Annotated in this window: 59 protein-coding genes, 1 tRNA gene and 1 pseudogene (2 of these 61 cut by a window edge); 7 read left to right on the plus strand and 54 right to left on the minus strand. The window is 67.6% G+C overall.

The genetic code is table 11. The annotated features are described in order from the left end of the window. From NVV32_RS12880 to NVV32_RS13085, 42 genes are all read right to left on the minus strand, one after another. Window positions 1-679: the 5' portion of a sortase domain-bontaining protein gene (locus tag NVV32_RS12880; RefSeq protein WP_422390431.1), read on the minus strand. The gene continues 56 nt to the left of window position 1, outside the view; the window shows 679 of its 735 coding nt (coding positions 1-679); it begins with the start codon at window positions 677-679; the stop codon falls past the left edge of the window. A gap of 77 nt (window positions 680-756) precedes the next feature. After that, complete coding sequence (locus NVV32_RS12885) at window positions 757-1,578, minus strand: DUF4397 domain-containing protein (protein ID WP_422390432.1); 822 nt, start codon at window positions 1,576-1,578, stop codon at window positions 757-759. A 119-nt stretch (window positions 1,579-1,697) separates the two neighbouring features. Beyond that, on the minus strand, window positions 1,698-2,669 hold the full coding sequence (locus NVV32_RS12890; protein ID WP_422390433.1) for a tRNA pseudouridine synthase A: 972 nt from the start codon (window positions 2,667-2,669) through the stop codon (window positions 1,698-1,700). A 22-nt stretch (window positions 2,670-2,691) separates the two neighbouring features. Further along, window positions 2,692-3,300: a 50S ribosomal protein L17 gene (rplQ, locus tag NVV32_RS12895; protein ID WP_055768108.1), complete on the minus strand. Its 609-nt coding sequence runs from the start codon at window positions 3,298-3,300 to the stop codon at window positions 2,692-2,694. 67 nt (window positions 3,301-3,367) lie between these two features. After that, entirely contained in the window at window positions 3,368-4,378 is a 1,011-nt protein-coding gene (locus tag NVV32_RS12900) for a DNA-directed RNA polymerase subunit alpha (protein WP_055769255.1), read from the minus strand. A gap of 150 nt (window positions 4,379-4,528) precedes the next feature. Then, entirely contained in the window at window positions 4,529-4,930 is a 402-nt protein-coding gene (gene rpsK, locus NVV32_RS12905) for a 30S ribosomal protein S11 (protein ID WP_019481517.1), read from the minus strand. Between the two features lie 140 nt (window positions 4,931-5,070). Further along, window positions 5,071-5,448 carry a 30S ribosomal protein S13 gene (gene rpsM, locus NVV32_RS12910; RefSeq protein ID WP_043440660.1) on the minus strand — a complete coding sequence of 126 codons (378 nt, stop codon included), beginning with the start codon at window positions 5,446-5,448 and terminating at the stop codon, window positions 5,071-5,073. A gap of 163 nt (window positions 5,449-5,611) precedes the next feature. Beyond that, window positions 5,612-5,725 (minus strand): 50S ribosomal protein L36, encoded by a 114-nt coding sequence (gene rpmJ, locus NVV32_RS12915; protein WP_043440658.1) that lies wholly within the window; start codon window positions 5,723-5,725, stop codon window positions 5,612-5,614. Window positions 5,726-5,746: 21 nt separating this feature from the next. Continuing rightward, complete coding sequence (gene infA, locus NVV32_RS12920; protein WP_019481515.1) at window positions 5,747-5,968, minus strand: translation initiation factor IF-1; 222 nt, start codon at window positions 5,966-5,968, stop codon at window positions 5,747-5,749. Between the two features lie 288 nt (window positions 5,969-6,256). Next, window positions 6,257-7,084: a type I methionyl aminopeptidase gene (map, locus tag NVV32_RS12925; protein ID WP_422390434.1), complete on the minus strand. Its 828-nt coding sequence runs from the start codon at window positions 7,082-7,084 to the stop codon at window positions 6,257-6,259. A gap of 6 nt (window positions 7,085-7,090) precedes the next feature. Next, the gene (locus NVV32_RS12930) at window positions 7,091-7,654 is read right to left on the minus strand and encodes an adenylate kinase (RefSeq protein WP_422392050.1); all 564 of its coding nucleotides are present in this window, start codon (window positions 7,652-7,654) and stop codon (window positions 7,091-7,093) included. Between the two features lie 5 nt (window positions 7,655-7,659). Continuing rightward, window positions 7,660-8,970, minus strand: a complete 1,311-nt coding sequence (gene secY / locus NVV32_RS12935) for a preprotein translocase subunit SecY (protein WP_055768099.1) — start codon at window positions 8,968-8,970, stop codon at window positions 7,660-7,662. A gap of 224 nt (window positions 8,971-9,194) precedes the next feature. After that, window positions 9,195-9,683, minus strand: coding sequence for a 50S ribosomal protein L15 (rplO, locus tag NVV32_RS12940; RefSeq protein WP_055768097.1), 489 nt, complete (start codon window positions 9,681-9,683; stop codon window positions 9,195-9,197). Then, window positions 9,683-9,901: a 50S ribosomal protein L30 gene (gene rpmD / locus NVV32_RS12945; protein ID WP_055768095.1), complete on the minus strand. Its 219-nt coding sequence runs from the start codon at window positions 9,899-9,901 to the stop codon at window positions 9,683-9,685. The genes rplO and rpmD overlap by 1 nt, the downstream gene beginning before the upstream one ends. Beyond that, window positions 9,901-10,608: a 30S ribosomal protein S5 gene (gene rpsE, locus NVV32_RS12950; RefSeq protein ID WP_152812406.1), complete on the minus strand. Its 708-nt coding sequence runs from the start codon at window positions 10,606-10,608 to the stop codon at window positions 9,901-9,903. Before rpsE ends, rpmD begins: the two co-directional genes overlap by 1 nt. Window positions 10,609-10,637: 29 nt before the next feature. Further along, window positions 10,638-11,021, minus strand: coding sequence for a 50S ribosomal protein L18 (gene rplR, locus NVV32_RS12955; RefSeq protein ID WP_055768092.1), 384 nt, complete (start codon window positions 11,019-11,021; stop codon window positions 10,638-10,640). A 2-nt stretch (window positions 11,022-11,023) separates the two neighbouring features. Next, window positions 11,024-11,560: a 50S ribosomal protein L6 gene (gene rplF / locus NVV32_RS12960; protein ID WP_055768089.1), complete on the minus strand. Its 537-nt coding sequence runs from the start codon at window positions 11,558-11,560 to the stop codon at window positions 11,024-11,026. A gap of 18 nt (window positions 11,561-11,578) precedes the next feature. Continuing rightward, the gene (gene rpsH, locus NVV32_RS12965; protein ID WP_043440638.1) at window positions 11,579-11,977 is read right to left on the minus strand and encodes a 30S ribosomal protein S8; all 399 of its coding nucleotides are present in this window, start codon (window positions 11,975-11,977) and stop codon (window positions 11,579-11,581) included. Between the two features lie 87 nt (window positions 11,978-12,064). Then, window positions 12,065-12,640, minus strand: coding sequence for a 50S ribosomal protein L5 (rplE, locus tag NVV32_RS12970; protein WP_055768087.1), 576 nt, complete (start codon window positions 12,638-12,640; stop codon window positions 12,065-12,067). After that, on the minus strand, window positions 12,640-13,014 hold the full coding sequence (rplX, locus tag NVV32_RS12975; protein WP_055768085.1) for a 50S ribosomal protein L24: 375 nt from the start codon (window positions 13,012-13,014) through the stop codon (window positions 12,640-12,642). Before rplX ends, rplE begins: the two co-directional genes overlap by 1 nt. A gap of 3 nt (window positions 13,015-13,017) precedes the next feature. Beyond that, window positions 13,018-13,386 (minus strand): 50S ribosomal protein L14, encoded by a 369-nt coding sequence (rplN, locus tag NVV32_RS12980; protein ID WP_049829173.1) that lies wholly within the window; start codon window positions 13,384-13,386, stop codon window positions 13,018-13,020. 324 nt (window positions 13,387-13,710) lie between these two features. After that, window positions 13,711-14,022, minus strand: coding sequence for a 30S ribosomal protein S17 (gene rpsQ, locus NVV32_RS12985; protein ID WP_055768082.1), 312 nt, complete (start codon window positions 14,020-14,022; stop codon window positions 13,711-13,713). Continuing rightward, complete coding sequence (gene rpmC / locus NVV32_RS12990; protein ID WP_152812412.1) at window positions 14,019-14,363, minus strand: 50S ribosomal protein L29; 345 nt, start codon at window positions 14,361-14,363, stop codon at window positions 14,019-14,021. Before rpmC ends, rpsQ begins: the two co-directional genes overlap by 4 nt. Window positions 14,364-14,365: 2 nt before the next feature. Next, entirely contained in the window at window positions 14,366-14,782 is a 417-nt protein-coding gene (gene rplP, locus NVV32_RS12995) for a 50S ribosomal protein L16 (protein ID WP_049829176.1), read from the minus strand. Beyond that, the gene (rpsC, locus tag NVV32_RS13000; RefSeq protein WP_055768076.1) at window positions 14,783-15,631 is read right to left on the minus strand and encodes a 30S ribosomal protein S3; all 849 of its coding nucleotides are present in this window, start codon (window positions 15,629-15,631) and stop codon (window positions 14,783-14,785) included. Further along, window positions 15,632-15,997, minus strand: coding sequence for a 50S ribosomal protein L22 (gene rplV, locus NVV32_RS13005; RefSeq protein WP_055768073.1), 366 nt, complete (start codon window positions 15,995-15,997; stop codon window positions 15,632-15,634). It abuts the gene before it with no gap. Between the two features lie 37 nt (window positions 15,998-16,034). Then, window positions 16,035-16,316 carry a 30S ribosomal protein S19 gene (gene rpsS, locus NVV32_RS13010; RefSeq protein WP_026549122.1) on the minus strand — a complete coding sequence of 94 codons (282 nt, stop codon included), beginning with the start codon at window positions 16,314-16,316 and terminating at the stop codon, window positions 16,035-16,037. 12 nt (window positions 16,317-16,328) lie between these two features. After that, window positions 16,329-17,168: a 50S ribosomal protein L2 gene (gene rplB, locus NVV32_RS13015; protein WP_055768070.1), complete on the minus strand. Its 840-nt coding sequence runs from the start codon at window positions 17,166-17,168 to the stop codon at window positions 16,329-16,331. Window positions 17,169-17,200: 32 nt separating this feature from the next. Further along, window positions 17,201-17,506 carry a 50S ribosomal protein L23 gene (gene rplW / locus NVV32_RS13020; protein WP_049829181.1) on the minus strand — a complete coding sequence of 102 codons (306 nt, stop codon included), beginning with the start codon at window positions 17,504-17,506 and terminating at the stop codon, window positions 17,201-17,203. Further along, window positions 17,503-18,126, minus strand: coding sequence for a 50S ribosomal protein L4 (gene rplD, locus NVV32_RS13025; protein ID WP_055768067.1), 624 nt, complete (start codon window positions 18,124-18,126; stop codon window positions 17,503-17,505). Before rplD ends, rplW begins: the two co-directional genes overlap by 4 nt. Window positions 18,127-18,130: 4 nt before the next feature. Then, the gene (rplC, locus tag NVV32_RS13030; RefSeq protein ID WP_422390435.1) at window positions 18,131-18,787 is read right to left on the minus strand and encodes a 50S ribosomal protein L3; all 657 of its coding nucleotides are present in this window, start codon (window positions 18,785-18,787) and stop codon (window positions 18,131-18,133) included. A 16-nt stretch (window positions 18,788-18,803) separates the two neighbouring features. Beyond that, window positions 18,804-19,112, minus strand: a complete 309-nt coding sequence (gene rpsJ, locus NVV32_RS13035; RefSeq protein ID WP_026531952.1) for a 30S ribosomal protein S10 — start codon at window positions 19,110-19,112, stop codon at window positions 18,804-18,806. A 468-nt stretch (window positions 19,113-19,580) separates the two neighbouring features. Beyond that, a complete protein-coding gene (locus tag NVV32_RS13040; RefSeq protein WP_422390436.1) occupies window positions 19,581-23,465 on the minus strand; it encodes a hypothetical protein in 3,885 nt (1,294 codons plus the stop codon). Between the two features lie 154 nt (window positions 23,466-23,619). Next, window positions 23,620-24,810 carry an elongation factor Tu gene (gene tuf, locus NVV32_RS13045; RefSeq protein WP_055768056.1) on the minus strand — a complete coding sequence of 397 codons (1,191 nt, stop codon included), beginning with the start codon at window positions 24,808-24,810 and terminating at the stop codon, window positions 23,620-23,622. Window positions 24,811-25,009: 199 nt separating this feature from the next. Then, the gene (gene fusA / locus NVV32_RS13050) at window positions 25,010-27,124 is read right to left on the minus strand and encodes an elongation factor G (RefSeq protein WP_055768051.1); all 2,115 of its coding nucleotides are present in this window, start codon (window positions 27,122-27,124) and stop codon (window positions 25,010-25,012) included. A gap of 86 nt (window positions 27,125-27,210) precedes the next feature. Then, on the minus strand, window positions 27,211-27,681 hold the full coding sequence (rpsG, locus tag NVV32_RS13055) for a 30S ribosomal protein S7 (RefSeq protein ID WP_043440595.1): 471 nt from the start codon (window positions 27,679-27,681) through the stop codon (window positions 27,211-27,213). Window position 27,682: 1 nt separating this feature from the next. Continuing rightward, window positions 27,683-28,057, minus strand: coding sequence for a 30S ribosomal protein S12 (gene rpsL / locus NVV32_RS13060; RefSeq protein ID WP_043440593.1), 375 nt, complete (start codon window positions 28,055-28,057; stop codon window positions 27,683-27,685). A 439-nt stretch (window positions 28,058-28,496) separates the two neighbouring features. Beyond that, window positions 28,497-32,390, minus strand: coding sequence for a DNA-directed RNA polymerase subunit beta' (locus NVV32_RS13065; RefSeq protein WP_055768048.1), 3,894 nt, complete (start codon window positions 32,388-32,390; stop codon window positions 28,497-28,499). A 174-nt stretch (window positions 32,391-32,564) separates the two neighbouring features. Continuing rightward, window positions 32,565-36,074 (minus strand): DNA-directed RNA polymerase subunit beta, encoded by a 3,510-nt coding sequence (rpoB, locus tag NVV32_RS13070; protein ID WP_055768045.1) that lies wholly within the window; start codon window positions 36,072-36,074, stop codon window positions 32,565-32,567. 292 nt (window positions 36,075-36,366) lie between these two features. Further along, a complete protein-coding gene (gene crtI / locus NVV32_RS13075) occupies window positions 36,367-37,986 on the minus strand; it encodes a phytoene desaturase family protein (protein WP_422390437.1) in 1,620 nt (539 codons plus the stop codon). Further along, window positions 37,983-38,882, minus strand: a complete 900-nt coding sequence (locus tag NVV32_RS13080; RefSeq protein WP_422390438.1) for a phytoene/squalene synthase family protein — start codon at window positions 38,880-38,882, stop codon at window positions 37,983-37,985. The genes crtI and NVV32_RS13080 overlap by 4 nt, the downstream gene beginning before the upstream one ends. Beyond that, the gene (locus tag NVV32_RS13085; RefSeq protein WP_055768038.1) at window positions 38,883-39,950 is read right to left on the minus strand and encodes a polyprenyl synthetase family protein; all 1,068 of its coding nucleotides are present in this window, start codon (window positions 39,948-39,950) and stop codon (window positions 38,883-38,885) included. A 148-nt stretch (window positions 39,951-40,098) separates the two neighbouring features. Here NVV32_RS13085 and idi point away from each other — a divergent pair, with 148 nt between their 5' ends. Continuing rightward, on the plus strand, window positions 40,099-40,716 hold the full coding sequence (gene idi / locus NVV32_RS13090; RefSeq protein WP_422390439.1) for an isopentenyl-diphosphate Delta-isomerase: 618 nt from the start codon (window positions 40,099-40,101) through the stop codon (window positions 40,714-40,716). A 62-nt stretch (window positions 40,717-40,778) separates the two neighbouring features. After that, entirely contained in the window at window positions 40,779-41,978 is a 1,200-nt protein-coding gene (locus NVV32_RS13095) for an acetyl-CoA C-acetyltransferase (RefSeq protein WP_422390440.1), read from the plus strand. Between the two features lie 127 nt (window positions 41,979-42,105). Here NVV32_RS13095 and rplL read toward each other — a convergent pair whose 3' ends face one another. The 8 genes and pseudogenes from rplL to NVV32_RS13135 all read right to left on the minus strand — a co-directional run bounded on the left by rplL (window position 42,106) and on the right by NVV32_RS13135 (window position 46,965). Beyond that, window positions 42,106-42,483, minus strand: a complete 378-nt coding sequence (gene rplL, locus NVV32_RS13100) for a 50S ribosomal protein L7/L12 (RefSeq protein ID WP_055768032.1) — start codon at window positions 42,481-42,483, stop codon at window positions 42,106-42,108. Between the two features lie 57 nt (window positions 42,484-42,540). Continuing rightward, the gene (gene rplJ / locus NVV32_RS13105) at window positions 42,541-43,140 is read right to left on the minus strand and encodes a 50S ribosomal protein L10 (RefSeq protein WP_422390441.1); all 600 of its coding nucleotides are present in this window, start codon (window positions 43,138-43,140) and stop codon (window positions 42,541-42,543) included. A gap of 264 nt (window positions 43,141-43,404) precedes the next feature. After that, window positions 43,405-44,064 (minus strand): annotated as a pseudogene (locus NVV32_RS13110) (GNAT family N-acetyltransferase); the annotation flags it as partial. Next, a complete protein-coding gene (gene rplA, locus NVV32_RS13115) occupies window positions 44,064-44,768 on the minus strand; it encodes a 50S ribosomal protein L1 (protein WP_055768025.1) in 705 nt (234 codons plus the stop codon). The gene rplA and the pseudogene NVV32_RS13110, both read right to left, overlap by 1 nt. 147 nt (window positions 44,769-44,915) lie before the next feature. Beyond that, window positions 44,916-45,347 (minus strand): 50S ribosomal protein L11, encoded by a 432-nt coding sequence (gene rplK / locus NVV32_RS13120; protein ID WP_043440576.1) that lies wholly within the window; start codon window positions 45,345-45,347, stop codon window positions 44,916-44,918. A gap of 122 nt (window positions 45,348-45,469) precedes the next feature. Next, window positions 45,470-46,378: a transcription termination/antitermination protein NusG gene (gene nusG / locus NVV32_RS13125; RefSeq protein WP_422390442.1), complete on the minus strand. Its 909-nt coding sequence runs from the start codon at window positions 46,376-46,378 to the stop codon at window positions 45,470-45,472. Between the two features lie 103 nt (window positions 46,379-46,481). Next, entirely contained in the window at window positions 46,482-46,739 is a 258-nt protein-coding gene (secE, locus tag NVV32_RS13130; RefSeq protein WP_235498664.1) for a preprotein translocase subunit SecE, read from the minus strand. Between the two features lie 153 nt (window positions 46,740-46,892). Further along, window positions 46,893-46,965: transfer RNA gene (locus tag NVV32_RS13135), tRNA-Trp, on the minus strand. 301 nt (window positions 46,966-47,266) lie between these two features. Here NVV32_RS13135 and NVV32_RS13140 point away from each other — a divergent pair. Further along, a complete protein-coding gene (locus NVV32_RS13140; RefSeq protein WP_422390443.1) occupies window positions 47,267-48,502 on the plus strand; it encodes a pyridoxal phosphate-dependent aminotransferase in 1,236 nt (411 codons plus the stop codon). Window positions 48,503-48,632: 130 nt separating this feature from the next. Here the strand turns inward: NVV32_RS13140 and NVV32_RS13145 are convergent, their stop codons facing one another. Continuing rightward, complete coding sequence (locus tag NVV32_RS13145; RefSeq protein WP_321166882.1) at window positions 48,633-49,313, minus strand: response regulator transcription factor; 681 nt, start codon at window positions 49,311-49,313, stop codon at window positions 48,633-48,635. Between the two features lie 84 nt (window positions 49,314-49,397). Then, the gene (locus NVV32_RS13150) at window positions 49,398-50,768 is read right to left on the minus strand and encodes a PspC domain-containing protein (RefSeq protein ID WP_422390444.1); all 1,371 of its coding nucleotides are present in this window, start codon (window positions 50,766-50,768) and stop codon (window positions 49,398-49,400) included. A 124-nt stretch (window positions 50,769-50,892) separates the two neighbouring features. Here NVV32_RS13150 and NVV32_RS13155 point away from each other — a divergent pair, with 124 nt between their 5' ends. From NVV32_RS13155 to NVV32_RS13170, 4 genes are all read left to right on the plus strand, one after another. Next, a complete protein-coding gene (locus tag NVV32_RS13155) occupies window positions 50,893-52,806 on the plus strand; it encodes a PspC domain-containing protein (RefSeq protein ID WP_422390445.1) in 1,914 nt (637 codons plus the stop codon). Then, entirely contained in the window at window positions 52,803-53,114 is a 312-nt protein-coding gene (locus tag NVV32_RS13160; RefSeq protein ID WP_422390446.1) for a hypothetical protein, read from the plus strand. The genes NVV32_RS13155 and NVV32_RS13160 overlap by 4 nt, the downstream gene beginning before the upstream one ends. A 115-nt stretch (window positions 53,115-53,229) precedes the next feature. Next, window positions 53,230-53,469, plus strand: coding sequence for a PspC domain-containing protein (locus tag NVV32_RS13165; RefSeq protein WP_422390447.1), 240 nt, complete (start codon window positions 53,230-53,232; stop codon window positions 53,467-53,469). Between the two features lie 82 nt (window positions 53,470-53,551). Beyond that, window positions 53,552-54,349 carry a carotenoid biosynthesis protein gene (locus NVV32_RS13170; RefSeq protein WP_422390448.1) on the plus strand — a complete coding sequence of 266 codons (798 nt, stop codon included), beginning with the start codon at window positions 53,552-53,554 and terminating at the stop codon, window positions 54,347-54,349. Window positions 54,350-54,464: 115 nt separating this feature from the next. On the opposite strand, the gene NVV32_RS13175 is transcribed toward NVV32_RS13170, so the two are convergent. Both NVV32_RS13175 and NVV32_RS13180 read right to left on the minus strand, forming a co-directional pair. Beyond that, on the minus strand, window positions 54,465-55,898 hold the full coding sequence (locus NVV32_RS13175) for a phytoene desaturase family protein (protein ID WP_422390449.1): 1,434 nt from the start codon (window positions 55,896-55,898) through the stop codon (window positions 54,465-54,467). Next, window positions 55,895-56,228 carry the final stretch of a UbiA family prenyltransferase gene (locus tag NVV32_RS13180; RefSeq protein WP_422390450.1) on the minus strand. The gene runs 533 nt beyond the window's last position, so the window shows 334 of its 867 coding nt (coding positions 534-867); its start codon lies beyond the right edge, outside the window; the stop codon is at window positions 55,895-55,897. The genes NVV32_RS13175 and NVV32_RS13180 overlap by 4 nt, the downstream gene beginning before the upstream one ends.

Consider the following 56,228-nt stretch of genomic DNA (forward strand, 5'->3'; position numbering starts at 1 on the left):
GCCAGTCCCCGCCGCAGGTCACGATGACGAGCTGGTGGTCGCCGTCGCGCCGGAAGATCTCGTCGGTGTCGAGGGCCGCCTTCGGCTCGTTGCGTACATCCGTGACCCGGTAGCGCACGGGCTCGGCGTCCTCACGCCCCACGGTGATCTCGGTACCGATCGCGACGTCCTTGAGCCGCGCGAAGGGCATCTGCTCCGTGCCGATGTCGATGTGCGCGGCGAGAACGGCGTTGCCCGACGAGGCGCCCGGTGCGGGGCCGTACCGGTACCAGCCGGCCTCGTAGAAGCTCGAGGGGATCTCCATCTCGTCGTCGTCCGCAATCCCCACGTCGATCACGTCCACCTGGATGTCCGTACCCTCGATGTCCAGGGAGACCGGTGGAGGAGCGGCCTCCGTCTGCGCTGCGGTGGCGGGCCGGAGGGTGATGCCGGCCGCCGACGTCCCGCTCGGGACCGCAGCGGCGGGCGCGGAGGCGTCCTTCTCCGCTTCCGGGCCCTGCGTCCCGCCGGGAGCCGGTACTGCGTCGGCTGCTGGCGATGTGCCGGTGTCCTGCCTTGCGCCGACCGCCGACGACGGCGTGGGCTGGGGTGCCGCAGCGGGCTGTGCGCATCCGGCGGAGACCAGGCCGAACCCGGCGCTGAGCAGCAGGACGGCGATGCGATGGGGCAGTCGAGTCACGGACTTCACTTTCGGTCGAGGAAGGGGCGACCAGGCGGGGCGGGAGGATGGAGGGGCCTCCAGCCCCGCCGGCCGGCTCATGCGGCCGTGCGCGAACCCCGCACGCGAGCTGCCACGACGGCGCCGGAGAGTAGCACGAGGCCTACCGCGCCCGCTCCCAGGAGCATCCCCGAGCTGTCCTGCGCCGGTCCTGCCTGGGCGCCCGGAACGGCGGCGGGATCGGAGTGGAGCCCCTCGATGACCTGCGTGGTGAGGGCGAGGTTGCCGTCCTCGAGACTGCCCCACGCGTACACGATCGTCGCGGTGCCCTCGGCGAGCGTGAGGTCGGCCGGGCCGATCACGGGCGCGGTGGTTCCCGTGGCGGCGACTGCTGCAGAGATCGTGCCGGGATCCGTCGTGAGCGTCGCTTCATCGGGGTTGCTCAGGTTCTCGACCACGGGCGCGCCGCCGGCCAGCACGTCGACGGCGGGAGCGGCGGCGGTGTGCCGCACGGTGAGGCGCGACTTCCCGGCCTCGACCGCGGAGACGTCATTCGTGTAGAAGTTCGCGGTGGGCGCGCCCTCGGCGTCGAGGTTGGCCGTGGCGGTGTAGTTCCCGCCGGCTGCGAGGGTCACGGTGACCGGGCCGATGACGGGGGCACTGGCGTCGGCGGCATCCGCTGCCGTCACGGCCAGTTCGTAGTCGCCCGCGGGGAGCTCGAGGGGCCCGGCGAGGGTTCCGGGTGTGAAGTCGTCGAGGGTCAGGTCGCCGTTGACGTAGACGTCCACCGTGAGATCGGGGACGGCGTGGAGGACGGACAGCTGGGCCGTGTCCGCCGTCTCCGCCGCGATCGCGGGGCTGGCGACACCGGCGACACCCAGTGCTGCGACCGCACCGACGGCATAGAAGCTCTTGCGCATGTTCTTCTCCTCGTTCGGGCTCCGTGGAGCCTCCGATTGATCCTTACACCCGTACTACCGGCCGGAGGGCCGCCCTGGATGCAGGATGACGAAAAGAAGTGGGACGGCCCCCGGCGGTCTCAGTCCTGGTCCGGGTCGACGACCTGCGATGAGCCGTCGGAGAGGTGTCCGGAGGTACGGCGCGCACGCGTCAGTGCGGCCCGGCCGGCGAGCTCGCCCTCCCCCGGATAGGCGATCTCCTCCAGCACGAGGGGGTGCGGGGCAGCGAGGATGGACCGTGCGTCCTTGAGGCGGGCGGCGAGCCGTTGTGCCAGCCAGACCGGCGGCATCTCCCCCGAACCCACCCGCAGCGTCGAGCCGATCAGCGCGCGCACCATGTTGTGGCAGAAGGCGTCGGCCTGGACGGTCGCCGTGATGGCGCCGTCGTGCCCCCGCACGAACTCGTAGCGCTGCAGTTCCCTGATGGTCGTGGACCCCTCCCGCGGCTTGCAGAAGGCCGCGAAGTCCTGCATGCCGAGCAGGTGGGCGGCGCCCTCGTTGAGCAGTTCCACGTCGAGCGGTGCCGGATGCCACAGGGTGGTGTGCCGGTGGAGCGGGTCCTGGCCCGTCATCGCGTCGGCGATCCCGTAGCTGTACCGGCGCCAGAGTGCCGAGAAGCGAGCGTCGAATCCCTCAGGAGCACGCGAAGCGGAACGCACGACGACGACGGGGACGGAGTTCCGCACGGAGCGTCCCCTGCCGCTGATGCCGTCGGTGAGGACGCGGTTGATCGTCCCGGTCAGGCGGCGGCGGAAGGCGTCCGCCGGGTCGACCTCACGTCCCCTCCCCATGCCGGTCCATTCCCCGGCAGTGAGGTCGGCGTGGGCCACCTGCCCCCGTGCGTGGACGCCCGCGTCCGTACGCCCGCCGACCGTCAGCCGGACGGGACGCCTCAGCAGTGTGAAGAGGGCGTCCTCGAGGACGCCCTGGACGGTGACGAGCCCGGGCTGCAGTGCCCAGCCGGAGAACGGCGATCCGTCGTACGCGATATCGAGGCGGACACGCAGGAGCCCGCCGTCCCTCTCGGGTACGGCGGGCTCCTGGCTGGTCATGGCGTTCGTCGGGTGGGAAGAATTACTTCTTCTCGTCCTCGACGGTGCCCTCGACGACGACGACCTCGTCGGCGGTGCCGGCTTCGGCGTCGACCGTGGTGTCCTCCGCAGCTACCTCTTCGGCAGATGCGGCGGACTCAGCGGACTCGGCGGAATCCACCGAGTCGACGGAATCAGCGGACTCGGGCGAGTCGACGGATTCGGCGACCGGCGCGGCAGCGGCGGGAGCCTTGGCCTGCTCGGCCTCGGCGACCACGGACTGCTTGGCCGACATGGGCTCCAGCACCAGTTCGATGACGGCCATGGGGGCGTTGTCGCCCTTGCGGTTGCCGATCTTCGTGATGCGGGTGTAGCCGCCCTCGCGGTTGGCGACGGCCGGCGCGATGTCCGTGAACAGCTCGTGGACGATGCTCTTGCTGCTGATGACGCCGAGGACGCGGCGACGCGACGCGAGGTCACCCTTCTTCGCGAACGTGATCAGACGCTCGGCGTAGGGGCGGAGGCGCTTGGCCTTCGTCACCGTGGTGGTGATGCGCTTGTGCTCGAACAGTGAGGCGGCCAGGTTGGCGAGCATCAGGCGTTCGTGCGCCGGACCGCCTCCGAGGCGTGGGCCCTTGGTGGGTGTGGGCATGGTTCTTTCTCCTCATTAGGGTGTCCGCCCGCCGCTCCGGGGAGCAGCGGGCGGGCAGATAGCGTTGTTAGAGCTCTTCGTCGCCGTAGGCGGCGTCGTCCTCTTCGATGGCGGCAGCGCGGGCGGCAAGGTCGAACCCGGGAGGGGAATCCTTCAGGGACAGACCGAGCTCGACGAGCTTCGCCTTGACCTCGTCGATGGACTTCGCACCGAAGTTGCGGATGTCCATGAGGTCGGCCTCGGAGCGTGCAACGAGTTCACCCACGGAGTGGATGCCCTCACGCTTGAGGCAGTTGTACGAGCGGACCGTCAGTTCGAGGTCCTCGATGGGCAGCGCCATGTCGGCGGCCAGGGCGGCGTCCGTCGGCGACGGGCCGATCTCGATGCCTTCGGCGGCGGTGTTCAGCTCGCGGGCGAGCCCGAACAGTTCCACCAGGGTGGTGCCGGCGGACGCGACGGCGTCGCGGGGGGCGATGGCATCCTTCGTCTCGACGTCGACGATCAGCTTGTCGAAGTCGGTGCGCTGCTCCACACGGGTGGCCTCCACGCGGAAGGTCACCTTCAGGACCGGCGAGTAGATCGAGTCGACCGGGATCCGGCCGATCTCGGAGTCGCCGGACTTGTTCTGCGAGGCGGACACGTAGCCACGGCCACGCTCGATGGTCAGTTCGAGCTCGAACTTGCCCTTCGAGTTGAGCGTCGCGATGTGCAGGTCCGGGTTGTGGAACTCGACGCCGGCGGGAGGCGCGATGTCCGCCGCGGTGACGACGCCGGGACCCTGCTTGCGCAGGTAGGCGACGACCGGCTCGTCATGCTCCGAGGAGACGGCAAGGTTCTTGATGTTCAGGATGATCTCGGTGACGTCTTCCTTGACACCGGGAACCGTGGTGAATTCGTGCAGCACGCCGTCGATCCGGATGCTCGTCACGGCTGCGCCGGGGATCGAGGACAGGAGCGTGCGGCGGAGCGAGTTGCCGAGGGTGTAACCGAAGCCGGGCTCGAGGGGCTCGATGACGAACCGCGAGCGGTTGTCGGCGACGACTTCTTCAGTCAGGGTGGGGCGCTGTGCAATGAGCACGTACATTTCCTTTCAGGAAGCATCCGCTATATGACGCTTCTCAGTGGGGCGGGACTGCTGGTCAGCCGGCTCTGGAGCCACCGGGAACGGCACCGAACCGCCCTGCCGGAACTCTCGTTCCTGCAAGGCGGTGCGGTGACGGCAGGCCGATCAGACGCGGCGACGCTTCGGCGGGCGGCATCCGTTGTGGGCGCTGGGGGTGACGTCCTGGATGGATCCGACCTCGAGGCCCGTGGCCTGCAGCGAGCGGATCGCGGTCTCGCGACCGGATCCGGGACCCTTCACGAAGACGTCGACCTTCTTGACGCCGTGCTCCTGCGCACGCTTGGCAGCGGCCTCTGCAGCCATCTGTGCAGCGAACGGGGTGGACTTGCGCGAGCCCTTGAAACCGACCTCACCGGCGGAGGCCCAGGAGATGACTGCTCCGCTGGGGTCCGTGATGGAGACGATGGTGTTGTTAAACGTGCTCTTGATGTGCGCCTGGCCGAGCGCGATGTTCTTCTTGTCCTTGCGACGCGGCTTACGCACCGCTCCACGAGTCTTGGGGGGCATTACTTCTCCTACGAAGGTATTGGGTAAAGCATTGAGTCGGATCGAATCCTGCTGGAGGTCCCGCAAACAGGGGCCTCCGCCGGCGAGGGTCCCCTGGCCTGACGAGCGCTAGCGAGTCATGTTAGGGAGCCGGTGGGGATCTAGCGTCCGACCTTCTTCTTGCCTGCGACCGTGCGCTTCGGGCCCTTGCGGGTGCGAGCGTTGGTCTTCGTACGCTGTCCGCGTACGGGAAGGCCGCGGCGGTGCCGAATGCCTTCGTAGCTGCCGATCTCGACCTTGCGGCGGATATCGGCGGCGACCTCACGGCGGAGGTCACCCTCGACCTTGAAGTTGCCCTCGATGTAGTCGCGGAGCTGGACGAGCTCGACGTCGGAGAGGTCCTTGACGCGCGTGTTCGGGGAGATCCCCGTGTCGACGATCGTCTTCTCCGCACGGGTCTTGCCCACGCCGTAGATGTAGGTAAGCGCGATGACTACCCGCTTTTCGCGGGGGATGTCTACGCCAGCGAGACGTGCCATGGTGGCGGTGCTCCTTCAGTGGTGCCGGAGGTGTGGAGCAGAACGTGCCCGGAACCTGCGTTCCGGTCCCCGGCCTCCGAGCCGGGGGTGTACGTCCCCTGCGGGACGCTGTTCTGCCGTTGAATGTACTTCTACGCGCGGGAAGAACCTCTGGAAGAGGTTCTCAGCCCTGGCGCTGCTTGTGGCGCGGGTTCTCGCAGATGACGAGAACGTTGCCCTTGCGGCGAACCACCTGGCACTTCTCGCAGATCCGCTTCACGCTCGGGTTGACCTTCATGGTTTTCCTTCGAGTTGATTCTTATTTGTAGCGGTAGACGATACGGCCCCGGGTGAGGTCGTACGGGCTGAGTTCCACTACGACCCGGTCCTCAGGAAGGATCCGGATGTAGTGCTGGCGCATCTTTCCCGAGATGTGGGCGAGAACAATGTGACCGTTGGCCAACTCAACGCGGAACATCGCATTGGGCAGCGCCTCGTTCACAGTGCCTTCAATCTCAATGACACCGTCTTTCTTGGCCATATCCTCCGCTAACGTCGATGCCCACCACTTGTACGGTGGGCGGGTTTGGGGTTTTGATCGCCTGACCTGCGGGGAGCCTGGGCTCGTCCCGCAGAACGGTCTCCGGGGCCCATTGGGCACGAAAAGCAGAGACAACCAACAGACGACTCTACTCCATTCTTCACGAATGGTTAAATCACGTCCGGGGCTCGCGCTGCGGACGACGAAGGCCCTGCAGCGGGCTGCAAGGCCTTGGGGAGTGAGCGGCGTGCGGATCGAGCCGAGCTGCGCCGGAGCGCAGCCCCTGTCTCACGCGTGCAGGGGAACCGGTGTGACGCCGAGCGGTTCCAGGCGGGAAGCTCCGCCGTCCGGCGCGGAGAGCACCCAGATGCCGGCGTCGTGCACGGCGACGCTGTGCTCCCACTGCGAGGCGCGCCTGCCGTCCGTGGTCACGACCGTCCAGTCGTCGTCGAGCACTGTGGTCTGCAACCCGCCCTGCACGAGCATCGGCTCGATGGCCAGGCACATGCCCGGCCGCACCTTCGGCCCGCGATTCGAACTCCTGTAGTTGAGGACGTCCGGCGCCTGATGCATCTGGGTGCCGATTCCGTGCCCCACGTAGTCCTCCAGGATGCCGAGTGCCGGCCCCGGGACGGACGAGACGTAGTCGTCGATCGCCGCGCCGATGTCGCCGACGAACCGCGCGGAGGCGAGCGCTGCGATACCCCGCCACATGGCTTCCTCGGTGATGCGGGACAACCGGACGTCCTCCGGCCGAGGCGTCCCCGCGATCACGGTCCGCGCAGAGTCGGAGTGCCAGCCCCTGACGACGGCGCCGCCGTCGATCGAGATGATGTCCCCGTCCTGCAGTGCATATCCGCCCGGGATCCCGTGGACCACCTCGTGGTTCACCGAGGTGCAGATGCTGGCCGGGAACCCGTGGTACCCGAGGAAGTTCGACGTCGCGCCCTCCTCCTGCAGGACGGCCTCGAACACCCCGTTGAGCTCCGCCGTGGTCACGCCCACCCGCACGGCGGCGACTGCTTCGTCGAGCGCCCTGGACAGCACCAGGCCGGCATCGCGCATGACGAGCATCTGCTCGCCGGTTTTGTACTCGACCTTCGGCTGACGGAACATGCGGTCCTAGCTCGCGACCTTGAGCGCTGCCATGACGCGCTCGGTGACTTCGTCGATCGAGCCGATCCCGTCCACCTTCGTCACGATCCCCCGCTCCTCGTACCTCGACACGACGGCCTCGGTCTGGTCGTGGTAGAGCCCGAGGCGGTGCCTGATGACCCGCTCGTTGTCGTCCGACCGTCCGTCGAGCTGCGCCCGTCCGAGGAGCCTCGTGACCAGTTCCTCGTCATCGGCCGTGAGCTGGAGGACGACGTCGAGGTCGAGCGCGTTCTCCCGCAGGATGTCGTCGAGCTCCGTCACCTGGACGGCGGTGCGCGGGTACCCGTCGAGGAGGAAGCCCTCCCGGACGTCCTCCGCCGCGAGCCGATCGCGCACCATGCTGTTCGTGACACTGTCGGGAACGAAGTCCCCGGCGTCCATGAACTTCTTCGCCTCGACTCCCAGCGGGGTCTCGCGCTTGACGTTGTCGCGGAAGATGTCCCCGGTCGAGATTGCCACGACGGCGAGACGTTCCGAGATCCGGGCCGCCTGGGTTCCCTTGCCGGAACCCGGAGGACCGATGATGAGCATTCTCGTCAACGCAACAACCCTTCGTAGTGACGCTGCTGGAGCTGCGCGTCGATCTGCTTGACGGTCTCCAGCCCCACGCCCACCATGATCAGGATCGACGTGCCGCCGAAGGGGAAGTTCTGGTTGGCGCCGATCGCCACGAGGGCGATCAGCGGGATGAGCGCCACGAGACCGAGATAGATGGCGCCCGGCAGGGTGATGCGGGAGAGCACGTACTGCAGGTACTCGGCCGTGGGCCGGCCTGCCCTGATGCCCGGGATGAAGCCGCCGTACTTCTTCATGTTGTCGGAGACCTCGTCCGGGTTGAACGTGATGGCGACGTAGAAGTACGTGAAGAAGACGATCAGCAGGAAGTACATCGCCATGTAGAGCGGGTGGTCGCCACTGGTGAGGTACGTGGTGATCCAATTGACCCAGTCGGCGGGCGGTGTCCCGTCCTGCGGCGTGTTGAACTGTGCGATCAGGCTCGGCAGGTACAGCATCGACGACGCGAAGATCACGGGGATGACACCCGCCATGTTGACCTTGATGGGGATGTACGTGCTGCTGCCGCCGAGCGTGCGGCGGCCGACCATCCGCTTGGCGTACTGGACCGGGATGCGGCGCTGCGACTGCTCCACGAAGATCACGAGGGCGACGACGACGACGCCCATGAGGAGCACGAACGCGAACACGGTGGCACCCTGGGTACGGAAGATCTCACCCAGCGAGGTCGGGAACCCGGCCGCGATCGCGGTGAAGATGAGCAGCGACATGCCGTTGCCGACGCCGCGCTCGGTGATGAGCTCGCCCATCCACATGATCAGGCCGGTGCCGGCAGTCAGGGTGATGATCAGGAGGATGATCGTGATGAGCGAATCGTCCGGGATCAGCGGGACGGGACAGTTGCCGAGCAATGCTCCCGAGCGCGCCAGCGAGACGAGGGTCGTGGCATTGAGGAGACCGAGGGCGATCGTCAGGTAACGCGTGTACTGGGTCAGTTTGGACTGGCCCTGGGCGCCTTCCTGGTGCAGCTCCTGGAAGCGGGGGATGACCACCCGGAGGAGCTGGGTGATGATGCTCGCGGTGATGTACGGCATGATGCCCAGCGCGAAGATCGAGACCTGCAGGAGGGCTCCGCCGCTGAAGAGGTTGACGAACTGGTACAGGCCGCCGTCGGTGTTGCCGAGGTCCAGGCACTGCTGGACGTTGCCGTAGTCGACTCCCGGGGCGGGGATGAAGGCCCCGAGGCGGAAGATGGTGATGATTCCCAGCGTGAACAACAGCTTGCGCCGCAAGTCTGGCGTCCGGAATGCCCGGCCAATAGCGCTAAGCAAGCGTCCTCCTGAAGGTCTGTTGGTCCTGTGGCGGACCGTGCACAACAACCGAGTCTAACGGTTGGTCGCCGGCGCGAGACTCACGCCGGCCCTGGGGTGGCCGGAGCCGAAAAAAGACTCCTGGTGGGCCGATTCGGTCCTGCCCACCAGAAGTCTAGTTCCTCAGTGCTGTCGATCACAGCCGTCCCCTCCCCCGACACACGGGAAAGGAGACGGCCAGTGGCCTACAGTTCGGTGACGGTTCCGCCCGCAGCGACGATCTTCTCCGCAGCGGAGGCGGAGAAGGCGTCGGCCGAGACGTTCACGGAAACCGTGATCTCGCCCGTGCCCAGCACCTTGACGGGCTGGTTCTTGCGGACCGCACCGTTTGCCACCAGGCTGTCCACCGTGACGTCGCCGCCGTCGGGGTACAGCTCGGACAGCTTGTCCAGGTTGACGACCTGGAACTCCACGCGGAACGGGTTCTTGAAACCGCGCAGCTTCGGAAGGCGCATGTGCAGGGGCAACTGGCCACCCGCGAATCCTGCCTTCACCTGGTAGCGCGCTGCGGTTCCCTTGGTTCCACGTCCGGCGGTCTTACCCTTCGAACCCTCACCACGGCCGACACGGGTCTTCGCCGTCTTGGCACCCGGGGCGGGACGCAGGTGGTGGACCTTGAGGGCGTGGACGCGCTCCTCGCTGGCGGCCGGAGCCGCAGTGTTCTTCTCTGCCATTAGTTGGCCTCCTCAACCTTCAAGAGGTGCGGAACCGTGTTGACCATGCCGACGGTGACGGCGTCTGCTTCACGGACCACGGTGTGGCCGATCCGCTTGAGGCCGAGCGACCGCAGCGTGTCGCGCTGGTTCTGCTTGCCGCCGATGGCGGACTTGATCTGTGTGATCGAGAGCTGTTTGGTGCTCACGACTACGCGCTTCGGAGTGATGGCGGTCATCACGCACCTGCCTTCTGAGCTGCGATCGCGCGCAGCATCTGGTGGGATGCGACCTCGTCGAGGGGCAGGCCACGGCGGGCCGCGACTGCCTGGGGCTCTTCGAGGCGCTTCAGGGCATCGACGGTCGCGTGAACGATGTTGATGGCGTTCGCCGAACCGAGCGACTTCGAGAGGACGTCGTGGATGCCGACGCACTCGAGCACCGCACGCACCGGACCACCGGCGATCACACCGGTACCCGGGGACGCGGGACGGAGCAGCACGACGCCGGCTGCGGCCTCGCCCTGCACCAGGTGCGGGACGGTGCCACCGATCCGCGGAACGCGGAACATCGTCTTCTTGGCTTCCTCGACGGCCTTCTGGATGGCGGAGGGAACTTCCTTCGCCTTTCCGTAGCCGACGCCGACCATACCGTTGCCGTCGCCGACCACCACGAGGGCGGTGAAGCTGAAGCGACGGCCGCCCTTGACGACCTTCGCGACGCGGTTGATGGTGACGACGCGTTCGATGAACTTGTCCTTGTCGTCGTTCCGACCGCCGTCACGGCCGCCACGGCCGCCGCGCTCGCCACCGCGGGCGTTGCCGCCGCGCTGGTCACCGCCGCGCGAGTTGCCCCGCGCGTTGGAGCGGTTGGCGTCAGCCGACGCGGTGTCGGTTGCGCCTGCAGCCGGAGCTTCGGCCGCGGGCTGCTCTGTAGCCGTATTCAATGGGGCTTCCTTTGCCTTGGTTTCCTCGGTCACAGTGACAGCCCACCTTCACGTGCACCGTCTGCGATGGCTGCAACCCGACCGTGGTACTTGTTGCCACCGCGGTCGAAGACGACGGCCTCGACGCCGGCAGCCATGGCCCGTGCCGCGACGAGCTCGCCGACGCGCTTGGCCTTGGCGGTCTTGTCACCGTCGAAGGACCGGAGGTCCGCTTCGAGGGTGGATGCCGAGGCGACGGTCATGCCCTTGGTGTCGTCGACGACCTGCACGAAGACGTGGCGGGCCGAACGGTTGACGACCAGGCGCGGACGCACGGCCGTACCCGAGACGCGCTTGCGTACACGGAGGTGGCGACGTCCACGCGAGGCGGACTTGCTCTTCGAGCTGCGCTTCTTGTTGATGCTCAGACCCATGGTTACTTACCAGCCTTTCCGACCTTGCGGCGGATGATCTCGCCTGCGTAGCGGATGCCCTTGCCCTTGTACGGGTCGGGCTTGCGCAGCTTGCGGATGGTTGCAGCGACCTCGCCGACCTGCTGCTTGTTGATGCCCGCGACCGAGAGCTTGGTGGGGCTGTCCACGGTCAGGGTGATGCCCTCGGGAGCCTTGACGGCCACCGGGTGGCTGTAGCCCAGGGCGAACTCGAGGTCACTGCCCTTCGCCTGCACGCGGTAACCGGTGCCGACGATCTCGAGGTTCTTCTTGTAGCCCTCGGTGACTCCGACGATCATGTTGGAGATCAGCGTGCGCGTCAGGCCGTGCAGTGAGCGCGACTCGCGCTCGTCGTTCGGCCGGGAGACGGTGAGGATCCCGCCGTCGAGGGTGACCTCGATGGGGCTGGGCACCCTGTGGCTCAGTTCGCCCTTGGCGGCCTTGACCGAGACGACGTTGCCGTCGACCGTGATGTCGACACCGGCAGGAACGGTGATGGGGAGACGTCCAATACGTGACATGTTCTGTTCCCTTTCCCGTTACCAGACGTAGGCGAGGACTTCCCCACCTACACCCTTCTTGGATGCCTGGCGGTCCGTGAGCAGACCGGAGGACGTGGACAGGATGGCGATGCCGAGTCCGCCGAGCACGTGCGGCAGATTGGTGGACTTGGCGTACACGCGGAGGCCCGGCTTGGAGATGCGGCGGATGCCGGCGATGGAGCGCTGGCGGTCCGGGCCGAACTTGAGGTCGATGGTCAGCTTCTTGCCGACCTCCGCTTCCTCTTCCTTCCAGCCGGCGATGTAGCCCTCGGCCTTCAGGATGTCCGCGACGCGGGCCTTCAGCTTGCTGTACGGCATGGACACGGAGTCGTGGTAAGCCGAGTTTGCGTTGCGCAGACGCGTGAGCATGTCTGCGACAGGATCTGTCATTGTCATGTGGGCTCTTGCCCTTCCTCGAAACGGTTTCCGGTCTCCGTCCGGCACTCAGGGTGCCGACTGGAGCGGACCTGCAACGTAGTTAGATTAATCTTCGGATTTGAAGGGGAAGCCGAGCGCCTTGAGGAGCGCGCGGCCCTCGGCGTCGGTCTTGGCGGTCGTGACGACGGTGATGTCCATGCCACGTACACGGTCGATACGGTCCTGGTCGATCTCGTGGAACATGGACTGCTCCGTGAGGCCGAAGGTGTAGTTGCCGTTGCCGTCGAACTGCTTGCCGTTGAGGCCGCGGAAGTCGCGGATACGGGGCAGTGCGAGGGAGATGAGGCGGTCCGTGAATTCCCACATGCGGTCTCCACGCAGGGTCGCGTGTGCACCGATGGGCATTCCCTCACGGAGCTTGAACTGCGCGATGGACTTCCGGGCCTTGGTGACCTGGGGCTTCTGGCCCGTGATCGCCGTGAGGTCCTTGACGGCCCCGTCGATCAGCTTGGAGTCCTTGGCGGCGTCACCGACACCCATGTTCACGACGACCTTGACCAGGCGGGGGACCTGGTTCACGTTGGAGTAGTTGAACTGCTCCTGCAGGGTCGCCTTGATCTCGGCCGCGTAGCGGGCCTTGAGACGGGGAAGAACCTTGGTCTCTGTGGTCTCGACAGTCATTACAGATCCTTCCCTGATGACTTGGCGATGCGGACGCGGACAACGCGCTCACGGCCGTCGCGCTCGACGGTCTCGGTGCGGTATCCGACGCGCGTCGGCTTCTTGGTCTCGGGATCGACGACGGCCACGTTGCTGATGTGCACCGGTGCCTCGACGACCTCGATGCCACCGGTCTTGGTGCCGCGCTGCGACTGCCCGACCTTGGTGTGCTTGGTGATCCGGTTGATGCCTTCCACGAGGACGCGGTTGGACTCGGGGAACACCTTGAGGACCTTGCCCTGCTTGCCGCGGTCTCCGCCGCGTTCCTGCTTGGCTCCGGTGATGACCTGCACGAGGTCACCCTTCTTGATCTTGAGCTTTGTCTTCTGTGCCATGGACTACAGCACCTCCGGCGCCAGCGAGATGATCTTCATGAAACGCTTGTCGCGGAGCTCGCGACCGACAGGGCCGAAGATACGGGTACCGCGGGGGTCGCCGTCGTTCTTCAGGATCACTGCTGCGTTCTCGTCGAACTTGATGTAGGAACCGTCCGCACGGCGGCGTTCCTTCTTGGTGCGGACGATGACCGCCTTGACGACGTCGCCCTTCTTGACGTTGCCGCCCGGGATGGCGTCCTTCACCGTGGCGACGATGACGTCGCCGATGCCTGCGTAGCGGCGCCCGGATCCTCCGAGAACGCGGATGGTCAAGATTTCCTTGGCCCCCGTGTTGTCGGCGACCTTTAGCCGCGACTCCTGCTGAATCACTGATTACTCCTGTCGTCGCGCCGGTTCTCTCATCGAGCCTTGCGGAACGGATATGGGTGGGCCCCGAGATACTGGTCCTCACCACGCGTGCGCCTGGGCGCACGGTCCTGCAGAATACCTGCGTGGGGTGGTGAACAAGATCATCGGGCTTTTGCCTATTTGCCCGGTGTGAGGGTCACCCGCGAGGGAACCTCGTGAGGGCATGCGCCAACCCACCAGACAGACAAGATTCTCATGGTATCGCGAGAATGCCCCGGACACGAAATCGTGTCCGGGGCATCCCGGTCGGGAGCCGGCGCGCCGGTCCCTGGTGGTGCTCAGGTGCTACTTGGCCTTCTCGATGACCTCGACCAGGCGCCACCGCTTGGTGGCGGACAGCGGGCGGGTCTCGCTGATGAGGACCATGTCGCCGATGCCGGCGGTGTTGTTCTCGTCGTGCGCCTTGACCTTGGAGCTGCGGCGAAGCACCTTGCCGTACAGTGCGTGCTTCACGCGGTCCTCGACCTCGACGACGATGGTCTTCTCCATCTTGTCCGAGACGACGTAGCCACGGCGTACCTTGCGGTAGCCGCGCGAGTCGGCGCCGTGGACGGCCTTCTCGGTTCCTACGGTCGTCTCGCTCTGCTGCTCACTCATTTGGCGTCCTCCTCAGAAGCCTCGGTGCTCACGGAAGGTTCGTCCTTCGTGGCTGCCTTCTTGGCCTTCTTGGGCTTCTCCGCCTTTGCGGGCTTCGCTTCCTCGACGGGAGCGACGACCTCGGGACGGATACCCAGTTCGCGCTCACGCAGCACCGTGTAGATGCGGGCGATGTCGCGCTTGACCGAGCGAAGGCGACCGTGGCTCTCCAGCTGGCCGGTGGCCGACTGGAATCGGAGGTTGAACAGCTCCTCCTTGGCCTTGCGCAGTTCTTCCACCAGACGGTCCTTGTCGAAGCCGTCCAGCTGGTCTGTTGCCAGTTCCTTTGAACCCAGAGCCATAACTATTCACCACCCTCACGACGCACGATGCGTGCCTTCAACGGCAGCTTGTGGATCGCGAGGCGCAGGGCTTCGCGGGCTACCTCTTCGGAAACACCGGACAGTTCGAAGAGAACACGTCCTGGCTTGACGTTGGCCACCCACCACTCGGGCGAACCCTTACCGGAACCCATGCGGGTCTCGGCAGGCTTCTTGGTCAACGGGCGGTCCGGATAGATGTTGATCCAGACCTTGCCGCCACGCTTGATGTGGCGGGTCATGGCGATACGAGCGGACTCGATCTGCCGGTTGGTGACGTATGCCGGGCTCAGCGCCTGGATACCCCACTCGCCGAAGCTGACCTCGGTACCGCCCGTAGCAGCGCCCGAGCGACCCGGGTGGTGCTGCTTACGGAACTTGACTCGACGTGGGATAAGCATTTAAGCCTGTCCTCCTTCAGTCGCGGCTGTAGAAGCTGCGGCGGTCTCGGCGGGTGCTGACGCACCCTGGCCCTCGGAACGCTCGGGAGCGCGACGACGACGGTCTCCGCCGCGGTCGCCACCACGGTCGGCGCCGGCAGGGCCACGGCCCGGACGGTCTCCACCGCGGCCGCGGGAAGGAGCAGCAGCAGCCTGGGCTGCGAGTTCCTTCGCCGTGACGTCACCCTTGTAGATCCAGACCTTCACGCCGATGCGGCCGAAGGTGGTCTTCGCTTCGAAGAAGCCGTAGTCGATGTTGGCGCGGAGCGTGTGCAGGGGAACGCGTCCCTCGCGGTAGAACTCCGAACGGCTCATCTCGGCGCCACCCAGGCGACCGGAGCACTGGACACGGATGCCCTTGGCTCCCGCACGCTGGGCGGACTGCATGGCCTTCTTCATCGCGCGCCGGAAGGCCACGCGGGAGGAGAGCTGCTCAGCGATGCCCTGGGCGACGAGCTGTGCCTCGATCTCGGGGTTCTTGACCTCGAGGATGTTCAGCTGGACCTGCTTGCCGGTGAGCTTCTCGAGCTCGCCACGGATGCGGTCCGCCTCGGCTCCACGACGGCCGATCACGATACCGGGACGTGCCGTGTGGATGTCCACGCGGACACGGTCGCGGGTGCGCTCGATCTCGACCTTCGCGATGCCGGCGCGGTCCATGCCGGTCGACATCAGCTGGCGGATCTTGATGTCCTCACGGACGAAGTCGCGGTAGCGCTGGCCCGGCTTGTTGCTGTCGGCGAACCAGTGTGACCTGTGGTCGGTGGTGATGCCGAGTCGGAACCCATGCGGGTTTACTTTCTGTCCCACTTAGCGGACCTCCACTTTCTCAGGGGTAGCGACGACAACCGTGATGTGGCTGGTCCGCTTGTTGATGCGGAACGCACGGCCCTGGGCGCGCGGCCGGAACCGCTTCATCGTGGGGCCTTCATCAACAAATGCCTCGCTGATGATGAGGTTGTCCTCGTCGAAGGCGACGCCGTCACGGTCCGCGAGGACTCGTGCGTTGGCCATCGCCGACTGGACCACCTTGAATACCGGCTCCGAAGCAACCTGTGGGGCAAACTTCAGAATAGCCAGAGCCTCATTCGCCTGCTTACCACGAACAAGGTTGACGACGCGCCGGGCCTTCATAGGCGTTACGCGGATATGACGCGCAATAGCCTTGGCTTCCATTGCTTTCCTTCTCTCGTCTTAGCCGTAAGAGCAGCGCCTAGCGGCGCTTGCCCTTGCGGTCGTCCTTAACATGGCCGCGGAAGGTCCGCGTGGGAGCGAATTCGCCGAGCTTGTGCCCGACCATCGACTCGGTGACGAACACCGGGATGTGCTTGCGTCCGTCGTGCACCGCGATCGTGTGCCCGAGCATGTCGGGGACGATCATGGAGCGGCGGGACCACGTCTTGATGACGTTCTTCGTGCCCGATTCGTTCTCGCGAGCGACCTTTACATAAAGGTGCTGATCGACGAAGGGGCCTTTCTTCAGGCTGCGTGGCATGTCTCCAGGCTCCTATCGCTTGTTCTTGCCGGAACGACGGCGACGCACGATGAGTGAATCGCTCTCTTTGTTGGGGCGACGGGTGCGGCCTTCGGCCTTACCGTTCGGGTTGACCGGGTGGCGTCCACCGGAGGTCTTGCCCTCGCCACCACCGTGCGGGTGGTCGACCGGGTTCATGGCGACACCGCGGACGGTCGGGCGGATGCCCTTCCAGCGGTTACGGCCGGCCTTGCCCCAGTTGATGTTCGACTGCTCGGCGTTGCCGACCTCGCCGATCGTCGCGCGGCAGCGGACGTCGACGTTGCGGATCTCGCCGGAGGGCAGTCGCAGCTGGGCGAAGCGGCCTTCCTTGGCGACGAGCTGGACCGAGGCACCGGCGGAGCGTGCCATCTTCGCGCCGCCACCCGGTCGGAGCTCGACGGCGTGGATGACGGTACCCACGGGGATGTTACGCAGCGGCAGGTTGTTGCCGGGCTTGATGTCCGCCCCGGCGCCGGCCTCGACGAAGTCACCCTGCTTGAGCTTGTTGGGTGCGACGATGTAGCGCTTGGTGCCGTCGACGTAGTGCAGCAGGGCGATGCGCGCGGTGCGGTTCGGATCGTATTCGATCTCCGCGACGCGGGCGTCGACGCCGTCCTTGTCGTGGCGGCGGAAGTCGATCAGACGGTACTGACGCTTGTGTCCACCACCCTTGTGGCGGGTCGTGATCTTACCGGTGTTGTTGCGTCCACCCTTCTTGGGAAGGGGACGGACCAACGACTTCTCCGGTGTCGACCGGGTGATTTCTGCGAAGTCGGCAACGCTCGAGCCACGACGGCCCGGGGTTGTCGGCTTGTATTTACGGATTCCCATAACTCAATTCCTCGTTAAAGTGGTCTCCGCTCTCAGGAGAGCGGACCGCCGAAGATGTCGATCGAGCCCTCTTTGAGGGACACGATGGCACGCTTGGTGCCCTTGCGCTGACCCCAGCCGAACTTGGTGCGCTTGCGCTTGCCAACCCGGTTGATGGTGTTGATCGAGTCGACCTTCACGGAGAAGATCTTCTCGACCGCCAGCTTGATCTCTTCCTTGTTCGAGCGGGGGTCGACCAGGAAGGTGTACTTGCCTTCGTCGATCAGGCCGTAGCTCTTCTCCGAGACGACGGGTGCAATGACGACGTCGCGCGGGTCCTTTGCGATGCTGCCGCTCACGTGGCATCCTCCTCGGTGATGACATCAGCCGAACCGACGAACTGGTCGTAGGCTGCCTTGGTGAAGATCACGTCGTCGGACACCAGCACGTCGTACGTGTTGAGCTGGTCCACATAAAGGACGTGTACCTCGGGGACGTTGCGCACGGACAGTGCGGCGACGTCGTTGGCACGCTCGATCACGACGAGCAGGCGGGGCCGCTCGGAGATCGCGCGCAGGGTCTCGATGGCACCCTTGGTGGACGGCTTGCCGCCGTCGACCAGGGACTCGAGAACGTGGATACGACCGTTGCGTGCCCGGTCCGAGAGGGCGCCGCGCAGTGCAGCAGCCTTCATCTTCTTGGGGGTGCGCTGGCTGTAGTCGCGGGGCGTGGGTCCGTGGACGACGCCACCACCGGTCATGTGGGGTGCGCGGATCGAACCCTGGCGGGCGCGACCGGTTCCCTTCTGCTTGAACGGCTTGCGGCCTGCACCGCTGACCTCGGCGCGCGTCTTCGTCTTGTGCGTGCCCTGGCGGGCGGCAGCAAGCTGAGCCACGACGACCTGGTGCAGCAGCGGCACGTTGGTCTGTGCGTCGAAGATCTCCGCGGGGAGATCGACCTGAACTGGATTGGCAGCCATGTGGCTATGCTCCCTTCACGGCGGTGCGTACGAGGACGACCTGGCCGCGGGCGCCGGGGACGGCACCCTTGATCAGCAGCAGCGACTTCTCGGCGTCGACAGCGTGAACCTTGAGGTTCAGCGTGGTCTGACGAACGGCACCCATGCGGCCTGCCATTTTCATTCCACGGAAGACGCGGCTGGGGGTGGATGCTCCACCGATGGAACCGGGCTTGCGGTGGTTCTTGTGGGCACCGTGCGATGCACCGACGCCGTGGAAACCGTGGCGCTTCATGACGCCTGCGAAGCCCTTGCCCTTGGTGGTGCCGATGACGTCGACCGTCTGGCCGGCCTCGAACATCCCGACGGAAAGTTCCTGACCGAGCGAGTAGGAGTCGGCGTCGGAGGTCCGCAGTTCGACGACGTGACGGCGAGGCGTGACGCCTGCCTTCTCGAAGTGGCCGGCGAGCGGCTTGGTGACCTTGCGGGGATCGATCTGGCCGAAGCCGATCTGCACGGCGGTGTAGCCGTCCTTCTCCTCGTCGAGGAGCTGCGTGATGACGTTCGAGTCAGCCTGGACGACAGTGACGGGGATGAGGATGTTGTTCTCGTCCCAGACCTGGGTCATGCCGAGCTTGATGCCCAGCAGGCCTTTTACCTGGCGCGTAAGTGAAGTAGACATGTGTATCCGCTCTCCCTTACAGCTTGATTTCGATGTTCACGTCCGCAGGCAGGTCGAGACGCATCAGCGAATCGACGGCCTTGGGCGTGGGATCAATGATGTCGATCAGGCGCTTGTGAGTACGCATTTCGAAGTGCTCACGGCTGTCCTTGTACTTGTGCGGGGACCGGATGACAACGAAAACGTTCTTCTCCGTGGGCAGGGGCACGGGGCCCACTACCGTTGCGCCTGCGCGCGTCACCGTCTCAACGATCTTCCGGGCTGAAACATCGATGACCTCGTGGTCATATGACTTCAGCCGGATGCGGATTTTTTGTCCCGCCATGGCGTCTCGACTCTCTCTCTACATAACTGCCTGGGCAGTTCCGGTACGTACGTACATTTCCTGCGTCCGTTGCGCGACGCTCCCCGAACAGACTGAATCCGGATGGATCCGGGTTCCTCACCCTGCCGGGACTCCGACCCCCGCGCTCGGGCGTGTCGCACTTCCTTGACACACACGGTCCGCTGTTCCGGACGAGCCGAACGGGGTGGATTTTATCTTTGGGCCATACCGAACGGTGGATCTGACCCCTGCATCAGGCATTATCCTGACCGGGATGAGGTCTCAGACCGCGCACGCTGGCGCTTGAACAACTTATCTAGTGTCGCAGATCGCCGGGATGATTGCGAACCGGCGGGGAAGTGCCGCACCGTGATCCGGCACACCCGCATCGTGCCCGGACGGTGAGGGAGGGCGCGAGCGAGGCGCGGACCATGCTGCAAGGATCAGGACGGGACGGACACCGGCCCGTCACGCTTGGGGCTCCCGGCCCGGCCTGCCGGCCGGCTGCACGGCGTCCGGTGCGGCCTGCCCGCCGCCCGGCCGCGCCGGACCCTCGCCACCGTCATCCCATGCCGGGACCTCGGGTGGCCCGGGCTGGACAGGAGCGGTGGCCTCGCTCCCCCGCGTCTGGCTGTTGAGCTTCCAGACCGCGAAGGCGAGCAGCGCGAGCGCTGCGACGGTGAGCAGCAGGAAGGTGTACCCCCGCAGGAACCACAGCAGGGCGAGGACTATTCCGACGGCTCCCCAGATGCTGAAGAGCCGGCGGGACAGCGCGACACCCGCCGCCAGGAGCAGCACGTGACCGCAGAGTGCCCAGACCTGCGCACCCGCGGTTCCGCCGGTGATGGTCAGCAGTGCGGTCCCGGAGAGCACGACGGCCCCTGCGGACAGCCAGACCGGCCCGCGCCGGGCGCTGCCGCGCAGGAACGAGTAGGCGGCGAGAACCGCGAGGGCGACCACCCACCACTGCGCCGCCCAGAAGAAGGTGATGCCGCCCGACACCGCCCAGGTGATGCGCTGCGCCGCGGCGACGAGTACCAGGAACGCCAGTTCCGCGGCGACCGGCCGCCGTGGCGCCGGCACCTCGCGCACCGCCAGGACAGCCACCACTCCGAGGACCACCGACCCGGCAATGGCTTCCTGATGGGGCACCGTAGCGACCAGCGAGGCCACGGCAGCCCAGCAGAGCGCCGTCGAACCGAGGATCCGGTAGCGGAGCTCGCCGTGATCATCCATGGCCAGCAGATCCCGGGCGAGGTACAGGAGGCCTGCTGCCAGGACTGCGCCGACCAGCAGTTGCATCACGGCTGATCCGGCTGGACCCCCCATGTCCAGCGTGACTTCCTGGATGAAGGCCGCGGAGAGGACGATGACCGCGAGGGCGGCAATCCCGTCGAGCCAGGGGAGGCGGTCGACGCGCGAGAAGGCGAAGAGGGCGCCGGCGACGGCCGCCGCGACGATGACCCGGTCCCAGCCGCCATCCGCGAACGAGAAGAGGCCTGCCTCGAGGGCGAAGAGTCCCGCTCCCACCCGGAGGGGGAGCCTTCGGCGTTCCTCCCCGGAACGCACCCCCACGACGACGAGGGCGAGGAGCAAGGCAGCCGCCAGCAGCGCTCCGCCCCACATCGCCAGTGGCGCGCGGGGCAGCCATCCCTGCGGTGCTGTTTCCAGCCCACCCGCCAGGACGGCGATCGAGGCAGCCAGCGCGTACAGGGCAGGGTAGGCGGCAGCCGTCCTGTGCTGGACGGTGAACAGGATGACGGAGACGACCAGCAGCAGAGCCAGATGCACCACGATGACCCCGAGCTGGACTGTCGGACCCGCCAGCACCGAGTACGCCAGGGGCAGTGCTGCCAGTGCCGCGGTGCTCAGCCAGGCCGACGACGCTTGCAGACCGAGGTCCCGGAGCCGCCGTCGGATGATCACGCGGACGATCTCCTGCAGTGCTATGCCGACGGCCACGACAGTCAGTACGCCGTGCACGGTGAGGTCCAGATCCCTGGACACGAGTGCGGTGAGCACGGTGAAGGCGATCTGCGCCGCGAGCAGATAGGCACCGCGGCGGCGGTGATCGATGGCACGGCGTGCCGTCAAACCACCATGCACGACGGCGCACGCGAGCAGGACCTCGAAGGTGCGGTACCCGAAGCCCGCGGCGGCGCACGCACATGCCGCAACGATCAGGGAGACCGGACCGGCCGCCTCGACATACCACCCCTGCAGCACCGGGCGCGGGGCCCGCGGTCCACCCTGCTGGGTGACCGGTCCCCCGGTCGGCTGCGTCGACGTGCTCTCCTCCACGAGCGGCAGCAGGAGCGTCGTCAGGAGGCCGGCGGCGACGGTGGTCCAGATGGCGATCGCGGTGACCGGTCCAACTCCTGAATCCGCCGCGGCGACGAGCGCTGCTACGAGCGAGATGACACTCGAGGTGCAGATGACCCACGGGCTGTACGGGGTTGCACGCATTGCACGGGTCCGCACCACCTCGGCCAGGTGGTTCGCGACCGCCCCCAGGACCACGGCGAGGAGGGCGAGCTCCCCCAGTCGGGCGTCGGGAAGCTCCAGCGTGCGCAGGTGGACCATCACCGCCACCGGCAGCAGGAGGACGCCGCCCGCCCGTGCGGCGAGGAGGAAACGCTCGCGCAGCACGGGCGTTGAAGCTCGCGCCCGGAGCAGGAAGTATCCGATGGACAGTGCCAGTACCAGCTCGGCGCGCCACGGCGACTCCCCCGGCGCGATCACCGCGAGCAGGACGCCCGGCAGCACCAGCACCTCCGCCGCTCCCCCGAAGCGCACGGCGATCCACAGGCCGAGGGCCAGCACGAGGAGCACGGGAGCCAGGCCATCGGGACCGTCGGGTCCGTCGCCCCGGAGCGGGGACGCCACGACGGCGGCCGCCAGGGCGGTGAGTGCGAAGGTCACCAGCACATCCCGGCGGTACCGGGCCTGCGCGCGCTCTTGCGGGTCGACCTCTTCATCGACCGAGGTGGTCGGAGCCGGGCCTGCGGCGGTGTCGGCTCCCCCTGGGCCCGCGCCGGGCGGGACCGGGGACGGTCTCGCACCCGGGGTGAGGAGACGACGCAGTGGTGCTGCAAGCACAAGGGCTCCGGCCACCTGCACGGCGAGGCAGAGCGCCAGGACCATGACGGCCCAGAGGAAGGGCAGGTCCAGCGCCGCCAGGATGAGGACGGCTGCCAGTGTCGCGATCAGACGCGTCGCGTAGAAGTGCACGGTCTTCGACACAGGGACGAACACCAGAAGGGCGGCGTAGTGGACGGCCGCGACGACCCACAGGAGTGCACGCTCACCCGGCGCCAGAAGACTGCCGAGCAGGAGGGATGCACCGAGGGCCAACGGTGTCAGGACACGGTGCGCGTCGAGCACCGCGCGCGTGAGTACCTCGGGCATCCACCGGGGAGCCGGATGAGCCAGCACGGCGAGCAGCGCCGCCACACCGATGGAGCAGGTGAAGTACCAGATGAGCGCGCCGCCGATCAGCGACACCGAGGACAACGCGATCGACAGGAGGAACGGGATGCTCAGGTAGGCGACCACCCGGCTCTGGAGGCGGACGGCGGCGAGGAGGTAGGCGGCGGTCCCGATCAGTGCCGTGCCGAACCAGGCCAGGGGCCCCTCGTCGGTCAGGACACCGAACAGCACACCAGCCACCGGCAGCAGGGCGAGCCCGGTGCCCGCGAACGCCACTGCAGCGGGACGCAATCGGGGTAACCGGGCGTGGAGGACCAGGCCGCCGACGTAGAACAGCGCGACGACCGCACAGATCGTCACGGCGCGTGCCGGACCCGGCACCGCGGCCCCGATGAACAGTCCTCCTGCAGCGACGAGCAGGAGGCTTGCCGAGTACAGCGCGATGTTGATCGTGCGCAGGTCCCGCGCGGCTTTCGCTGCTGCCAGGTCTACGGTGGACGGCGGCGCGGGTGGTCCGAGCGGAGCGGGCCGTCCGGTCAGAGCCGGAGCGGGCGGCGCGAACGCCGCGGGCGGCCCGGTCGGCGAGGCCTGCCCGGTCGGGGTCGGGACGGTCGGGGTCGGGACGGTCGGGACGGTCGGGACGGTCGGGACGGTCGACGACGACCCGGTCCGAGGAGGCGCGGGCGCTGGTGACCAGGCCTGCAGCGGACGGCCCGACGCTCCGGGGCCTCCCTCCGCTCCGAGGGGAGCCTGAGCCTCCTGGGCCGCCCGGTAGCCGGCCTCGAAGCCCTCCCCGTACACGACGGCCGGCGGCGGTACATCCCGCGGCCAGCTTCCCGCCCGACGTGCGCTCCGTGCGCCGAGTAACCAGCCGACGCCGACGAACGCGCCGAGGAACACCACCAGGACCAGAACAAGGATCACACCCACTGCACTCCCCCACTTCGGACCCACGCCTGTGCGTCCTCCGGCAAGTGTAGGGGTCTGTCCCGCCCGGAACGCCGAAGGGCCCCCGCTGTCGAGACAGCGGGGGCCCTTCGTGGATCACCGGCGCAAGCCGGTCTCCGGTGGAACGGTGTTACTTCATGATCTTCGTGACACGTCCCGAACCGACGGTACGGCCGCCTTCGCGGATCGCGAAGCCGAGGCCCTCTTCCATGGCGATCGGCTGGATGAGCTCGACCGTCATTTCGGTGTTGTCGCCGGGCATGACCATCTCGGTGCCCTCGGGGAGGGTGATGACGCCGGTCACGTCCGTGGTGCGGAAGTAGAACTGCGGGCGGTAGTTCGAGTAGAACGGGTTGTGACGCCCGCCTTCGTCCTTCGCCAGGATGTAGACGTTGGCCTCGAAGTCGGTGTGCGGGGTGATGGAACCCGGCTTCACGATGACCTGGCCGCGCTCGACGTCCTCACGCTTGATGCCGCGGAGCAGGAGGCCACAGTTCTCGCCGGCCCATGCCTCGTCGAGCTGCTTGTGGAACATCTCGATACCGGTGACCGTGGTCTTCTGGACCGGACGGATACCGACGATCTCGACCTCGGAGTTGATGGCGAGGGTTCCACGCTCGGCGCGGCCCGTGACAACGGTTCCACGACCGGTGATCGTGAAGACGTCCTCGACGGGCATGAGGAACGGCTTGTCCTTGTCACGCACGGGGTCAGGAACGTTGTTGTCAACGGCTTCCATGAGGTCCTCGACGGACTTGACCCACTCGGCGTCGCCTTCGAGGGCCTTCAGGCCGGAGACGCGGACGACAGGAGCGTCGTCACCGTCGAAGCCCTGCGAGCTGAGGAGCTCACGCACCTCCATCTCGACGAGATCGAGGAGTTCCTCGTCGTCGACCATGTCGGACTTGTTGAGCGCGACCAGCAGGTAGGGGACGCCGACCTGGCGTGCGAGCAGGACGTGCTCGCGGGTCTGCGCCATTGGGCCGTCAGTGGCGGCGACGACCAGGATCGCACCGTCCATCTGCGCAGCACCGGTGATCATGTTCTTGATGTAGTCGGCGTGGCCGGGGGCGTCTACGTGTGCGTAGTGGCGCTTCTCGGTCTGGTACTCGACGTGCGAGATGTTGATCGTGATGCCGCGCTGCTTCTCCTCGGGAGCCGAGTCGATCGACGCGAAGTCACGCTGCTCGTTGAGAGTGGGGTACTTGTCGTACAGCACCTTCGAAATGGCAGCCGTCAACGTGGTCTTTCCATGGTCGACGTGACCGATGGTGCCGATGTTAACGTGCGGCTTAGTCCGCTCGAACTTTGCCTTCGCCACGGGTTCCTCCTAGAACGTTTGAGAAGAATTGCTTCCCAGCCACGCTGTTCGCGGCTGAAACTCATGCAAGTCTACTGGGGGCTTTTGGTTTTGATGAAATTACTGGTTGCCGCCGGGACCGCGTGGTCCGGCCGCGGGAGAGCGGGTCAGGCTGCCTGTGGCAGGCCGCCCCGCTCTCCGTGGTTCCCGTCTCCGGGTGTTACTCGCCGCGCGTCTTCTGGATGATCTCGTCGGCCACTGCCTTCGGGACCTCCGAGTAGCTGTCGAACTTCATCGAGTAGACGGCACGGCCCTGGGTCTTCGACCGGAGGTCACCGATGTATCCGAACATGCCCGAGAGGGGCACGTGAGCGGTGATGACCTTGACGCCACTGGCGTCCTCCATCGACTGCATCTGGCCACGGCGGGAGTTGAGGTCACCGATGACTTCACCCATGTATTCCTCAGGGGTGCGGACCTCGACCTCCATCAGCGGCTCGAGCAGAACGGGCTTGGCCATGCGCGCGGCTTCCTTGAACGCCATACGACCGGCGATCTTGAACGCCATCTCCGAGGAGTCGACGTCGTGGTACGCGCCGTCGAGGAGCGTCGCCTTAATCCCGACCACCGGGTAGCCGGCGAGCACGCCGTCGTTCAGCGCATCCTGGATGCCGGCGTCGACACTCGGGATGTACTCGCGCGGCACGCGGCCACCGGTCACCTTGTTGTCGAAGGCGTACATGACACCCTCCTCGACCTCCATCGGCTCAATCGCGATCTGGATCTTCGCGAACTGACCCGAGCCACCCGTCTGCTTCTTGTGGGTGTAGTCGTGCTTGGCGACCTTGCTGCGGATGGTCTCGCGGTAGGCGACCTGGGGCTTGCCCACGTTGGCCTCCACGCGGAACTCGCGGCGCATGCGGTCCACCAGGATGTCCAGGTGGAGCTCGCCCATGCCGGCGATGATCGTCTGCCCGGTGTCCTCGTTGAGCGACACCTGGAACGTCGGGTCCTCGGCCGAGAGCTTCTGGATGGCCGTCGAGAGCTTCTCCTGGTCACCCTTCGTCTTCGGTTCGATGGCCACCGAGATCACGGGTGCCGGGAAGCTCATCGATTCGAGCACGATCTGGTTCGACGAGTCGGAGAGGGTGTCACCGGTGGTGGTGTCCTTCAGCCCGATCGCCGCGTAGATGTGCCCGGCCGAAGCCTCTTCGACGGGAATCTCCTTGTTGGCGTGCATCTGGAAGAGCTTCCCGATGCGCTCCTTCTTGCTCTTGGTGGAGTTCACCAGCTGCGTGCCGGCGGTGACGTGCCCGGAGTAGACGCGGATGAAGGTCAGCTGTCCGAAGAACGGGTGCGTGGCGACTTTGAACGCGAGGGCCGAGAACGGCTCCTCGGTGCTCGGCTTGCGCGTCAGCTCGACCTCTTCGTTCCGGGGATCGTGTCCGATCATCGGGGGGACATCCAGCGGTGAGGGCAGGTAGTCGATGACAGCATCGAGCATCGGCTGCACGCCGCGGTTCTTGAACGCGGAGCCACACAGGATGGGGTAGAGCTCGGAGTTGATCGTCATCTTGCGGATGCCGGCCTTGAGTTCCTCGACGGAGATCTCTTCGCCTTCGAGGTACTTGTTCATGAGCTCGTCCGAGGACTCGGCGACGGTCTCGACGAGGGCCGCGCGGTACTCCTCGGCCTTCTCCTTGAGATCCGCGGGGATCTCCTGGATCTCGTACTTGGCACCCATCGTCACGTCACCCTTGGAGTCACCGGGCCACACGAGAGCACGCATGTAGAGCAGGTCGACGACGCCCACGAAGTCGTTCTCGGCTCCGATAGGGAGCTGCAGCACGAGCGGCTTGGCGCCGAGGCGGCTGATGATCGTGTCCACGGTGAAGTAGAAGTCCGCGCCGAGCTTGTCCATCTTGTTGACGAAGCAGATGCGGGGGACTTCGTACTTGTCGGCCTGGCGCCAGACGGTCTCGGACTGGGGCTCGACGCCCTCCTTGCCGTCGAACACCGCGACGGCGCCGTCGAGCACGCGGAGCGAACGCTCCACCTCGACGGTGAAGTCGACGTGTCCGGGGGTGTCGATGATGTTGATCTGGTTGTTCTCCCAGAAGCAGGTCACGGCGGCAGACGTGATGGTGATGCCGCGCTCCTTCTCCTGTTCCATCCAGTCGGTGGTGGAGGCGCCGTCGTGCGTCTCGCCGATCTTGTGGTTGACACCCGTGTAGAACAGGATGCGCTCGGTAGTAGTGGTCTTGCCGGCATCGATGTGGGCCATGATGCCGATGTTGCGGACCTTGTTGAGGTCGGTAAGCACGTCCTGTGCCACGGTGTCTCCCTTATGACGAGAATGGAGTTCAGCTGGAGCGCCGGCCGGATCGCGACCCTGGGTTCACGACCCGCCCGGCAGTGCTGCTACCAGCGGTAGTGTGCGAAGGCCTTGTTCGACTCGGCCATCTTGTGCGTGTCCTCGCGGCGCTTGACTGCGGCACCGAGACCGTTCGACGCGTCGAGGATCTCGTTCTGCAGGCGCTCGGTCATCGTCTTCTCGCGGCGGGCCTTGGAGTAGCCGACCAGCCAGCGCAGGGCCAGCGCGGTCGAACGACCGGGCTTGACCTCGACGGGCACCTGGTAGGTTGCACCACCGACGCGGCGTGAGCGGACCTCGAGGGTCGGCTTCACGTTGTCCATGGCCTTCTTGAGCGCTGCGACGGGGTCGCCGCCGGACTTGGCACGGGCACCTTCGAGCGCACCGTACACGATGCGCTCTGCGGTGGACTTCTTGCCGTCGACGAGCACCTTGTTGATCAGCTGCGTGACCAGGGGGGAGCCGTAGACGGGATCTACAACGAGCGGCCGCTTCGGGGCCGGGCCCTTACGTGGCATATTACTTCTTCTCCATCTTTGCGCCGTAGCGGCTGCGAGCCTGCTTGCGGTTCTTGACGCCCTGGGTATCCAGCGCGCCACGGACGATCTTGTAGCGGACACCGGGAAGGTCCTTCACACGACCGCCGCGCACGAGCACGATGGAGTGTTCCTGAAGGTTGTGACCGACACCGGGGATGTAGGCGGTGACTTCGATGCCGCCGTTGAGGCGCACGCGGGCCACCTTGCGGAGCGCCGAGTTCGGCTTCTTCGGGGTGGTCGTGTAGACGCGGGTGCAGACGCCGCGCTTCATGGGGCTGCCCTTCAGTGCGGGCGCCTTGGTCTTGGAGACCTTAGGTGTCCGGCCCTTGCGGACCAGCTGGTTAATCGTAGGCACTTTCGTGTTCTCCGTAATGTCTGAAGATGAGATCTCTGTCGCCCTTCTCCGCGGTGGCGGCCACCTCTCGGGGCCGTGCCACCCGGAGTCCGGGATGATCAGTCGTTTGGCGCGACGCCGACCGACAAGCTGCCGCAGAACGACTGTAGGCGTGCGAAAAAGTGGCATTCGCTGTACAACTTACGTACAACACGGAGATACGTTTCGCAACGCCAATCCACTGCCACACAAACAATTACCGTCCAGTCTACCAGAGGTCCGACGGCGACCCGTGCGCTCCCCCGTTCCCTCCGGCTCTTCCCCGTCCTCCGGCTCGGTCCTCCCACACCAGGACAGGCCCCGGACCGTGTGGTCCGGGGCCTGTCCTGAGGACCCTGGCCGCGGAGTGCGGCTGGGGTCCGGGCGTCACCGGGATCGTTCTCCCGGTGACGACGACGTCCTAGCGGAAGTCGCTGTTGCCCATGTCGTAGTCGTCCAGCGGGATCGCGTGGAACTCGGGGCTCAAGCCGCCCTCGACACCGGCGTAGTCGAAGTCGCTGAACGCGCTCGGACCGGTGAACAGGTTCGCCTTGGCCTCCTCCGTGGGCTCGACCGTGACCTTCGTGTAGCGGTCCAGGCCGGTTCCGGCCGGGATGAGCTTACCGATGATGACGTTCTCCTTGAGCCCGAGCAGCGGATCGCTCTTGCCTTCCATGGCGGCCTGCGTGAGGACACGCGTGGTCTCCTGGAAGGAAGCGGCCGACAGCCACGAGTCGGTGGCGAGCGATGCCTTGGTGATCCCCATGAGCTCGGGACGGCCGGAGGCCGGCTTCTTGCCCTCGGACACCACGCGACGGTTCTCGTCCTCGAAGCGGCGACGCTCGGCCAGCTCACCGGGGAGCAGGTCCGACTCGCCGGACTCGATCACGGTGACGCGACGCAGCATCTGGCGGACGATGACCTCGACATGCTTGTCGTGGATACCGACGCCCTGGCTGCGGTACACGCGCTGGACCTCGTCCACCAGGAATTCCTGGGCCTTGCGCGGGCCAAGGATCCGGAGGATCTGCTTCGGGTCGACAGCACCGAAGACGAGCTGCTGCCCGACCTCGACGTGGTCGCCGTCCGACACCAGCAGGCGTGCACGGCGCAGGACCGGGTACGCGATCTCCTCGGACCCGTCGTCGGGCGTGACCACCAGGCGAAGCTGCTTCTCGGCATCCTCGATCGTGACGCGTCCGGCGACCTCGGAGATCGGGGCGACACCCTTGGGTGTACGCGCCTCGAAGAGCTCCTGGATACGGGGCAGACCCTGGGTGATGTCCTCGGCCGAGGCAACACCACCGGTGTGGAAGGTACGCATGGTCAGCTGCGTACCTGGCTCGCCGATGGACTGTGCCGCGATGATGCCGACGGCCTCTCCGATGTCCACGGTCTTGCCGGTCGCGAGCGAGCGGCCGTAGCAGAGGGCACAGGTACCGACGCTGGACTCACAGGTCAGGACCGAGCGGACCTTGATCTCCGTGATGCCGGCCTCGAACAGCTCCCCGATGACGACGTCCCCGAGGTCCGACCCCGCGGCAGCGAGGACAGCGCCCTTGGCGTCGACGACGTCGGTCGCCAGCGTACGGGCGTACGCCGAGTTCTCGACCTCCTCGTGCAGCACCAGCTCACCGTCGGCGTTCGGCACGGCGATCGTGACCTTCAGGCCACGCTCCGTACCGCAGTCGTCCTCGCGGACGATGACGTCCTGCGAGACGTCGACGAGGCGTCGGGTCAGGTAACCCGAGTTCGCTGTCCGCAGTGCAGTGTCCGCGAGGCCCTTACGGGCACCGTGGGTGGCGATGAAGTACTCCAGGACCGACAGGCCCTCGCGGTACGAGGACTTGATCGGACGCGGGATGATCTCGCCCTTGGGGTTTGCCACGAGGCCACGGATACCGGCGATCTGACGGACCTGCAGCCAGTTACCACGGGCACCGGAGGACACCATGCGGTTGATGGTGTTGTCCTTCGGCATGGCGGCACGCATCGAGGCGGCCACCTCGTTGGTGGCCTTGTTCCAGATGTCGATGAGCTCCTGGCGGCGCTCCTCGTCGGCGATGAGGCCCTTGTCGAACTGCGACTGGACCTTGGCGGCCTGCGTCTCGTAGCCCTCCATGATCCCGGCCTTGTTGATCGGCGCGGAGATGTCCGAGATGGCGACGGTGACGCCCGAGCGCGTGGCCCAGTAGAAGCCGGCATCCTTCAGGTTGTCCAGCGTCGCCGCCGTGACGACCTTCGGGTACCGCTCCGCGAGATCGTTGACGATCGTCGAGAGCTGGCCCTTGTCGGCGACCTTCTCCACCCACGGGTAGTCCAGGGGAAGGGTCTCGTTGAACAGGACCTGCCCGAGCGACGTCTCGATGAGTGCAGGCGTCCCCGGCTCCCAGCCCTCGGGAGCGGCGATGTCCGCACTCGGCACGAAGTCGTCGACGCGGATCCGGACCACCGAGTTGAGGTGGAGCGAGCCCATGTCGAACGCCATGATGGCCTCGGCGACGCTCGTGAAGACGCGTCCTTCGCCGGCACTTCCCTCACGCTTGGTGGTGAGGTGGTGCAGACCGATGATCATGTCCTGCGAGGGCAGGGTGACCGGACGGCCGTCGGACGGCTTCAGGATGTTGTTCGAGGAGAGCATCAGGATGCGTGCCTCGGCCTGGGCCTCGGGGCTCAGCGGCAGGTGCACTGCCATCTGGTCGCCGTCGAAGTCCGCGTTGAAGGCGCCACAGACCAGCGGGTGGAGCTGGAGTGCCTTGCCTTCGACGAGCTGCGGTTCGAACGCCTGGATGCCGAGACGGTGCAGGGTGGGTGCACGGTTCAGCAGCACGGGGTGCTCGGTGATGATCTCCTCGAGCACGTCCCACACCTGGGGGCGGTAGCGCTCGACCATGCGCTTGGCGCTCTTGATGTTCTGTGCGTGGTTGAGGTCCACCAGGCGCTTCATCACGAACGGCTTGAAGAGCTCCAGCGCCATCTGCTTGGGCAGACCGCACTGGTGCAGCTTCAGCTGCGGGCCGACGACGATGACCGAACGGCCCGAGTAGTCGACGCGCTTGCCGAGGAGGTTCTGGCGGAAACGACCCTGCTTGCCCTTCAGCATGTCCGAGAGGGACTTCAGGGGACGGTTGCCCGGTCCGGTGACCGGACGGCCACGACGACCGTTGTCGAACAGGGAGTCGACCGCTTCCTGGAGCATGCGCTTCTCGTTGTTCACGATGATCTCGGGGGCACCGAGATCGAGCAGGCGCTTGAGGCGGTTGTTCCTGTTGATGACGCGGCGGTACAGGTCGTTGAGGTCGGACGTCGCGAAGCGGCCACCGTCGAGCTGGACCATCGGGCGCAGCTCCGGCGGGATCACGGGAACGGCGTCGAGGACCATGCCCAGGGGGCTGTTCGTCGTCGTCAGGAAGGCGTTGACCACCTTGAGACGCTTCAGGGCGCGCGTCTTCCGCTGGCCCTTGCCGTTCTGGATGATGTCGCGCAGCATCTCGGCCTCGGCCGGCATGTCGAAGTTCTCGAGGCGCTTCTTGATCGCCTCGGCGCCCATGGAGCCCTCGAAGTACAGTCCGTAGCGGTCGCGCAGCTCGCGGTACAGGCCTTCGTCACCCTCGAGGTCGGCGACCTTGAGGGTCTTGAAGCGCTCCCACACCTGGACGAGGCGCTCGATGTCGGCGTCCGCACGCTTGCGGACGTTCGCCATCTGGCGGTCGGCCGAGTCGCGGGCCTTCTTCTTGTCGGCAGCCTTGGCGCCCTCACCCTCAAGGCGGGCGAGCTCGTCCTCGAGGTCCTTGGCGATCGCGGCGATGTCGGAGTCGCGCTGGTCCGTCATCTGCTTCTTCTCGAGGTCGTGCTCGGCCTGGAGGTTGGGCAGCTCGGCGTGGCGGTTCTCCTCGTCGACCGAGGTGATCATGTACGCAGCGAAGTAGATGACCTTCTCGAGGTCCTTCGGAGCGAGGTCCAGCAGGTAGCCGAGGCGCGAGGGAACGCCCTTGAAGTACCAGATGTGGGTGACGGGAGCGGCGAGCTCGATGTGGCCCATGCGCTCGCGACGGACCTTGGCGCGGGTGACCTCGACGCCGCAGCGCTCGCAGATGATGCCCTTGAAGCGCACGCGCTTGTACTTGCCGCAGTAGCACTCCCAGTCACGGGAAGGGCCGAAGATCTTCTCGCAGAAGAGGCCGTCCTTCTCGGGCTTGAGCGTGCGGTAGTTGATGGTTTCCGGCTTCTTGACCTCGCCGTAGGACCAACCGCGGATTTCGTCCGCGGTGGCAAGGCCGATTCGCATGAGGCCGAAGGAGGATTCGCTGGACATAGGGTCCCTGTTCTCTCTTTGTTCTCTAAATTCTTGAAGTCTTATGGGGTGCGGCGGAAAGCCGGGCGGATGCCGTACCGGTGTTCGAGGAAGGGGCCTTCAATATTTCAAGGCCGCTCGCGGCCGCGGAAATTTCGTTGGCCCCGTTCGAACGCCGGTACGGCGTCCTGAAACCTAGACTTCCTCGACAGAGCTCGGCTCGGCCCGTGAGAGGTCGATGCCCAGTTCCTCCGCGGCCCGGAAGACTTCTTCATCCGAGTCACGCATCTCGATCGTCGTACCGTCGGTGGAAAGGACTTCCACGTTCAGGCAGAGCGACTGCATTTCCTTGATCAGCACCTTGAAGGACTCGGGGACACCCGGCTCGGGGATGTTCTCGCCCTTGACGATGGCCTCGTACACCTTGACGCGTCCGTGGATGTCGTCCGACTTGATGGTCAGGAGTTCCTGCAGCGTGTAGGCCGCGCCGTAGGCCTCGAGGGCCCAGACTTCCATCTCACCGAAGCGCTGGCCACCGAACTGCGCCTTACCACCCAGCGGCTGCTGCGTGATCATCGAGTACGGTCCCGTCGAGCGGGCGTGGATCTTGTCGTCCACCAGGTGGTGGAGCTTCAGGATGTACATGTAGCCGACGGAGATCGGGTCCGGGAACGGCTCGCCGGAGCGGCCGTCGAACAGGCGCGCCTTGCCGGACTCGCCGATGAGGCGCTGTCCGTCACGCGTGACGTTCGTGGAGCCCAGCAGGCCGACGATCTCGTCCTCGGTGGCGCCGTCGAACACGGGGGTCGCGACGGTGGTCGAGGAGATCTCCCGGGGAAGGTTCGGGAGATTCTTCATCCACTCGGGGTCACCCTCGATCTTCCAGCCCTGCTTGGCTGCCCAGCCGAGGTGGATCTCGAGGACCTGGCCGACGTTCATGCGGCCCGGGACACCCAGCGGGTTCAGGACGATGTCGACGGGCGTGCCGTCCTCCATGAACGGCATGTCCTCGATCGGGAGGATCTTGGAGATGACGCCCTTGTTGCCGTGGCGGCCGGCGAGCTTGTCGCCGTCCGTGATCTTGCGCTTCTGTGCCACGTAGACGCGGACCAGCTGGTTGACGCCCGGGGGCAGCTCGTCGTCGTTGTCGCGGTCGAAGATGCGCACACCGATGACCGTGCCCGACTCGCCGTGGGGCACCTTCAGGGAGGTGTCGCGGACCTCACGGCTCTTCTCGCCGAAGATGGCGCGCAGCAGGCGCTCCTCCGGGGTCAGTTCCGTCTCGCCCTTGGGTGTGACGCGGCCGACGAGGATGTCCCCGGCTTCGACCTCGGCACCGATGTGGATGATGCCGCGCTCGTCGAGCGCTCCGAGGACTTCCTCGGACACGTTCGGGATGTCACGCGTGATCTCCTCGGCACCGAGCTTGGTGTCGCGGGCATCGACTTCGTGCTCCTCGATGTGGATCGACGTCAAGACATCGTCGGAGACGATGCGCTGCGACAGGATGATCGCGTCCTCGAAGTTGTGACCCTCCCAGGACATGAATGCCACGAGCATGTTCTTGCCCAGCGCGAGCTCACCCTGGTCGGTCGACGGACCGTCCGCGATGATCGTGTTGAACTCGACGCGGTCGCCCTCGGCGACCAGGACACGCTGGTTGTACGCGTTGCCCTGGTTGGAGCGGGCGAACTTCATGATCGGGTAGTTCGTCTCGGTGCCGTCGTCGTTGAGGATGCTGACCAGGTCGGCCGACACCTCCTTGACGACGCCGGCCTTCGTCGCGGTGACGGCGTCACCGGCGTCGACGGCTGCGTTCTTCTCCATGCCGGTGCCCACGAGGGGACGCTCGGAGCGGAGCAGGGGCACGGCCTGGCGCTGCATGTTCGCGCCCATGAGGGCGCGGTTGGCGTCGTCGTGCTCCAGGAACGGGATCATCGCGGTTGCGACGGACACCATCTGGCGCGGGGAGACGTCCATGTACTCGACCTCGTCGGGCGTGACGAGCACGGGCTCGCCCGAACCACCACGGGTCCGCACCAGGACCATGTCCTCGGTGAAGGTGCTGTTCGCATCGAGGGGCGCGTTCGCCTGGGCGATGAGGCGCTCCACCTCGTCGTCCGCGGTCAGGTAGTCGATCTGGTCGGTGACGATGCCGTCGACGACCTTGCGGTACGGGGTCTCGATGAAGCCGAACGCGTTGATGCGGCCGTACGAGGCGAGCGAACCGATGAGGCCGATGTTCGGGCCTTCAGGGGTCTCGATGGGGCACATGCGTCCGTAGTGCGAGGGGTGGACGTCACGGACCTCCATGCCTGCGCGGTCACGGGACAGACCACCAGGGCCCAGCGCGGACAGGCGACGCTTGTGCGTCAGGCCGGCGAGCGGGTTGTTCTGGTCCATGAACTGCGACAGCTGGGAGGTTCCGAAGAACTCCTTGATCGCGGCCACGACGGGACGGATGTTGATCAGGGTCTGCGGCGTGATGGCCTCGACGTCCTGGGTCGTCATGCGCTCTCGGACGACGCGCTCCATGCGGGACAGGCCGGTGCGGACCTGGTTCTCGATGAGCTCGCCCACGGCGCGGATCCGGCGGTTGCCGAAGTGGTCGATGTCGTCGACCTCGACGCGGAGCTCCACGTCGCCGCCGTCGCGCTTGCCGCCGAGGGTCTTGTCCCCGGCGTGCAGGGCCACCAGGAACTTGATCATCGCGACGATGTCGTCGATGTTCAGCACCGAGGCGTCGGAGTCCGTGAGGTCCTTGTCGATCCCGAGCTTGCGGTTGATCTTGTACCGGCCGACCTTCGCGAGGTCGTAGCGCTTCGGGTTGAAGTACAGGTTGTCCAGGAGGGTCTGGGCAGCCTCGACCGTGGGGGGCTCGCCCGGTCGCAGCTTGCGGTAGATGTCGAGGAGGGCGTCCTCGCGGGTCTCCGTCGCGTCCTTCTCCATGGTGGCCCGGATGGAGTCGTACTGGCCGAACTCCTCCAGGATCTGGCCCTCGGTCCAGCCGAGCGCCTTGAGCAGGACGGTGACGGACTGCTTGCGCTTGCGGTCGAGGCGGACGCCGACCTGGTCGCGCTTGTCGATCTCGAGCTCGAACCAGGCACCGCGCGACGGGATGATCTTCGCGCTGAAGATGTCCTTGTCACTGGTCTTGTCGGCGGTGCGCTCGAAGTAGGCGCCCGGCGAACGGACGAGCTGCGACACGACGACGCGCTCCGTGCCGTTGATGACGAAGGTGCCCTTGTCTGTCATGAGGGGGAAGTCACCCATGAACACGGTCTGCTGCTTGATCTCACCCGTGTTGTTGTTCATGAACTCGGCCTTGACGTACAGCGGGGCGGAGTAGGTCGCGTCGCGATCCTTGCACTCGGCCATCGTGTACTTGGGGTCGGCGAACTCCGGCTCGGAGAAGCTCAGGGACATGGTGCCCTGGAAGTCCTCGATCGGGGAGATCTCTTCGAAGATGTCGGCCAGACCGGAGGTCGTGGCCACACCCTGCAGGCCCTTCTCCAGTGCTTCCTCGACGCGCGCCTTCCAGCGCTCGTTGCCGATCAGCCAGTCGAAACTGTCCGTCTGCAGGGCAAGGAGATTGGGAACGTCCAGCGGTTCGTGAATCTTTGCGAATGAGAGCCGGGGTGCGGCGCCGTCGGCGTCGACCTGGCTGGTAGCGGTTGCATTATTAGAGGTGCTCGGGGCGACCAAGAGGGATCCTTCCACAGACCGTCAGGCTTGTCAGCGCCCTCGCCTCGGCACCGCCACCGCAGGATGCTGCGGGGATCTCAGTGCTCACCGGAGTCTGCTCGCGCGATTCCCAACCAGGTGGCCAGGTAGAACGACGAGAGCAGAGCAAAGCCCACCGCTATATGAAGGCTGAGGTTCAGAGGGAAGACGCAAAGCACTACACTACGGCACGCGCAGCGTTAAGTCTAATAGCGCTTCTCCCCCATCACCGTCAAGCCCGCCGCGCCCGGGAGGAGCGAGATCGGCGCGCAGCCTAGCCGAGCGCCGGCTCCGGCAGGGGTCCCGTACTCGTGTCCCCGCGCAGCCGCTTCACGATCAGCTCGGCACTGATCAGGCACATCGGGATCCCGATGCCCGGCACCGTGGAACTGCCCGCGTAGAAGAGGTTGGCGACCTTCCCGCTCCGGTTCGAACCGCGGAAGAAGGCACTCTGCTTCAGGATGTGCGCCGGCCCGAGGCTCGTCCCGCGCCAGGCGTTCAGGTCGGTGGCGAAGTCCTGGGGACCGTAGCTGCGCCGGACCACGATCCGCTCCGCCAGGTCGGGGATCCCCGCCCACCCGGAGATCTGCGCGATGACTTCGTCGGCGATCTCCTCGACCCGGGCGTCTCCCCCGCGATCCAGCCCGCCCTTGCCGATGGTCACGTCAGCGGGGATCGGCACCAGGACGAAGACGTTCTCGTGCCCCTCCGGCGCCACGGAGCCGTCGGTCGCGCTCGGGCGGCAGACGTAGAGCGACGCCGGTGACGGCACCGAGGTCTCCTTGCCGAAGATCCGGCCGAAATTGTCGCGCCAGTCCGTGGTGAACAGCAGTGTGTGGTGCTCGAGCTGCGGCAGGCTCCCCCGGACGCCGAGGTAGAGCAGCAGGGCGCTCGGACCGGGGACGCGCTTCTCCCAGTACTTCTCGGGATAGGTCTGCAGGGGCGTGGGCAGCAGCGTGGTCTCGGTGTGGTGGAGGTCCGCGGCGGAGACGACGATGTCGGCGTCGAGCGTCGTGGCCGCTCCCGCGGACCGGTACGTCACCGACCGCACCGATGCCGCCCTGCGGTCCAGCGGCGACCGGCCCGGTGTCCGGGGATGGGTGTCGATCGAGACGACGTCGGCGCCCGTGCGGATCGTCACGCCGGCCGCCACCGCCACGCGCTGCATCGCCTCGACCAGCGTGGTGAAGCCGCCCATCGGATAGAGGACGCCGTCGTCGAGGTCGAGATGGCTCATGAGGTGGTACATGCTCGGCGCGTCGAACGGCGAACTGCCGAGGAACACGGCCGGGTAGCCGAGGATCTGCTGGATCCTCAGATCCTTGAAGCGCTTCTCGACGAAGGACTGCAGCGGCTGCAGCAGGAGCGAGCCGATGCGCGGGAGCCGCCTGAGGACGTCCGGCCGGACGAACGGCAGGAAGGACTGGAAGGTCGAGTAGAGGAAGCGCTTCTTCGCGATCTCGTAGGCGTCCTCGGCGGAGTCGAGGTACTTCGACAGCTGCTCCCCCGCGCCCTCCTCCATCGACTCGAAGAGCTTGGTCACCGCCTCGCGTTCGGCGGGCACGTCGACGGAGCCGCCCTGCTCGAACATCACGCGGTAGCCGGGGTCGAGCAGCCGGAGGTCCAGTTCCTTCGCGGCGCTCGTACCCATCATCCTGAAGAAGTGGTCGATCACCTCGGGCATCAGGTACCAGGACGGCCCGGTGTCGAAGCGGAAGCCGTCGTGTTCCCACGATCCCGCGCGTCCGCCGACCTGGTCGCGCTTCTCGAGCAGCGTCACGTCGTGGCCCTCACGCGCGAGGAGCGCCGCCGTCGCCAGTCCGCCGATCCCGCCGCCGATCACGACGACGTCCTGTCCGCCCACGCGCGCACGTCCGTTCTGCTCGGTTGTCATGCCGTCCTCTCCTGCGCGGCGAGTTCCGGTACCGCGCGACCGGTGAAGGCTTTCGCCATGATGCGGAACTTCACCGGATTGGGAACCCGGATCCGTGCCCTGAGCAGGTCGTCGGCCGGAGTCCGCCTCAGCCGCAGGGCGAGTTCGGTGAACAGGCCCTGGGCGAGGGCGACGGCGCGGCGGGGGGTGGCAGGCAGGCCCGGGAGGGCCGCGGCGGAGATGCGGAGATCCTCGTCGATGTCCGCGAGGAGTCGGAGCTTGTCCGCCTCGGTGAAGTTCCCCGGACGGACGCCCGGGAAATAGCTGCGGCCGAGGGTGGAGAAGTCCTCCGCGAGGTCGCGCAGGAAGTTGATCTTCTGGAACGCGGCCCCGAGGTGGCGCGCGCCGTCCACGAGCACGGCGTCCTCCTCCGCGGTCACGCGCCGTCCGACGAGGAACGCCCGCAGGCACATCAGGCCGACGACCTCCGCCGATCCGTAGACGTACCGGTCGAAGGACTCCTGGTCGTGCTCGCTCTGCGTGATGTCTGCGCGCATGGAGGCGAAGAACGGACGGGTGAGCTCCGTGCCGATGCCGGTGGTCCGGGCCGTGACCGCGAAGGCGTGCACCACGAGGTTGGCGCTGTATCCCGTGGCCATGGCCGTCTCGGTGTCACGCTCGAGGCCGTCGAGCAACTGCTCCACGACGTCCGCGGAGAGGCCCGCCCCGGCCGCGGCGCCGTCCACGATCTCGTCCGCCACGCGCACCAGCGCATAGACGGCCTCGATGTGGCTCCGCGTGGTGCGGTCGAGGATGCGGGACGCCATGCCGAACGACGTCGAGTAGCAGCGGATGACCTCGGCGGAGGTCTTCAGTGCAGCCGCGTTGTAGCGGGCGAGCGAGTCCTCGACGCCCACCTAGTGGACCCGGTCCACGACGGCGGACACGACCGGCTCGAGGGCGGACCGCAGGGCGGACGGCACGACGTCGGACTCGAGGTGGGTCCGGGCCCGCGACGCGTAGTCCGCCGCGAGGTCCGCCGAGTAGTCCTTCGCTCCGCTCTCGACGAGGACACGCCTCACGTAGTCGGCCTCGGCGGCGGACATGCCCGGCGTGCCGATGAGCGCGGAGATGCTCTCCCACTCGGGGCGGGAGGAGACGTAGGAGAGCAGGGCCGTGCGCTTGCCCTCGCGCAGGTCGCCCCAGTTGGTCTTGCCCGTGCGGGTCTCGTTGCCGAACACCCCGAGGAGGTCGTCCGCGATCTGGTAGGCGATCCCCGCGTCGCGCCCGAAGTCGCCCAGCCGGTCGACCACTTCCTCCTCGGCACCGGCCAGGACGGCACCGGCCTGCAGGGGGCCCTCGAAGGAGTACACGGAGGTCTTCAGCCGGGCCATCTGGACGATGTCCTCGAGCGGGGGCATGGAGCGGTCGAGCGACGTCTCGATGTCGAGGAACTCGCCCGCCGCCGAGGCGAAGACCGCTTCGTCGAGGATCTCGCCGAGCCTGCGCCGGACGGCCGGCGGCGCCTCGACGCGCTCCAGCAGGCGGTAGGCGTTGGACAGGGCCAGGTCCCCGGCGATGACACCGGCGGAGAAGCCGACGTGGCGGGCCGCCTCGGGCGACATGCCGGCCGACTCGGCGATGCTGCGATAGCGACCGGAGACGTTCGGGATCCCCCTGCGGACGAAGTCGCGGTCGATGACGTCGTCGTGCACGATCAGTGCGGTGTGCAGCAATTCGAAGGCCGCGCCCACCCCGGCTGCATTGTCGAGGTCGCGGCCACCGAGCATCTGGTAGGCGGACATGACGAGCCGGGGCCGGAATCGCTTGCCCCCGGCGGTGCAGCGTTCGAGGGTCTCCCACAGGCCGTGGTAGCCGGGGCCCACCTTCGCCGCCCGGACCTTCGATTCATCGAAGAGCCGGTCGAGCGCACCCTCGACCTGCTCGAGCCCGACGGGCTCGACCAGCAGAGTGTCCATGTCCATAGGTAAAGTAAACAACGAGAAGGGCGCCCCTGACGAAACGCGGGGCGAATGCAGCCGGACCGATCACCGCCACGCAGCGGACAGCGTGCGTGCGCACGACGCGGGCGATCACCGGGCAACCGACGACCAGCGGAAATGAGTGCCGATCATGGCGAGCGAAGCAGGAACCATCGGGCAGGGCTCCGCCCGCGACGGCCAGGACAGCGGCCGGACGTCCGCCACCGAGGTCGTGGTGCTGCTCGCCGAGGACGGCTCCGCCATCGGGACGCACGAGAAGGCCACCGTCCACACCCTGGACACCCCGCTCCACCTCGCCTTCTCCACGCATGTCTTCGACGACGCCGGCCGCATCCTCGTGACCCGCCGCGCTCTCAGCAAGAAGGCGTGGCCGGGAGTGTGGACGAATTCCTTCTGCGGGCACCCGGCACCGGGTGAGGCCTTCGAGGACGCCGTCACGCGACGCGCGGCCCAGGAGCTCGGCTTCACGGTCCGGGACATCCGCCCGGCACTCCCCGACTTCCGGTACCGTGCGGTGGACGCCTCCGGGATCGTCGAGAACGAGATCTGTCCCGTGTACACCGCCGTCGCCGACAGTGCGCCGGCTCCCCTGCCGGACGAGGTGATGGACGTGCAGTGGGTGGACGCCGCCGACTTGGTGCGGGCCGTCACCGCGACGCCCTGGGCGTTCTCGCCGTGGCTCACGCTGCAGTTGCCCCTGCTCTACCCCGAGGGCGCCGACGGGCCCGGTCCGCGCGACACCGTCTGATCGTGGCCCCCACCGCCTAAGGTTGGAGCGGCACCATTTCAACGACGAAAGAGAGTCTCGCCATGGCGACACCCACGCCGGCCCCCCACGACGTCGTCATCGTCGGCGGCGCACGGACACCCCTCGGACGCCTCAACGGCCAGCTCGCCTCCTTCACCGCCGTCGACCTCGGAGCCCTCGCCATCGCCGCCGCGATGGAGCGCTCGGGCGTCGACCCCGGGAGCGTGGACGCGGTCATCATGGGTCACGTGGTCCAGGCGGGCTGCGGCCAGAACCCCGCCCGCCAGTCCGCCGTCCGCGCGGGCATCCCGTGGAACGTCCCTGCCGTGACCCTCAACAAGGTGTGCCTCTCCGGCCTGACTGCGGTCATCGACGCGGCCCGGCTCATCCGCAGCGGCGAAGCGCGCGTCGTCGTCGCCGGCGGCCAGGAGTCCATGACACGGGGCCCGCACCTCCTGCCCGGCTCACGGCAGGGCTGGAACTACGGCTCCGTCCAGGCGCTCGATTCCGTGGCACACGACGGCCTGACCGACGCCTTCGACAACGACTCGATGGGCGCCTCGACGGAGCGGGGCAACGTGCGCCTCGAGATCGACCGGGCGGCGCAGGATGCCGTCGCCGCCGCGTCGCACCAGCGGGCTGCTGCTGCGACCGGGAGTGGGATCCTCGCGGAGGAGATCGTGCCCGTCACCGTCGTCCGGCGGAAGGGCGACGACATCGTCCTGACCACTGACGAGGGGATCCGGCCCTCCACCACCGTCGAGTCCCTGGCGACGCTGCGGCCGGCCTTCAATGCCGACGGCGCCATCACGGCCGGGAACTCGTCCCCGCTGTCCGACGGCGCTGCGGCCCTCGTCCTCACGACCAGGGCGCAGGCGGACGAGGCCGGCCTGGTGGTACTCGCCGTCGTCGGCTCGCCCGGCCAGGTGGCCGGGCCCGACAACACGCTCCACTCGCAGCCGTCGGCGGCCATCCTGCAGGCGCTCGGCCGCGCCGGCTGGAGCACCGCCGACCTCGACTTCATCGAGATCAACGAGGCCTTCGGATCCGTCGCGGTGCAGTCCCTCAAGGATCTGGACTACCCCCACGAGCAGTGCAACATCCATGGCGGGGCGATAGCCCTGGGGCACCCCATTGGCGCCTCGGGTACACGCCTGGCCCTGCACGCGGCGATGGAGCTGGCGCGCCGGGGTTCCGGCCGTTCGGCCGTCAGCCTCTGCGGCGGCGGCGGTCAGGGCGAGGCCGTCCTGCTGTGGCGCTAGGCCGCTGACGCGGCCGGACGCCGCCTGTACCGGTGACAACGAGAAGAGCCCCGCTTCGTGAGAAACGGGGCTCTTCTGCCGTCCTGAAGCGAAACCGGCGACGGGGCCGGTCCGCGGAGCAGGGGTACTACTTGAGGGTGACGGTGGCGCCGGCAGCCTCGAGGGACTCCTTGGCCTTCTCTGCAGCTTCCTTGGTGGCGCCTTCGAGGACGGCCTTGGGAGCGCTGTCGACAACGTCCTTGGCTTCCTTGAGGCCCAGCGAGGTGAGCGCGCGGACTTCCTTGATCACTGCGATCTTCTTGTCGCCGGCAGCTTCGAGGATGACGTCGAAAGCGGTCTGCTCCTCGGCCTCGGCCTCGGCTCCGCCACCGGCGGGGCCTGCAACTGCAACTGCAGCGGCGGTGACATCGAAGGTCTCCTCGAACAGCTTCACGAAGTCCGAGAGTTCAATGATGGACAGTTCCTTGAAAGCTTCAATGAGCTCTTCGTTGGTGAGCTTCGCCATGGGAGGCGTCCTTCCTTTAGTGGTGCACGGCACCTTCAGTGTGTGGACGAAGGGAAACTAGTTCGCTTCGGTTGCTGCGGCTTCCTCGGCGGGAGCCTCCGGGGCAGCTTCTGCGGGTGCAGCAGCTTCCTCGGCAGCAGAAGGATCGGCGTCCGCTGCGGGTGCAGCACCAGTTCCCTCTTCGAGCTTGATGCGCAGTGCATCGACGGTGCGGGCCAGAGCGGACATCGGTGCCTTGAGGACACCAGCCACCCGGGCGAGCTGGAGTTCACGCGATTCGAGGGCCGCCAGGGCGATGACCTCGGATGCGTCGAGGGCCTTGCCCTCGAAGATTCCAGTCTTGATGACGAGCTTCGGGTTGGCTTTCGCGAAATCCGTGAGGCTCTTGGCTGCAGCGACGGCGTCACCCTTGATGAAGGCGATCGCGGTGGGTCCGGACAGCTGGCCGTCGAACGCGTCGATGCCTGCTTCCTTCGCCGCGATGCCCGTCAGGGTGTTCTTGACGACCGAGAACTTCGTGTCCGCACCCAGGGCGCGACGCAGTTCCTTGAGCTGAGCAACGGTGAGCCCGCGGTATTCGGTCAGGACAGCCGCGGTGGAGTCCTTGAAATCGGTGGTGATCTCATCCACTGCAGAAACCTTTGTTGGCGTTGCCATAACCCTCCTTCCGGGGAATATGCGCCGGTTTTCCTGCTCCCATAAAAAACGCCCCGCGCAGATGCACGGGGCTTGGCTCGACGCGGAGGTGATCCGCGGAGAGGAGCTTCGTTCACCTGCGTAGGCCGTCCCTGACGGGAACTTTCGGATCCTTCTCCTTCTTCACCGACCCGTACCTAAACAGGAGAGGGAAGCGGAGGGGGATCGACCGACGGTCTTTGGTCTCTCGAGCATACGGGACTGCACCGCCGCCACCAAATCGACTCAGGACCGGGCAACTGTCACCCCGCGGTGCGGCCTGACGGCCTGAAGCCGAGGCCCACGTTCACCTCCACCATGAAGCTGTTCTCCTCGGCGTTCCAGGTGTAGATGCGCTCGGCATCGGCCCAGCTGTCCGCTGCACGCCGCAGATTGATCGCCTTCAGCCACTGCCGAGGCGGTGCCCGCGGTGCTCGTCGAGGACCAGAGTGTCCTCCTGGTGGACGACGGCGGGCCTCGATCCGACCGGACGTCCGCCAAGTGCAGGACGCTCTGACGATCGACCTGCACGAGGTCGGACCCCCTGCCGGCCGCCGGACGGGCGGCGGGCTCGGCGGCGGGGTACCATCCCGCGCCGGTGGGTGGAACGAGCCGCTCGACCGCGGCCACGCGCCCTTCCGCACCTGCATCCCCGTCGACGTCCATCCGCGCCTCGCACCAGGACATGATGGTGGTCCGCCCCCGCAGCCTGAGCTGCTGCTCGGCGAAGGCCAGGAGCGCCGAGGCGATGCCCTGCCGGCTCATCCCGGGCAGGACCTCGAGCTGGACGTGCGCTGCCTGCAGGTCGTCGCGCAGGGGATCGCTGGTGCGGGCATCGCCGACGATCCCGCCCTCCACGAAGAAAGCCCCGCAGCATGAGCTGCGGGGCTTCTCGGAGGGTTCACCTAGACGGCGAAGACCTTGGTGACGCTCGGGTCGACGGAGATACCGGGTCCGAAGGTCGTCGAGACGGTGGCCTTCTGGATGTAGCGGCCCTTCGACGCGGACGGCTTCAGGCGCAGGATCTCCTCGAGGGCAGCGGCGTAGTTCTCGCCCAGCTTCTGCTCGTCGAAGGACACCTTGCCGATGATGAAGTGGAGGTTGGAGTGCTTGTCGACGCGGAAGTCGATCTTTCCACCCTTGATGTCCGTGACAGCCTTGGCGACATCCGCCGTGACCGTTCCGGTCTTCGGGTTGGGCATCAGGTTACGGGGGCCGAGGATCTTACCCAGGCGGCCCACCTTGCCCATGAGGTCCGGGGTGGCGACCGCGGCGTCGAAGTCGGTCCAGCCGCCCGACACCTTCTCGATCATGTCGTCCGATCCGACGAAGTCGGCCCCGGCGGCGATGGCCGCCTCGGCCTTCTCACCGGTCGCGAACACGAGCACGCGGGCGGTCTTGCCCGTGCCGTGGGGGAGGTTGACGGTGCCGCGAACCATCTGGTCCGCCTTGCGGGGGTCCACTCCGAGACGGAAGGACACCTCGACCGTGGCATCGAACGTCGAGGGGTTCGTCGCCTTGGCGAGGACGACCGCGTCGAGGGGGGCGTACTGCTTGTCCGCCTCGATCTTCGCGGCAGCTCCCTTGTATGCTTTGCTGCGCTGTGCCATCTGCTTGTTCTCCTTATGCAGTCGTGGTCGTCGGACCGCGCTGGGCCCTGCCACTCACGACGGTCTCCGCAGGGCGGCGGCGTCGTGCTGTGAAATTGGTGGTGTGCCCGCTCCGGCGGGGCCGGGTCGGGCGGTGGTGCGAGGTGTTCAGCCCTCGACCGTGATGCCCATCGAACGGGCGGTCCCGGCGATGATCTTCGCAGCGGCCTGGACGTCGTTGGCGTTGAGGTCCTCCATCTTCATGGTGGCGATCTCTTCGACCTGGGCGTTCGTCAGCTTCGCGACCTTGACGGTGTGGGGAGTACCCGAACCCTTGGCGACGCCGGCAGCCTTCTTGATGAGCTCGGCGGCCGGAGGGGTCTTGGTGACGAAGGTGAACGAGCGGTCCTCGTACACCGTGATCTCCACGGGGATGACGTTTCCGCGCTGGGACTCCGTGGCGGCGTTGTACGCCTTGCAGAATTCCATGATGTTGACACCGTGCTGGCCAAGCGCGGGACCGATGGGAGGAGCCGGGTTGGCGGCGCCTGCATTGATCTGCAGCTTGATGAGGCCGGTGACCTTTTTCTTGGGGGCCATGAAAGGGTCCTTCTCTTGCATTGCGTTCCCGCGGGACAGGAGCGTCCTGCGGGGTGGTGGCCATCATGGCGTGATGGCCTGACGACGCTCCCCGGCCAAGCACGCCGGGTGGCGTCGAAGCTTTACTGGATCTTGGTGACCTGGCTGTAGGAGAGCGTCACCGGGGTCTCGCGCTCGAAGATCGACACGAGCACCACCAGCTGCTGCGACTCGTGCTTGATCTCGGAGATCGACGCCGGGAGGGTCTCGAACGGACCCTCGTTGACCGTGACGGACTCGCCGATCTCGAAGTTGACCGTCGCCGGGGTGAACTGCGGCTGGACGGGCTTGCCCGACTCGGCATCGGTGTGGACGATCGTGTGCTCGAGCATCGAGAAGACCTCGGACAGGCTCAGCGGCACCGGGTTGTGGGCGTTGCCCACGAAGCCGGTGACACCGGGCGTGTGCCGTACGGTTCCCCACGACTCGTCGGTGAGGTCCATGCGCACCAGGACGTAGCCCGGGATACGGACCCGGTTGACGATCTTCCGCGTCGTGTTCTTGATCTCGACGACCTCCTCCATCGGCACCTGGATCTCGAAGATGTAATCTTCCATGTCCAGCGTCTGGATGCGGGTCTCGAGGTTGGCCTTCACGCGGTTCTCGTACCCGGCATAGGAGTGGATGACGTACCAGTCACCCTCCTGGCGGCGGAGCTTGGCCTTGAAGGTCTCGACCGGATCCTCGGCGGGGGCCTCGTCCGACCCGTCGGCGTCCGCGGCCTCGTCGGTCTCCGACGAAGCAGCCTCGTCGACGGCGTCCGTCGCGGTCGCCTCGATCTCGTCCGCGGCGTCCGCCTCCGTGGGATCCGCCTCGGCGTCGTCAGCAAGGAGTCCGTCCTCGGCCGCGACATCCGTGTCGGCGGGGTACGTCTCGGAGCCGTCAGCAGGCACGTCGAGGTCGGAGGCTTCCACGCCCGCCTCCGTCCCGTACTCCTCGTTCTCCAGACCATCTTCGGGAGTGATCTGCCGTTCGAGTTCTTGCTCGGACACCTAGCCGCCTGCTTTCTGACATTCTTCGGGAGTTGTTCTGCTTGCGTGTACTGCAGCCGTCACGGAACTGCCGCTCCGGGTTGCGCCGTCGTGCGGGGCGGCGTCAGTTGCCGCCGAAGACCCACACCGCGCCGGCCCCGAACAGGAGGTCCAGGGCTGTCACGAGGAGCATCATGATGACCACGAAGACGAGGACGGTGATGGTGAACCGGACCAGTTCCCGGCGGGTGGGCGTGACCACCTTCCCGAGCTCCGCGAGGACCTGGCGGATGAACAGCATGATGCGTCCGAAGAACCCGCGACGGGGAGCCTTCTTCTCGGAGGGGCTTCCCTTGGAGCTGCTCGCAGCCGTATCGGTCACCGTCAACCTCATCAATCTCTGTGGTGTCCCAGCCGGACCACCAGTGGCGCACCCAGCTGATCATGTGTACCGCCGCGCGGGGCCTGTGCCTGCGCCGGGGCTTCGTGATCTGTTTCTGCCGTACCTTCGCGGATTATCCGCGAAGGCCACGCGCAGGGCAGACAGGACTCGAACCTGCAACCTGCGGTTTTGGAGACCGCTGCGCTACCAATTGCGCCACTACCCTTCGGTTTTGAACCGCTGTCGCGTCCACTCCGGCCGCCCCGGTCAGGGCACGAACCATCATGGTGTTTCAACACCGAGGATCAAGTCTACGCATTGACCGCCGGAACGTCGAACCGGTGCCCGTCCGGGCCTGGTCGGGGCCCGCGCGGAGAGCAGCCGGCACCCGACGGTGCATGCTCCCTGGCGGACCGTGGACCGGTGGTCGACGGTCCGTGACGCCGTCGTGAACCGGCGATGCGGGGCAGCCAGGGGGCCACCGCCTAAGCTGGGACCTGCCACAGACCCTCACGGAACGGGACCCGATGAACGCCACGACCGATGACTCCATCCGCGCAGCACTTCCCCGGATCTCCCGGCGGATCGACTCGATCGCGGAGTCGGCGACACTGGCCGTGGATGCCAAGGCCAAGGCTTTGAAGGCGGCCGGCCGGCCGGTCATCGGCTTCGGGGCGGGCGAACCCGATTTCCCGACGCCGGACTACATCGTCGAGGCGGCGATCGACGCCGCGCGCCAGCCGCGGTTCCACCGCTACTCCCCCGCGGGCGGGCTTCCCGACCTCAAGCAGGCCATCGCCGACAAGACGCTGCGCGATTCGGGCTACGAGGTGGACCCGGCGCAGGTACTCGTGACGAACGGTGGGAAGCAGGCCGTGTACGAGTCCTTCGCCGCACTCCTCGATCCCGGGGACGAGGTTCTCGTGCCCACACCCTTCTGGACCACCTACCCCGAGGCGATCCGCCTGGCGGGCGGTGTTCCCGTCGAGGTCTTCGCCGGACCCGAGCAGGGCTACCTGGTGACCGTCGAGCAGCTCGAGGCGGCGCTGACGCCGAGGACCAAGGTGCTGCTGTTCGTCTCGCCGTCCAACCCCACCGGCGCGGTCTTCGGCGCCGACGCGGTCCGCGAGATCGGCGAGTGGGCCGCCGGACGGGGACTGTGGGTGGTGACGGACGAGATCTACGAGCACCTGACCTACGACGGCGTCCCCTTCACCTCGATCGCCACCGCCGCACCGTCGCTCGGGGACAAGGTGGTCATCCTCAACGGGGTCGCCAAGACCTACGCGATGACCGGCTGGCGGGTCGGCTGGATGATCGGCCCCAGGGACCTCGTCAAGGCCGCGACCAACCTGCAGTCGCACGCGACCTCCAACGTGTCCAACGTCCCGCAGATGGCCGCCCTCGCTGCCGTGTCCGGGCCGCTGACGGCCGTGGACGAGATGAAGGTGGCGTTCGACCGGCGCCGTCGCGCCATGGTGTCCGCACTCAACTCCATCGACGGGGTGGAGTGCCCGACGCCGCACGGGGCCTTCTACGCCTACGCGGACGTCCGCTCCCTGCTCGGCAGGAGCATCGGCGGGGCGACGCCTGCCACGTCCGCCGAGCTTGCCGCGCTGATCCTCGAGAAGGTCGAGGTCGCCGTCGTCCCCGGCGAGGCGTTCGGCCCCAGCGGTTACCTGCGGCTCTCCTACGCGCTCGGGGACGAGGACCTGGCGGTCGGCGTCGAGCGTCTGCAGGACTTCCTCGGCTCGGCCGGCTGACGGGAGACAGTCGGCGGGCTGCCGGCCGTGCACGTCCGCCGCGGCCGGCTGACCGGAGACAGTCGGCAGGCCCGGCCGGCTGCCCGGTGCGCCCGTCCGCCGCGGCCGGCGGGCCGGACCGTGGGCAGCCTCAGAGGAGCCGCCGCTCCGTGGCCCAGCGTGTGAGTTCGTGCCGCGAAGAGAGCTGCAGCTTCCGGAGGACGGCCGAGACGTGGGTCTCGATGGTCTTCACCGAGATGAAGAGCTCCTTCGCCGTCTCCTTGTAGCTGTAGCCGCGGGCGATCAGGCGCATGACCTCGAGCTCACGGGCCGAGAGCCGGTCGAGCTCGTCGTCCACCGCAACGGACGCCGTACCGAACGCGTCCAGCACGAACCCTGCGAGCCGCGGGGAGAACACGGCGTCACCCGACGCGATGCGCTGCACGGCGTCGGTGATTTCGGGTCCCGAGATGGTCTTGGTCACGTAACCCCGCGCTCCTGCCCGGATGACGGCGACGACGTCCTCCGCCGAATCGGAGACGCTCAGGGCGAGGAACCGGGCGGTGGTCCCCTGCCGCGTGCAGCGGTGGATGACCTCCGCTCCCCCGCCGCCGAGTCCGCCCGGCAGGTGTACGTCGAGGAGGACGACGTCGGGGGCGGTGGCCCCGATCACGGCCTCGGCCTCCTCGACCGTCGCGGCCTCGCCGAGGACGCTGATCACCGGACCCAGTGCGGCCCGCAGGCCCGAGCGGAAGATGCCGTGATCGTCCACGATCACCACCGAGACCGTCCCGGCCACCGGCCCGTCAGCTGCCAACGTCTCTTGCTCCACGTCCGTCCCTCCTCCGACCGTCCGGCCGTCGATCGCTGTCGTACCGATTGTCCTGCGCCGAATACCCGGGTGCGGCGCGGCCGCTCACCGCTGTCGCTCACCCTCGGTCGGCACGGCATTCGCTTCCGTCCTCGGCAGCCGCAGGCGGACCTCCGTGCCGTCCCTGTCGCTCCTGATCTCCGACGAGCCGCCGTGGCGCAGCATCCGGCTGTGAATCGACTCCCGGATCCCGGCCCGGTCCGCCGGGACCGCTGACTGGTCGAACCCTTCGCCGCGGTCCCGCACGAACACCTCGACGGTGTCCGGGCCGGCCTCGAGGTATACCGAGACAGCGACGCCGGCGTGCCGGGCGGCGTTCAGCATGGCTTCACGCGCCGCCTGAGCGAGGGCGTCCTCCGCCGACCCGAGATGGGCGTCGCCGACGGCGACGACGGACACGGGATGACCGTACAGGTCCTCGACCTCGCCCGCCGCGACCTTGAGCCGCTCCGCCAGGCTACCGGGGTCCCGGGTGGGGTCCGCGAAGAGCCACTGACGCAACTCGCGCTCCTGCGCGCGAGCCAGACGCAGGACGTCCGTCTCGGAGTCGGCCCTGTTCTGGATCAGGGCGAGCGTCTGCAGGACGGAGTCGTGGAGGTGTGCGGCGATCTCCGCCCGCTCCGTCTCCCGGACGCGGGCTGCGCGTTCGGCCTCGAGGTCGCGCCAGAACTTCAGCCCCCACGGAGCGAGCACCAGGCCGACTCCTGCCAGGACCGCGAGCACGGCGACGAGCGTCGCCATCGTCAGGGTCCATGAACCGCTGCTGGACAGGGCCACCAGCACGCCCGTCACGACGAGCACGATCCCGGCGAGCAGGCGCAGGGTCCCCCCGGCGCGCTCGGCCCCCGCCCGGTTCATGACGCGTGCGCGGCGCACCTCGTCCAGTTGGGACCAGGCGAGCGCGGCCCCTGTCGCGACCACGGCGATCGGCACGAAGAACCCCCAGTCGACCTGCACGCCGAGCAGCTGCAGGACGAGGACGGCCGCTGCGAGGAGGAGCGCCGTACCGAACAGGACCTCCCGCCGCCCCGCGCGGAGGGTCCGTTCACGCCAGGCCTCGGCGTCGAACGCACCCGCTGCCGGTGCGGGTGACGGATCGCCGAGGACCCGGGCGGTCTGGCCCGTAGCCCTGCTGCCCGCTCCCGCCGGCACGGCACCAGCAACTCCGGCCCCGGCGCCGACGCCGTGCATGAAGGCCGCAGGGCCGGTCTGCCGTCCGGACTCTGCCGCGCGGTCCGCCGCGGTGGGAACGAAGATCCACAGCCAGGCATAGAGCAGGACACCCGCGCCGGAGGCGAGGGTCAGGACCCCCATGCCGATCCGGGCCCACGAGCGCTTGACGCCCAGGTGAGCGGCCAGCCCGGCGCAAACGCCGGCGATGACGCCGTCGGGGCTGCGCAGCAGGGGTGGTCTCATGCCCTCATCAAAACACGTCAGGGGATCCCAGGGGGCGCTCCCGGACCGGAATCAGGGCGGACTCAGGGTCGAGTCAGGGTAGGCCCCGATGGTCCGGCGCCTGCGCCGCCGGGAGGATGGAGGCATGACCTCAGCACCCACCCCAGGCGGGCCGTCCTGGCAGCACGAACCGGCCGCACCTACCGCGGGACCTCCCGCCTCCTCCCCGTTCTTCCGCTGGATCCGTGGACTCGACATCACCCGGGCACCCGATCGATGGGTCGGGGGCGTCTCCGGGGGGATCGCCCGGCGTACGGGCCTCGACCAGGCCCTCGTCCGCGGGCTCATCGTGATCCTCTCGGTCTTCGGCGGGATCGGCGTGCTGCTGTACGGCCTGGCCTGGGCACTGCTGCCCGAACCGGACGGGCGCATCCACGTGGAGCAGGCCGGCCGGGGGTCGTGGACGTCCGGCCTCACCGGCGCAGCTGCCCTCGTGGCGATCGGCCTGCTGCGTCCCAACATCCCGCTGTTCGGCGACGGCGGGACGGGCGGCCTCCTCTGGACGCTCTTCTGGATCGGCGCGGTGGTCCTCTTCGTCTACTGGATCGTCAATCGGAACAGTGGCAAGGGCCGGCCCGGGGGGCCCGGCTTCCAGGGGCCCGGGGCCGGGCCCGCTTCCGGAGGTCCCGGAGCGGGCGGGCCGGGCTCCGGTGAACCGGGCTTCGGCGGGCCAGGCTTCGGCGGACCAGGCTTCGGCGGACCAGGCTTCGGGGGGCCAGGCTTCGGCGGACCCGCAGCGGGCGGGCCGGGCTTCGGCGGGCCAGGCTTCGGTGCACCCGGGTCCGGGCCGTCGCAGCCCTTCGGACCGGCACCTTCGAACTCCGCGGCCTCCGGTTCCGCGCCTGCCGGACCACCGCCCACCGGACCCGTGCCCATCGCACCACATCCGGACGGACCGGAATCCTCGGCGGCGAGCGGGGCCGCCCCGGACACGACCGATACCGGGCCGTCCGGAAGTACGCCGTCCGGTGCCGCGTCCTTCTCCACCGCTCCGGGCGCGGCACCGGGGACAGGAACCGGATCCCCGATCCGGTCGGGCGGAGCAGCACCGGTCGCCACGGAGGGCGATGACCCGGTCACGGAGGACCATGACGACCGCACCGTCCCCCTGCCCTATCGTCCGGACACCCTGACCCGCCCCCTTCCCGGCCCCTTCCCCTACGCCGCCGACACGGCGGGGCCGGGCTGGACGGGTCCCGGGTCCTCTGCACCCTTCCCCGCTCCCTCTGGAGCGGGGCCGGGGACAGGTCCTGTCGCCCTCCGCGCACCACGGTCCGTCCGCATCCGTCCGAGCCGCCCGTCGGGGCCCGCCACGGCGCTGCTAATCGGCGGCGCCCTCGTCGTCGCGGCTGCCGTGCTGGCCGCCGACTACCTCGGCGCCCTCGCCGTCACCGATGCAGCGGTCGTGGCCTGCGCCGCAGCCGCCGTCGTGCTCGCCCTCGGCGTGATCGTCCTCGGGCTGCGGGGGCGCACGTCGGGTCTTGTCGGAGTGGCCGCCACCCTGACCCTCCTCGGCGGGCTGATCGCGTCCTTCTCGGTGATGGGTGGAACGTGGATCGTCGCGCAGGAGAGCCGGACGGCGCCCGCAGCACTTGCCGGCGCGGCCGACGGCTACAGCATCCTGGCGGCCCAGAGCACGATCGACCTCTCGGACGTCCGTCGCCCCACGCGGGACGTCGTCGTGCCGGTCAACGCGCTCGTCAGCGAGGTCACCGTGATCGTCCCGGGCGACATCCCCGTGGAGGTCCGGAGCCGCATGGCACTCGGTGCCGCGGAAGCCCGCGGGACCGCCGTCGACGATGCGGCGGCACCGGAGTTCCGGAGCGACGGCGGCGTCCTGCAGCTGGACAACCGCGATCTCAACCCGGACGCGTCCGGTCCCGCCATCGTGCTGGACGTGAGGGGCGCCCTCAGCGACGTCACCATCGTGACGGCGTCGCCGTCGGACAGCCCGGCACCCGGGACCAGCGCACCCACCCCCACAGGAGACACCCCATGAGCACCGCCATCACCCCTCCGCGCCGAGCGCGCCTCGTCACCGTCGTCTGGGGAATGGTCATCCTGACCGTCGCCGGGCTCCTGCTCGCGGGCCAGTTCGTGACCCTGTCCATCGATCCGGTGGTGGTGGCCCTGGGCCTCCTGGTCGGCGTCGGACTCGCCCTCGTCGCGGGAGGCCTTCTGTCCCTGCGCGGACGCGGCACACCGATCGGTCACCAGGACGGGGACAGCGCGGGTATCGCGTCGTTCGAGGGCGACGACGACCTCCCGTCCGCTGGCCAGGGCCCGTATTCCCCCACGGCATACTGAAGCGGAGCACCAGATCCCCGCATCAGGCGGCGCACCACTCCCGGCACCACCGGGGCACCACCGGGGCACCGACCGACAGACACGGCCGCCACGGCCAGAACCCGAAAGGCACACCATGCAGTCCTTCTACCGCATCCTCCGCTCCTCCCCCATCAAGCGCGCACCGGGGGGAATCCTCGGCGGCATCGCCTCAGGTATCGCCCGGGAGTCCGGCTGGCGGGTGAGCTACGTCCGCATCGCGATGCTGCTGAGCTTCCTGCTCCCGTTCATCGGCCTCCCCCTCTACGCGGTGCTCTGGCTGCTGCTGCCGACGACCGACGGCACGATCGCACTGGAGAAGGCACTGAGCCGCTGACACCGCCAGGACGGGCGTGACGGGGACGGGGCCTTCGGGGACGATGCCCCGTCCTTCTCCGTGACCTGCAAGGATGGATGCCGTGCCGAAGACCTCAGCTGCCCGAAGCTTCCCCCGCCTGCTCGTCGTCGCCTGCGCGTTCCTCTTCGTCTCCGGCTACTTCGTGGTGCGGTTCCCCGACGTCGAGGGTGCCGAATACGCGTCCTACGGCTTCAACCTCCTCATCGCGCTTCCCGCCTTCGTCGCCCTCGTCCACCAGTTCGGTGCCGTACGCGGCGCCGCGACGCTGGTCGCGGTGTCGGTCTTCGGCTACCTGATCGAAGGATTCGGGGTGGCCACGGGTGTCCCCTACGGCGAGTTCTACTACGGCAGCGCCATGGGGCCGACGATCCTCGGCCTCGTCCCGTACCTGCTGCCGCTGTCCTACGTGCCCCTCGTCATCGGAGCCGTGGCCATGGTGTCGGGCGCGGGTTCCCTCCTGCGGAGGATCCTCCTCGGCGGCCTCCTGCTGGTCGTGATCGACGGCGTGCTCGACCCGGGCGCCGTGGCCCTCGGATTCTGGATCTGGCCCGGTGGCGGCCCCTACTACGGCGTACCGCTCTCCAACTACGGCGGCTGGCTCATCTCCGGACTCATCGCATCGGCACTCGTGGCCCTGATCGGCGGGCGGCGCATCACCGATCAGCCGCTCCGGCCCGGTCTGCTCGACAGCCTGCTCGTGTCGATGTTCCTCTGGCTCGGTGTGTGCATCTTCTCCGGCCTCGCGTTCCCGGCCGTCCTCGCCGCGGTGCTCATCGCCGGCATCGTCCGCCGGCGGCTGCAGCTGACCCGGACCATCGCAGCCCCGCAGGCCTCCGGCGCCCCCGCACACGCCGGCTGACAGGCCGCCCCTGGGGTCCACGCGACCGGGTGGACGATCCGACCGCCTGAACCGCTCGCGTCCCGCATCCCGTGCCGAGAGGCGGAGCCCGGTCGATTGCGCGCCGGTGGAGTCCCTAGGCGACCGGTCCCAGCCGCGCCAGCAGCTTCTGCGTGGACATCATGGCCCCGCCGAGGACGGCGGGCAGCCCACCTCCCGGGTGCACGGACGCACCGACGCGCCACAGCCAGGGCCGCAGCGGGTCCGAGTACGGCGGGACATGGAACGGTCCGCTCATCCAGGCCGGGTGCACGGCGCCGTACAGCGCCCCGCCGGCCGACCCCCGCTCGCCGAAGTATCCCGGGTCGAGCACCGTCGACGACGCGACGTAGTTCTCGAGGGGCTCGGGCAGGCCGAGGACGCGGGTGGTGCGATCCAGCTCCCGCCGGACGAAGGGATCCGCGAGCGTGTAGGTCCGGCCGTTCGCCGGCGCGGTGAGGAGCAGGGCGAGGGTCGCCGACCGGTTGGGATACACCTCGTCGGCGGGATAGTAGTTGGCGAACGCCATGGTCTGCTCCGGCTCGGAGCCTTCCTCGAGGCTCGCGTAGAGTGCCGCGGGATCGTCCGGCATGATGACGCCGTGCCGCGGGGTCCCCGCGGGCAGCGGGCGCGAGAGGACCGCGTACACCCCGACGGCGGAACAGGTGAGTCTGCGCGGCGTCCTGGGACGACGACCGGCCAGCAGCCCCGCGAGCCGATGGGCGTCGAGGCCACTGACGACGGCATCGGCCGGGTACGTCCCCTCCGCCGTGACCACGCGCCGCCGGCCGATCCGCCGCGCGGGCTCCCCGGTGCGGATCTCGACCCCGGCGCCGACAGCCAGCCGCTCCAGGGCGCGCACGAGCTCGTAGATGCCACCGCGCGGGATCCAGACGCCGTCGTGCGCCATGATCGCCGGCATGCTCGCATAGAGGGCGGGCGTCCGGGTGGGACTGACCCCGGCGTTGAGGGTGTGGATCGCGATGACCTCCCGCAGCCCCTCGGGCAGCCAGTCGAGGCTGTCGAGGTAGCTGCGGGTGGTGAGGCGGCGCCCGTAGAGGCCCGCAAGCTTCGCAAGCGCCGGGTGGGACCGGCGGTCGAGCGGACCGGTCGTCAGCAGGCGTGAGACGTCGCCGCCCAGCACACCGTGCTCGCCGGCGAAGCGTTCCCAGGCCTCGTGCCACGGGTGTCCCGGGGGGACGGGCAGCGGACAGGCCTCCCCGCGGTAGTAGTAGGTGCCGACCTCGGCCAGGCGCTCGAGATCGAGGCCGGCCTCGGCGGCGGCCGGTGCGGGATCGGCGGAAGCCGGGGTGACGGCGTCGAGCAGGTCCAGCAGCTCGCGCCAGACCGTCGGGAAGGTGAACAGCGACGGCCCCGTGTCCATGCGCTGGCCGTCCACCTCGATACGGCGGCTCTTGCCGCCCACGTGGTCCGATGCCTCGAGCAGCGTGACGCTGTGACCCGCGCGGCCGAGGAGCGCGGCGGCGGTGAGACCACCGATCCCGCCCCCGACGACGACGACGCGGCTCATCGGTAGAGGCCCAGCGTGAGGGCGACGACGAGCTGGACGCCCGCCACCGTGCCCGCCACATAGGGGAAGGCGATGGAGTAGCGGTAGAGCCGGTGCCCGGTCTCGGGCCGCGGATCACGCCACAGCCCCCAGAGGAGCCACCCGGCGATCAGCGCGTTCACGACGGCGACCGGGATGTTGACGAGCGCGAAGCACACGGTGGAGACGGCCCACCACGCACCGCTCCACGAGACGACCCCGCGCGGCCCGAGCCGGACCGCCGTCGTCGTGATCCCCACGCCCCTGTCCTCGTCGATGTCCTGGACGGCGTCGTAGGTGTGTTTCGCCGCG

Source organism: Arthrobacter sp. N1, from assembly GCF_048288285.1.
In the GTDB taxonomy this organism is placed as follows: Bacteria; Actinomycetota; Actinomycetes; order Actinomycetales; family Micrococcaceae; genus Arthrobacter_D.

Bases quoted from the DNA above. Each gene is read 5' to 3' on its own strand.
- crtI (WP_422390437.1), bottom strand. From the start codon at position 37,986: ATGACAACCGAGCAGAACGGACGTGCGCGCGTGGGCGGACAGGACGTC.
- rplX (WP_055768085.1), bottom strand. From the start codon at position 13,014: ATGGCACAGAAGACAAAGCTCAAGATCAAGAAGGGTGACCTCGTGCAG.
- rplJ (WP_422390441.1), bottom strand. From the start codon at position 43,140: ATGGCAACGCCAACAAAGGTTTCTGCAGTGGATGAGATCACCACCGAT.
- NVV32_RS13175 (WP_422390449.1), bottom strand. From the start codon at position 55,898: ATGAGCCGCGTCGTCGTCGTCGGGGGCGGGATCGGTGGTCTCACCGCC.
- rpmD (WP_055768095.1), bottom strand. From the start codon at position 9,901: ATGACCGCCATCACTCCGAAGCGCGTAGTCGTGAGCACCAAACAGCTC.
- rplD (WP_055768067.1), bottom strand. From the start codon at position 18,126: ATGGCTGCCAATCCAGTTCAGGTCGATCTCCCCGCGGAGATCTTCGAC.
- NVV32_RS13155 (WP_422390445.1), top strand. From the start codon at position 50,893: ATGACCTCAGCACCCACCCCAGGCGGGCCGTCCTGGCAGCACGAACCG.
- rplK (WP_043440576.1), bottom strand. From the start codon at position 45,347: ATGGCCCCCAAGAAAAAGGTCACCGGCCTCATCAAGCTGCAGATCAAT.
- NVV32_RS13150 (WP_422390444.1), bottom strand. From the start codon at position 50,768: ATGAGACCACCCCTGCTGCGCAGCCCCGACGGCGTCATCGCCGGCGTT.
- rpmC (WP_152812412.1), bottom strand. From the start codon at position 14,363: ATGGCTCTGGGTTCAAAGGAACTGGCAACAGACCAGCTGGACGGCTTC.
- rplB (WP_055768070.1), bottom strand. From the start codon at position 17,168: ATGGGAATCCGTAAATACAAGCCGACAACCCCGGGCCGTCGTGGCTCG.
- rpsQ (WP_055768082.1), bottom strand. From the start codon at position 14,022: ATGAGTGAGCAGCAGAGCGAGACGACCGTAGGAACCGAGAAGGCCGTC.
- rpsM (WP_043440660.1), bottom strand. From the start codon at position 5,448: ATGGCACGTCTCGCTGGCGTAGACATCCCCCGCGAAAAGCGGGTAGTC.
- NVV32_RS13065 (WP_055768048.1), bottom strand. From the start codon at position 32,390: ATGTCCAGCGAATCCTCCTTCGGCCTCATGCGAATCGGCCTTGCCACC.
- NVV32_RS13160 (WP_422390446.1), top strand. From the start codon at position 52,803: ATGAGCACCGCCATCACCCCTCCGCGCCGAGCGCGCCTCGTCACCGTC.
- NVV32_RS13095 (WP_422390440.1), top strand. From the start codon at position 40,779: ATGGCGACACCCACGCCGGCCCCCCACGACGTCGTCATCGTCGGCGGC.
- rplV (WP_055768073.1), bottom strand. From the start codon at position 15,997: ATGGAAGCCAAGGCTATTGCGCGTCATATCCGCGTAACGCCTATGAAG.
- rplL (WP_055768032.1), bottom strand. From the start codon at position 42,483: ATGGCGAAGCTCACCAACGAAGAGCTCATTGAAGCTTTCAAGGAACTG.
- infA (WP_019481515.1), bottom strand. From the start codon at position 5,968: ATGGCCAAGAAAGACGGTGTCATTGAGATTGAAGGCACTGTGAACGAG.
- map (WP_422390434.1), bottom strand. From the start codon at position 7,084: ATGTTCCGTCAGCCGAAGGTCGAGTACAAAACCGGCGAGCAGATGCTC.
- rplQ (WP_055768108.1), bottom strand. From the start codon at position 3,300: ATGCCCACACCCACCAAGGGCCCACGCCTCGGAGGCGGTCCGGCGCAC.
- rplO (WP_055768097.1), bottom strand. From the start codon at position 9,683: ATGGCAGAGAAGAACACTGCGGCTCCGGCCGCCAGCGAGGAGCGCGTC.
- rplE (WP_055768087.1), bottom strand. From the start codon at position 12,640: ATGACTGTCGAGACCACAGAGACCAAGGTTCTTCCCCGTCTCAAGGCC.
- rplP (WP_049829176.1), bottom strand. From the start codon at position 14,782: ATGCTTATCCCACGTCGAGTCAAGTTCCGTAAGCAGCACCACCCGGGT.
- rplF (WP_055768089.1), bottom strand. From the start codon at position 11,560: ATGTCACGTATTGGACGTCTCCCCATCACCGTTCCTGCCGGTGTCGAC.
- rplR (WP_055768092.1), bottom strand. From the start codon at position 11,021: ATGGGTCTGAGCATCAACAAGAAGCGCAGCTCGAAGAGCAAGTCCGCC.
- rpsK (WP_019481517.1), bottom strand. From the start codon at position 4,930: ATGCCCCCCAAGACTCGTGGAGCGGTGCGTAAGCCGCGTCGCAAGGAC.
- NVV32_RS12930 (WP_422392050.1), bottom strand. From the start codon at position 7,654: ATGCTCATCATCGGTCCTCCGGGTTCCGGCAAGGGAACCCAGGCGGCC.
- rpsS (WP_026549122.1), bottom strand. From the start codon at position 16,316: ATGCCACGCAGCCTGAAGAAAGGCCCCTTCGTCGATCAGCACCTTTAT.
- idi (WP_422390439.1), top strand. From the start codon at position 40,099: ATGGCGAGCGAAGCAGGAACCATCGGGCAGGGCTCCGCCCGCGACGGC.
- rplC (WP_422390435.1), bottom strand. From the start codon at position 18,787: ATGTCTACTTCACTTACGCGCCAGGTAAAAGGCCTGCTGGGCATCAAG.
- rpsG (WP_043440595.1), bottom strand. From the start codon at position 27,681: ATGCCACGTAAGGGCCCGGCCCCGAAGCGGCCGCTCGTTGTAGATCCC.
- rpmJ (WP_043440658.1), bottom strand. From the start codon at position 5,725: ATGAAGGTCAACCCGAGCGTGAAGCGGATCTGCGAGAAGTGCCAGGTG.
- rpsH (WP_043440638.1), bottom strand. From the start codon at position 11,977: ATGACAATGACAGATCCTGTCGCAGACATGCTCACGCGTCTGCGCAAC.
- NVV32_RS12885 (WP_422390432.1), bottom strand. From the start codon at position 1,578: ATGCGCAAGAGCTTCTATGCCGTCGGTGCGGTCGCAGCACTGGGTGTC.
- NVV32_RS13085 (WP_055768038.1), bottom strand. From the start codon at position 39,950: ATGGACATGGACACTCTGCTGGTCGAGCCCGTCGGGCTCGAGCAGGTC.
- rplA (WP_055768025.1), bottom strand. From the start codon at position 44,768: ATGGCACAGCGCAGCAAAGCATACAAGGGAGCTGCCGCGAAGATCGAG.
- NVV32_RS13140 (WP_422390443.1), top strand. From the start codon at position 47,267: ATGAACGCCACGACCGATGACTCCATCCGCGCAGCACTTCCCCGGATC.
- NVV32_RS13165 (WP_422390447.1), top strand. From the start codon at position 53,230: ATGCAGTCCTTCTACCGCATCCTCCGCTCCTCCCCCATCAAGCGCGCA.
- NVV32_RS12890 (WP_422390433.1), bottom strand. From the start codon at position 2,669: ATGACCAGCCAGGAGCCCGCCGTACCCGAGAGGGACGGCGGGCTCCTG.
- rpsJ (WP_026531952.1), bottom strand. From the start codon at position 19,112: ATGGCGGGACAAAAAATCCGCATCCGGCTGAAGTCATATGACCACGAG.